This window comes from Cyanobium sp. Aljojuca 7D2 (genome assembly GCF_024346415.1).
Taxonomy (GTDB): Bacteria; Cyanobacteriota; Cyanobacteriia; order PCC-6307; family Cyanobiaceae; genus Cyanobium_A.
In genome coordinates, this window is record NZ_JAGQCX010000004.1 from 163,962 (window position 1) to 211,024 (window position 47,063).

The following is a 47,063-nucleotide window of genomic DNA, read 5'->3' on the forward strand; positions in this document are numbered from 1 at the left end:
CGATCCAGCGGTAGACAAGGCGGTCATGGGCCTCTCGGTTGTTGGCCTGATAGGTGATCTGAATACGATCCCCCCGCAGGCTGACGCGGTTGTGGGGGTCGGGCAGCACCGGGCTCATGGCCCACCAGCTGATCGAGCGGGAGGCGAGCTGCTCGAGGCCGAAGTTGGGCAGCAGCTTGGTCACCAGCGAGAGCACCGGCGGCGACTCAGCAAACAGGGCATCCTGCAGAACGCCGCCGCCGTTCTGAATCGAACCCAGCGGGAAGGAAACGTTCTTGTCACCCCAGAGATAGTCGTTGATGCCGTAACTGCGTCCATAGCGGCCCGAATTGGGTTCGGTGGCGAGCTGCAGGATGGATGTGAGCTGCAGCTTCATCAGGTTGCGGCCCACCTGATCGGAGCCGTTGGCCAGGCCCCGGGGATGGCGATCGGTGGCCGAGCGCAGCAGGATCGCCGCGCTGTTGACAGCCCCAGCCGCCAGCACCACCTGATGGCCCATGAACAACCAGCTCTGGCCATCCACCAGGGCCTCTACACCCCGCACCTCCGTGCCGGTGGGATTGACATGCAGCCGCTGCACCTGGGCGCCGGTTCGCACCACCACCGCGGTTGAAGCGCGGGCCGGATCCACCCCGAACAGCTCCGCATCGCCGGAGGGATCCGCCAGCGATTCCGACCAGCTCTGGGGTAGGAGATAGGGATTCACGCCCTGGCGGTCAAACGCCAGACGCAGCTCTTCGAAGAAGGGCTCTACTGGTTTGGGAGCGAAGGCGTAATCGCCACTGGAGCGGGGCTCGGTGGGATCAACACCCCGCTGTCCATGCACGCGATACAAGCTTTCCGCCTGGTTGTACCAGGGCTCGAGGTCGGCATAGCTGATCCCCCAGCTCGGCGCCTGCCCGTCCTGCAGCGCGAGGCCGGCCAATTCCTGTTCGCGCAAGCGCTCCAGCACACCACCCCAGATCTTGGTGTTGCCGCCGAGCGCATAGATGGTCTGGGGAGAGAAAGGGTCCCCGTCAGTACCAAACCACTGCTCCTTGGGGTGATAGCGGTCCTTGCGGAAGAGGTCGACATCGGCCACGTTCTGGTCGGCCAAGGCCATCTGCCGGCCCCGCTCCAGCAACAGCACCGCATGACCGGCATTGGCCAAGGACCTTGCCATGGTGGCGCCGGCTGCACCGCTGCCGATGATGATGACGTCGTAATGGCGGTCGTCGATAATCATGGATTAAAAGCTCAAGTGCGCTGCCAGACGTAAATCAGCACGAAGAGGATGATCCAGATCACATCCACGAAGTGCCAAAAGAGGGATGTGGCCTGCACCCCTTGATCTCCCCCCGCATAATTCTGGGGAATGAACGACTTCACCAGCATCAGGCCCATCAGGAACACGCCAGTGGCCACATGAAGGCCGTGAAAGCCTGTGAGCAAATAGAAGGTGCCTCCGAACGTGCCTGAGGTAAAGCCAAACTGCAGACCACTCCACTCAACGGCTTGGCCGTAAAGGAAATAGGCCCCCAGGGCCATGGTGACCAGCCAGAACGCCCGGAACCCAGGCAGGTTGCCCTTGGCCATGCAGCGCTCCGCTAACCAAATCGTGCCGGAACTCGACACCAGCACCACGGTGTTGATCAAGGGCATGCGCCACTCCAGACCCTCCACTCCCACGGGCAGCCAATTAAGGGCACTGGTTTTCAGAATGGCGAACCCGCTGAAGAACGCCAGAAAAATGACGCTCTCAGAGCACAGAAAGATGATGAAGCCCGTGAGGTTGTGCTTGGGATGCGCGGTGTTGGGATGGGGGCTATTCGAATCAACGGTGGCGGTCATGTGCTGGCCTCCTGGAGGGTGAGCGCCTGTTCAATCTCGGCCTGATGGTCTACCAGAGGCTTGCCAGTGCCATAGCCGTAGGGGCGGGAAATCACGGTGGGAACGTGCTCGCCAAAGTTGTCCTCCGGCGGGGGAGAAGGCAGCAACCACTCCAGGCCGATGGCATTCCAAGGGTTATGGGTAGCCTTCACCCCCCGCACCCAGGCACTCACCATGTTGAGCAGGAAGGGAATGATCGACACCCCCAGCAGGAAGGCCCCCAGGCTGGCCAGCACATTCCAGAAGGCAAATTCCGGGTCGTAACTCGACACCCGACGGGGCATGCCCATCAAGCCCAGGGGATGCATGGGCAGGAAGTTGAGGTTGGCGCCGATGAAGGTGAGCAAAAAATGAAGTTTGCCCAGCCCCTCATAGGGCATGCGGCCGATGAACTTGGGAAACCAGTGGTAGATGGCGGCAAAGATGCCCATCACCGCCGCTCCATAGATCACGTAATGGAAGTGACCCACCACGAAATAGGTGTTCGACACATGAATATCAACTGGCACCGTCGCCAGCATGATGCCAGTGATGCCGGCAAACACGAAGTTGAACAGGCCACCCAGGCAGAACAGCATCGGCGTGGTGAGCCGCAGTTTGCCGCGCCAGATCGTGCCCAGCCAGGCAAACACCTTCACCCCAGTGGGCACGGCAATCAACATGGTGGTGAACATGAACAGATTGCGCATCCACTGGGCCACCCCACTGGGGAACATGTGATGCACCCACACGATCAGGCCCAGGCCCACAATGATGAACGAGGCCAGGCAGACGTAGACGTAGCCAAACAGCGGCTTACGCGAATAGACGGGGAACAGCTCGGAGAAGATGCCAAACACCGGCAGGATGATCACATACACCGCCGGGTGGGAATAGAACCAGAAGAAGTGCTGGTAGAGCACGGGATCGCCGCCCCCTTCCGGCTGATAGAAACTGGTGCCGAAGCTGAGGTCCATCAGCAACATCACCGCACCCCCGGTGAGAGCCGGCAGACCGATCAACTGCAGACTCTGGGCCGCCAGGGCTGTCCAGCAGAACACCGGCATACGGAAGAAGCCCATGCCAGGGGCCCGCATCCGCAGAATCGTGGTGACGAAATTCACCGCCCCCATGATGGAAGACACCCCCGAAAGCGCCACGGCAGTGAGCCAGAGCCCCTGGCCATTGACGAAATGCCCCAGAGGGTTCTGGGTGCTGACCGGTGGGTAGGACCACCAGCCGGAATAGGCCGGACCTCCCGGCACGAAAAAGCTGGCAATCAACAGGGCGCCGAAGATCGGAACCAGCCAGAAAGCCACCGCATTCAAGCGCGGAAAGACCATGTCAGGGGCACCGATCATGGTGGGAATCAACAGATTGTTGAGCCCGTTCAGCACCGGAAAAATGAACAGGAACAACATGATCGTTCCGTGCATCGTGTAGATGCCGTTGTACACGGTGCGATCCACCAGATCGGCGGCAGGCGTGATCAACTCACCACGAATAATCATGGCCAGCAGGCCACCAATCAGGAAGAAGAAAAAGGCCGTCACGATGTATTGGATGCCAATCACTTTGGCATCGGTGTTGAAGCCGAAATAACGGCTCCAAGAGGCCTCTTCAGGGGGACTGGGCGGGAAGGTGGCGGAGGTCATCGGGCTCAGGCGTCGTGCGGCAAGGTGTTGGATCCGGGAACGTTCACCTGGGGCGGTGGAGCCGGCGGCACCGTGGCCCAGCCGGGGTTCTTGAGCTGCTGCCGGGCTTCGAATTCCGTCATCGCATCGCTGAGCCCGGGCTGCAGGGGCTGACGGGCAGCCTCCTGGAGCCAGGCCTGATAGGCATCAGCGCTTTCCACCACCACATCGGCCTGGTTGGCGGCAAACCAGGTGCCGCTGAACTGGGAATCCCGCAGGCGATAACGACCTTCCCGAATAGGGGTGAGATTGAAGTTGATCGCCCGGCCGGGAATCACGTCCTGCTTGAGGCGGAAGGCCGGGATGTAGAACCCATGGATCACATCGTTAGACACCAGCCGGAAGGTGACGGGCTGATCCACCGGCAGGTGCAGCTCGGTGGAGGAGACGTTGGCCTCGGGATAGCGAAACTCCCATGACCACTGCCGGGCAATCACCTCCACCTGCTCTGCCGGCAGCCGATCCCCCGGGTAGCCGCCCTGATCTTCGATCGGATTGGCCAGGTGGATGTGTTCCATCGGGCCCAACACCCCCAGGCTGGTGTTCACGCGCATCGTGTAGACGGCAATAGCCATCACCAACACGAAGGGGATGGCCGTCCAGATCACTTCGAGGCGGGTGTTGCCCTCAATGGGCTCCGCATCGCTCTCGTCGTACTTATCGGCGCGGTGCATCACGATCACCCACACCATCACTGACACCACCGCACCAAACACGAAGGTGCCGACACCGGTTTCAAAGCTGAACAGCCCATCCACCAGGGGGGCGGCGCTGGAGGCCTGCACTGGCAGCCACTGATAGGAGACCTTTGCCACCCACCAGCTCAGCACCACCAGCAGGGCGATCCAGCCGAACAAGGCCACCAGGCCCAGGCGGCTGATAGCCGGCCGGGAGCCAACAGGAGGCTGGGAGCGGCCTGGAGTGTTGGTCATGGCAGAGCCTGCTTGAGATCGGCACCGGCGGCGAGCAGCTGGTCGGCGGTGACATGCACGCCAAACTCACCCGCCAACTCGGCCCCGAGGGTGCCGTGCAAACCGATCACCAGGAACAGCCCAAGCCCAACCAGCAGGTAGAGCCACTGCACCTGACGGCCCATGTCCTTGCGCCAGACAAAGCGCTGATAGCCCCGCCACACGGTCATCGCGACGATCACCAGCAGGATCACCACGCCACCGACGCCATGCCAGAGCATCGTCTCCATGCTCTGTAACCCGATGGTGCTGGTGACCCCTGGCAGGGGCACCGCCAGCAGCATCTCGAAGAAGCCGGCCGCCACAGTGAAGAAGGTAGCGATGGCGCAGGCCAGCAGGTTGTACCAACCCACATCGTGGAAGCCGCCGCGGGTCACGGGTAGAGCCAGAAAGCGGAACACCCGCTTCTCCACCGGATAGAGGGCGCCAGCGATATCGAAGGCGATAGCAATCACGAACAAGCCGATCGTGAGATGCACCAGGTTGGGGTGAATCGGCAGGGCATAGGGCAACCCATTCGGCCCCAGATCGGCTGCCAACTGCTCGATCGGCGATCCTGCCGGAATAAATGTGGGTGCGCCTTCCATCACACCAGCCCCGCCCGCATCGCCTGCACCACCGGCACCGTGTGAAGGCCATACACCCAGATCAGCTGGTTGCCGAGGGTGACCTGCACCACGATCAGGGCCGTCAGCAGGCCTCCAGCACCGAGGAAGGCCAGAGGCAGCTGCTGGGGGTCCTTGCTGCGGATCACGAAGCGCCACCCCGACATCAGCGACAACACCCCAGCCAGCGACCAGCCGATCGTGCTGTGCAGGTTGAGCAGATCGCGCGAGGCTCCGTAGGGATTGGCCAGCCCCGCCTCCACCTGTCCAAAGATGATCGCCACAAAAATCGCTGCAGTGGCGAACAGCAGGTTCCAGAAACTGACCTCAAACAGCGCTGGCCGGCGGGTCAACACACCGATCAGATCAAACACAAACGTGATCAGCCCCATGGCGATCACGAAGTGCACCACGATCGGATGGATGGTGTCCATCCAAGGGAGGTTGTGGTCGTTGAGCGGCGGCAGCAGCTCAAGCATGGGGCCCTGACCAAACACGATCGATCTCCACACTGAAGAGCCATCACGAAGGGGCTAGCAAGCTGTGATGGTTTGCTACAGGGCGGTAATGGTTTGCTGACAGCGACAGCTCATCAAGTCTGCAATTCCTGCCAAGCGGGCGCTTTAACGTGGCCACTCTTCTGTGTTTCTCCGGTGACGGTTCCCGCTTCCCCAACCCTGCGCTGGGTGACCGCCGCCCTGCTGTTCGCCGCAGCCGGGCTGTCGATCGTGCTGCCCTTCGTCTCGGCCACCCTGCTCACCATCGCCGTGGGCGCCGTGTCGGTGGTGGCGGGGGTGTCCCAGCTGCTGCGCCTCACCGGCGAGGCCGACACCAAGGGCAAAATCTTCCGCCTGCTCTCAGGACTGCTCTACTTAGGCGGCGGCGTTTGGGTGCTCGCCTTCCCGGTGGCCAGCGAAGTGAGCCTCACCCTGTTCGTCGGCTTCCTGCTGGCCTTTGAAGGGGTGATGGAACTGGCTGCCGCGGCCACCGGCCAGGGCCCTGCCCGTGCGCTGGTGCTGCTCGACGGCATCGTCACCGCCGTGCTCGGCGGCATGCTGATCGCCGAGTGGCCCTCCGACAGCATCTGGGCGATCGGCATGTTGTTCGGCATCGGCCTGGGGTTCTCCGCCATCAACCTGATCACGGCTCCGAGTCAGCCGGCCAGTTGAGTTGCAGGTCGCCAACGGCCGCCGCATCGAGACGCCTGGGGTCGGCGACCCCCAGGCTGCCCCCCTCACGCAGCACCTCCACGCAGTTGGCTGAACCCATCGCCGCCGTGATCACAACCCGGTGGCCCAGCGCCTCCAGCTTGGCGGTGGTGTCTGAGCTGAGGCCCTGTTCCACGCTGATCTGGTCGGGCCAGAGCTGGGAGTGAATGCGGGGGCTGGCCACGGCTGAGGCCAGGTTCAAGCCATGCACCATGCGGTTGAGCAGCACCTGCAACACCGTGGTGATGATGCGGCTACCCCCTGGGCTGCCGGTGGCTAGCCAGGGCCTGCCATCGGCACGAAACACCAGGGTGGGCGTCATCGAGCTGAGGGGCCGCTTGCCGGGGGCAATGGCATTGGCGGCTCCCTGCACCAGGCCATAGGCATTGGCCACACCGGGTTTGGCGGTGAAGTCGTCCATCTCGTTGTTGAGCAGGAAGCCGGCGCCGGGAACGCTGATGCCGCTGCCGTAGGCGAAGTTGAGCGTGGTGGTGAGGGCCACCAGGCCCCCCTGGCGATCGGCCACCGACAGATGGGTGGTGTTGGTGCCGCCTGAGCTGGGGCCCTCAGCGGCCAATTCAGTCGCCGGACGATGGCGATCGCTGCTGATGCGGGCGCGCTGGCTGTTGGCATGGGCCGGGCTGAGCAGGCGCTCCAGAGGCATGGCCACCTGGTCGGGGTCGCCGAGCCAGTGGTTGCGGTCGCGGTAGGCGAGGTTCATCGCCTCGACCATCCGGTGCAGGCTGGCTGCACTGTTGAGGCCCAGCTGGGCCAGGGGCAGGGGCTCCAGCACCTGGAGCAGCTGCACCAGGGTGACCCCACCACCACTGGGGGGCGGCATGGTGAGCACCGGATGGCCCTGAAACCGCACCTGCAAGGGGCGCACCAGCTGAGCCCGGTAGCCGTTCAGATCGGCATGGCCAATCAGCCCGCCCCGTTGGCGCATCATCGCCACCAGGGCCTCGGCGATCGGCCCCTGGTAGAAGCCGCGCTCACCCTGAACTGCGAGGCGTTGCAGGCTGGTGGCGAGCAGGGGCTGGCGCCAGCGGTCGCCGGGACGCAGCGGGCGCGCCAGGAACAGCTCGGTGGAGGTGGGGTCGGCGCGGAGCAACGGCGCAGCCTGCTGCAGGGAATCAGCCAACTCCTTGCCCACGGGGAAGCCACGGCTGGCCAGCTGGATGGCCGGCGCCAGCACCGCAGCCCGGGACAGCCGGCCGTAGCAGCGGTGCGTGAGCAGCAGCCCGGCGGGCGTTCCCGGTACGGCCACACTCAATGGACTGCGGGTGGCCCGCGCACGGTCCACCTCTCCATCGGCGCCGAGAAACATTCCAGCCGTGGCCGCCAAAGGAGCGGTTTCGCGGAAGTTCACCGCCACGGCCGTGCCGCGGCCCAGGCGCAGTTCGGGGCTGGCCCCAGCCCGCGCTCCAGGTAGCGCCAGACAACCGCGAGATGCCGCCGGCGACGGACCCGGCAGCCACAGCACCAGGAACCCGCCGCCGCCCAGATTGCCGGCCTGGGGCAGGGTGACCGCCAGGGCGAAGGCCGTGGCCACCGCCGCATCCACCGCGTTGCCGCCGCGGGCCAGGATCTCAGCCCCGGCCTGGGAGGCCCACCGCTCCTGGCTGGCCACCATGCCGCCCGGTGACCACTGGGGATGGGAGCGCTGGCTGCGCTCCTGCAGGATCTCGGCCGGGGCCGGGGAGGCCAGCAGCGCCGTGATCGCCAGCGTCAGAACGCGAACGCTCATGGTTGCTCTGGCGCTCCGTAACCGCCACCGCCCGGCGTCTCGATGCACAACGCCTCCCCGGGCTGCAGCGTCTGCTCAAAGCAGCCCTCCAGCTCCCGGCTGGAGCCATCGGCACCAATCCAGCTGTTGCGGCCGCAGGCCCCCGCCTCGCCGCCGGCCAACCCCGCCGGCGGAACGCGGCGCGAGCCGGAAATCATGGAAACGTCCATTGGCGCGAGGAAGCGCAGCTGGCGCACCACCCCATCGCCACCACGGAACCGGCCAGCCCCACCGGAGCCGGCGCGGATCGCAAAGCGCTCAACCCGCACCGGAAAGCGACTTTCCAGGATTTCCGGATCGGTGAGCCGGGAATTGGTCATGTGGCTCTGCACGGCTGAAGCACCCGCATAGCCCAGGCCTCCTGGATGCCGGCCGGCACCGGTGCCACCGCAGATCGTTTCGTAGTACTGAAGATCGGCATTGCCGAAGCTCAGATTGTTCATCGTGCCCTGAGCCGCGGCCTGGATGCCCAGGGCCGCAAACAGGGCATTGGTCGCCGCCTGGGAGATCTCCACATTGCCGGCCACCACCGCCGCCGGGGAACGGGGATGCAGCAGGGTTCCCTCTGGAACGATCAGCTCGATGGGCTCGAAGCAGCCGGCATTGAGCGGGATCGACTCGCCCACCAAACAGCGAAACACGTAGAGCACCACCGCCTTGGTGACAGCCAGGGGGGCATTGAGATTGCCGCTGTGCTGGGGCGAACTGCCGCTGAAGTCGACCCGGGCGCGCCCGGCCTGGGCATCGATGGACACGGCCACCTGGATGTGGGCGCCATGGTCGAGCTCCACCCGGGCCTGGCCGCTGCGCAGCCGCGCCATGGCCTGGCCCACTGCCGCGGCCCCATGGGCCTGTACATGGGCCATATAGGCCTGCACCTCCTGCAGGCCATGGCGATCGATCAGGCGCCCCAGCCCGTCTACCCCCAGGCGATTCGCGGCCACCTGGGCCTGGAGATCGGCGAGCAATTGGTCGGGGTTGCGCACCGGATGGCTACCGGCAGTGAGCCGTTGCCGCCACAACACCTCATCGAAGGTGCCATTGGTGAAGAACAGCACGTTGTCGAGCAGCAGCCCCTCATCCGCGATCGTGCGGCTGAAGGCGGGCATCGAACCGGGGGTGATGCCACCGACATCGGCATGGTGGCCCCGCGAGGCCACAAAAAACGCGGGCACCTGGGCCCCAGGCCCCGATCCTGGCGCGAACACGGGTGTGATGGCCGTGATGTCCGGCAGATGGGTGCCGCCGTTGTAGGGGTTGTTGGAGAGCACCACATCCCCGGGCGCCAAGGGAGGGCGATCACCCCGCGCGATCGCTTTGAGCAGGCTGACCACGCTGTCTCCCATGGAGCCCAGATGCACCGGAATATGGGGGGCATTGGCCACCAGCAACCCGGCGGCGTCAAACAGAGCGCAGGAGAAGTCGAGACGCTCGCGGATGTTCACCGACCGGGCGCTCTGCTGCAGGCGGCCGCCCATCTGCTCGGCGATGGCCGAAAAGCGGTGGTTGTAGAGCTCCAGAACGGTTGGGTCGGCAGGCGCGGCGGGGCTCGAAACAGAACTCGCAACGGAACCGCCAACAGAACGCTCAGCGGAAACCGGGTGTGCCCGCGGCTGCCGCTCCAGCAGCAGCGCCCCATCGGCCAGCACCAACGCCTGCCAACCGGGCTCCAGCACGGTGGTGGTGGTTTGATCAATCACCAGGGCAGGGCCCTGGAGCAGCTGCTGGGGCCGCAAGTGGTCGCGATGCCAGAGCGGCACCCTCTGCCAGCCGAGCTGCTCACCGAGCCAAAGGCGAGTGCTGGTGGCGGCAGGCGCGCCATCCCCACTTGCAGTTCCAGCCCCATCCCCCCCTGCTGCCCAACCGGACTCCGTCCCGTCAGCGGGCAGCTCCTGACCGGGCAGCTTCTTACCGGAGGAGGTGATGTCGACCAGCAACCGCTCCACAATCCAGTCCTCGCCAACCGGGGAGTAGCCGTAGCGCTGCTGATGACTCGCGGCAAAGGCCTGCCGCAGCTCAGCCAACACGGCCACATCAGGGGCCACATCGGCGGCGGAATCGGGGGCGGAATCCTGGGGCGACCAGGGCACCTCCAACCCCCGCTCACTGCCGGGCGCCCGCAGCTCCAGCCGCACCCGGATCTGGGGGGAGGCGTGGCCCAGATCTCCCGCCTGCCGCAACCCATCCACCCCCCGGCGCACCAGGCCAGCGCAGTGCTGGCGCAACACGGGCAACGAGGCAGGCGCAAGCGGCAGCCTTGGTGAGCACTCCAGCAACAGCGACTGCTCGGCCATGCCGAGGCCATAGGCGGACAGCACACCCGCCAGGGGATGGAGCAACACCCGCGATAGGCCCAGCACCTCGGCCAGGCGGCAGGCGTGCTGGCCGCCGGCGCCGCCGTAGCTCACCAGCAATGCCTCGCGCAGGTCGTGGCCGCGCTGAATCGAAATGCGGCGCAGGGCACCGGCCATCGTCTCGATCGCGATCTGCAGCGCCCCCTCGGCCACCCGCTCGGGCGTGATGCCTGGCGCCACCGCCGCCATCACGGCCGCCAGCTTGGCAAACCCCCGCGCCACGGCCTCACCATCGGCGGGTTGGTCGGCGCTGGGACCGAACAGAGCCGGCAGGGCTGCGATGGGCAGCCTGCCCAGCAGCAGGTTGGCATCGGTGATCGTGGGCGGGCCGCCGCGGCGGTAGGCCGCTGGCCCCGGATCGGCACCGGCCGACTCCGGCCCCACCCGCAGCCGCAGGCCATCGAATCGCAGGATCGAGCCACCACCGGCGGCCACGGTGTGGATGGGCAGCATCGGCGCCTGCAGCTGCAGGCCAACGATCTCGGTGGCGGGGCTGCGCTCCCAGGCGAGATCGCCCTGCCGGTCATCGAAATGAAAGACATCGGTGGAGGTGCCACCCATGTCGAAGCCAACGATCGGCTGGGGCGGCAAGCCCGCAGCCTCCAGGGCCCGACGGCCCACAGCCACGGCCCCCACCATGCCCCCGGCCGGCCCCGAGAGGATCGTGTCCTTGGCGAGCAGCACCTCCGGAGCCGCCAGGGCACCACTGGAGCGCATCACCCGCAACCGGGTATCCGGCCCGAGGGCCTGGCCCACTTGGCCCAGATAGTGCTGCAGCACCGGCGCCACCGCCGCCTCCACCACGGCGGTCTGGCCGCGGGGCACAAGCCGGGGCTGGCCGCTGAGCTGGTGGGAGAGCACCACGGCCTCAAAGCCCAGGGGCTCCAGCCAGGCGCCCAGCTGCAGCTCTTGGCAGGGATTGCGGGTGCTGTGCAGTAGGGCCACGGCGCAGCTGGAGTAGCCGTCGGCCTGGGCAGCCCGCAACTGCTCGAGCATCCCCTCGGGCAGCGATAGGGGCTTGAGCTCAGCACCATCGGCGGCCAGCCGCCCATCCACCTCCAGCACCCGCAGGCGCAAGGGCTGGGGCCGCTCGATCGCCAGGGCAAAGATGTCCGGGCGGTGCTGGTCGCCAATGGTGAGCAGATCGGCAAAGCCCCGGTTGATCAGCAGCACCACCCCGGCCCCGCGCCGCTCCAGCAAGGCATTGGTGGCCACGGTGGTGCCGAGCCGCACCTCCTGCACCAAACCCGCTGGCAGGGCGCCGCTGGGGGGCAGGCCCAGCACCGCCCCGATGGCCCGCACGGCCGGATCGCCCGGGCAAGCGGGCTGCACCGACAGCACCTTGCGCACCACCAGCTCACCGGCAGGACTCCGCCCCACCACATCGGTGAAGGTGCCGCCGCGATCAATCCAGAATCGCCAGCCCGCCACTCAGCGGTAGTTCTCGAACTGCAGCGGCACCTCCACGTCCTGGGCCTTGAGCAGGCTGATGGCCTGTTGCAGGTCGTCCTTGTTCTTGCCGGTGATCCGCAGGCTGTCGCCCTGGATCGAGACGGTCACCTTTTTGAGCTCATCGCGGACGGTTTTGCTCAGGCTCTTGGCCAGCTCCTGGCTGAGGCCCTTGCGCAGCTTCACCACCTGCTTCACCCGGTTGCCGCCGACGGGCTCGGGGGTCTGGAAGTCAAAGATCTTCAGTGAGAGATTGCGCTTGGTGGCCTTCTGGCGCAGCACATCCTCCACGGCCTGGAGGGTCATGTCACTGGCGGTGGTGATGGTGAGGCTCGTCTCCTCCACCTCGATCTCGGTGTTGGAGTCCTTGAGGTCGTAGCGGGTGCCCACGTCGCGGCGCACCTGGTCGATCGTGTTGACGAGCTCCTGGCGATCGAAATCGCTCACCACATCAAAGGAATAGGTGTCGGCCATGGGGCTGGTCGGTCGGGCGGAAACGTGCGCGAATCGTAGGTGCGGCCTGCCAACCTGGATCCATCGTCCACGCTGCCTGCCGCCATGAGTGCCTCCCTCGCCCCCTTTGCCTGGTCGCTGCTGCTGGCTGCCGGTGTGGTGGTGTTCAGCACCGTGCCCCTCGGGGCCGCCCGCTCCCAGGCGAATTTCCAGATGGCCGACCTGGCCGCCCCGAGGGCGATGTTTGAGCGGCTGCCGGCCTGGGGGAAGCGCGCCGCCTGGGCGCACCAAAACTGCTTTGAGGCCTTCACGCTGCATGCTCCAGCAGCCCTGCTGTGCTTGCTGGCCGGCGTCAGCAGCCCGGTGGCCCTGATCGCCGCCTGGCTGCACCCCGCCCTGCGCCTGGCCTACATCGGCGTCTACGTGGGCAACGTGCCCGCGGTTCGCGGCCTCTGCTGGGCTGGCGGCCTGGTGTGCTCCGGGGTGCTCTACGTGGAAGGGCTGAGGGCAGTGCTGGGCGCTTAGCAACCAGTCACCGGTTAGCAACCAGGCCCTAGTCGAAGAACATCACGCTGACCACCTTGCCCATGTCCTCGGCCACGCGGCAGCTGGCCAGCAGGGTTTCGCTGTCGTGGAAGGCGTAGCAGATCAGCTGGTCGCAGCGGCTGATGATGTCCTGGTTGCAGAGGCTGCTGGCCATCGGCAGAGGCAGATCGTCGTGCTCGGGCTTCTCCACCAGGTGCAGCACCCGCTCCAGCTGGTCGCGCGATTCACCCGGCTGCCGATCGAGGCTCTGGGGCAGCAACACGGTGAGCCGGGCCGGATCAATCTCCAGCACGCTGCGGATCACGGCCGCATTCACTCCCTGGGCGCCGGATGTGATCAGGTTGTGGCCTTCCTGGGCCAAGGAGCGGGCCACCAGTTCCACGAGGTGGATGGACACGACCGGAACGTGGCGACTGCCCAAAATGGCAATGCGCCGTTTGCTCCGGTCCTGGAGCATCGCCAGTTCCTGGGCAAGGGTGTCGATCCGATCGAGCGACGGAAGATCAAGGGACCGGGTCACCAGTAGCCCGCAGCCTGCGCTTTGAAACTAGCAGCGTTATTTCGCCATCGCGGGCAACTTCAATCGCCTGAACAGCGGTTCGAAATTGCAATGCTCCTCCACCAGCCGGAAGGCGAAGCTGGCCTTGACCGCTTCATGCAGGCGCACGTGGCCAAAGGCCTGCTCAATCACCTCAACGGTGGTGAGGGTGTCGTGCTCGACCTTGAGCAGGGGCACGTCCAGTTCTTCGGCCCGGTTGAGCAGCTGGGGCAGGGGTTCACCGGCCCCGGTGAGGATCAGGCACTGGGTGGAGGCCTCCAGGGCCGCCAGCTGAATGTCAGTGCGATCAGCCCCGGTTACCACGGCCATGTTGCGGCGACGGCGGAAAAACTCCATCGCCGAGTTCACGTTCATGGCACCGATCGACAGGGTTTCCACCAACAGATCGAGCCGTTCCGGACAACAGAGCACCTGGGCCCCGAGCCGTAGGGCCAGCTCCTCCACCGTGACGCTGCGCAGCAGTGGGCTCTGGGGCATCACCCCCAGCACGGGCAAGCCGAGCTGGGCAAGGGCCGGTATTAGCTCGGCCCGCAGCTGGGGCACCAGCTCCGGTTTGACGGCGTTGAGCACCACCCCCGCCAGGCGCTCACCGAGCTGGGCCTGGGCAGCCAGCAGCGGATCGATGCTGCGGCTGTCCAACCATGGATGCACCAGCACCACGGTGGCCTCGAGGCCCTCGGCCAGCTGGGGCAAGCTGAGGCCATAGAGCAGGCCCTCATGGAGGCTGCCGGCAGCTTCCAGCAGGGTCAAACCATCGGGGGCCTCGGCTAGCTGCTGGCGCAAGAGGGCGAAGCCTGGGCCGGGCTCCAGATCGCCCTGCACCAAGCGCTGCTGGGCCGTCGCCCCATCCAGCACATGCAAGGAAGGGATCAGATGGGCTTCCGGTAGCCCCAGGGTGGCGCCGATGAAGCGCACATCCGCATCCAACAGGGGTGACTGGCCCCATTCGGTGGACGCCTCATCAAGACTGGTGGCGAGGGGTTTGCCAAACCGCACAGGAATGCCCTGACGGCTGAGTTGGCGAGCCAGGCCCAACACCACGGCGGATTTGCCGCTGAAGGCTTCGCAGGACCCGATCAGCAAGGTGGGGGCCATCGGTCAACCTCGCTGGGGCATGTCTTGACCGTGAAATTTAGGCGGCGCTGCCCACCGGTTCGGTGGCGATGGGAGGCTGCCCCAGCAGCAACCAATGCCAGAAGCTCGACGGCAGCTCATCCCCTTGCCGCTCCATCAACCACTGCACCAGCTGGTGGCAGGGCAGATCAAAGGCGTAGGCCACCTGCGGCAGGGCAGGGAAGGTGAGGTCGCAGTGGAGCACTTCAAGGGGCGCCGTTTCGCCACTCCAACGCAGCTGCAAGGCGTGGCTGCGGCCGCCCTGCAGCAACCGCCGGCCGGCCCACTCGCCAGCCAGCAGGCTGGCCAGCGCCTCCTCCAACAACACCTGATGCACCAAGCCCCCGCAGTAGGGAGCAAACAGAGGCACCAGGGGCGCAACGGCTTCAGGGGGAGTGCCAGGAGCCATCCAGGCGGCCAGTCCGTCGGCGGAATTCCACCATGGTGATACCTCAGCCGCCGTTTGCACCAGGCCCATGTCCAGTTCTTATGCGTGCACCGTTGCCGTGACCGGCGCCAGCGGCAGCCTCGGACAGGCGTTGCTGCGCCGGTGGTCGCGCCAGGGCGCCCAGCTGGTGGCCCTCACCAGCAGCACCCGGCCCCTCGAGCTGCGCGATGACGCCGGCGAAACCATCGCGCTCGAGCAGGTGTCATGGCAAATCGGCGAAGAGCAGGCTCTGCGACCGCTGCTGGAGCGGGTCGATGTGCTGGTGCTCAACCACGGTGTCAACCAGCAACAGGCCCGCAGCCGCGAAACCACAGATCTGGCCCTGGAGGTCAACGCCCTCAGCAGCTGGCGGCTGCTGGAGCTGTTTGCCGAGGTGGTGCAGCAGCGGCCCAGCAACGGCCGCCCCCGGGCGGAGGTGTGGATCAACACCTCCGAGGCGGAGATCCAACCAGCCTTCAGCCCGCTCTACGAGCTGAGCAAACGGCTGCTGGGCACACTTGTAAGCCTGCGGGCCCTGGATCTGGCAGGAGCCGAGGGGCCCCTGCGGATCCGCCGGCTGGTGCTGGGACCATTCCGCTCCGCCCTCAACCCGATCGGGGTGATGGGGGCTGATTTCGTGGCCTCCCAGGTGCTGACCCAGGCCCGCCTGGGCTTCAACCTGATCATCGTCACCCCCAACCCCCTCACCTACGTGCTGATGCCGCTCACCAGCCTGGGCCGCTGGGCCTACTTCAAGGCATTAACGCGTCCCAGCCGCTGAGCTGGAGCTTAGAAATCACGGTCGGTGAGGATTTCGCAGCCGTCGCTGGTGACGGCGATGGTGTGTTCCCACTGGGCCGACCAGCTGCCATCCACGGTCACCACGGTCCAGCGGTCCTTGAGGGTGCGACAGGCCTTGCTGCCGGCATTGAGGATCGGCTCCACCGCCAGAGTCATGCCCGGGCGCAGCTTCATGTTGGGCAGATCCCGGGTGCGGAAGTTGAACACCGAGGGCTCCTCGTGCAGGTTGCGGCCGACGCCGTGGCCCGTGTAGTCCTCCACCACCGCGAAGCCATGGGCTTCCACGTGGTCCTGCACGGCGCCAGCGATGTCCAGCAGGGTGTTGCCGGCCTTGATCTGGCCCAGTCCCTTCATCAACGATTCCTGGGCCACCCGGCAGAGGCTCTGGGCCTCCTCGGTGGCTCCCTCCCCAACGCAGAGACTGACGCAGCTGTCGCCGTGGTAGCCGTCGAAGTAGGCGCCGGTGTCGATCTTGACCAGATCCCCGGCCTGAATCACGCGCTTGCTGTTGGGGATGCCATGCACCACCTCGTTGTTGATCGAAGCGCAGATGCTGGCGGGGAAACCGTGATAGCCCTTGAAGCTAGGTGTCGCGCCCATCTCGCGGATGCGCTTCTCGGCGTGGCGGTCGAGGTCGCCGGTGGTCATGCCGGGGGCCGCCATCTCCAGGATTTCGCGCAGCACCGTGGCCACGATGCGGCTGGCCTGGCGCATGGTGTCGATTTCGCGGGCCGATTTGATCTCAACCCCGCGGCGACCTTTCTGAATGCGGGGTCCGGTCTCAACCACTGAGCTGGAGGCAGCCACTGAGCTGGAGGCAGCCACGCCGCCAGCAGAACCCTTGGTGCTGGCCAGCAGATCGGCAAACAGATTCATGCTGGGAGACGCCGGCAGCGATGGAAAAGGCTCACCTTCAAGCTACCAATGGGACCGGATCGTTGCGGGCTCAGGAATGGCGTTTGATGGAAGGGCGACACCTCAGCCGGTACACTGTCGGTTTGGCAAGGCGTCGCGGAGCTGAGATGGCAACGGAGTCGACAGACAATCAAGCCGTAAACCCGGCAGAGCAGGGTTCTGAGGAGGCCAGCGTCACCGAGACCAAGACGGCAGAAGCGAGCACGGCCACCGCTGTGCAGGCCAAGCCCTCCACGTCCGTGAAGGCCACCACCGGCAAGCTCAGCGCCCACGACCTGATCCGCGCCTTTGAGGCCGAACAGCTCAAGGACGAACTCCCCGAGATCTACGTCGGTGACACCGTCAAGGTGGGCGTGCGAATTCGCGAGGGCAATAAGGAGCGCGTGCAGCCCTACGAAGGGGTGGTGATCGCCAAGCGCCACGGCGGTCTCAATGAGACCATCACCGTGCGCCGTATCTTCCAGGGCATCGGTGTGGAGCGGGTCTTCATGCTGCACAGCCCCCAGGTTGCTTCCGTGAAAGTGGAGCGCCGCGGTAAGGTGCGTCGGGCGAAGCTCTTCTATCTGCGCGATCGGGTGGGTAAAGCCACACGGGTCAAGCAACGCTTCGACCGCTGAGGTTGCCAACATGTTTCCTCACTGCCTGATGAGCATTCTTCAGGCAGGGTGGTTTAACAACAGCAGCCTCATGTTTACGGGGCATCGGCCTTGCGCCGTTAGTTCAGTTGGTAGAACGCAGGTCTCCAAAACCTGATGTCGGGGGTTCAAGTCCTCCACGGCGCGTTCGATGTCCCATTTTGCAGTTTCCTGGTTCCGAGCATGGAGTTGGATCTACAACCCGGAGATGTGGTCAAGGTGCTCGAATCAGCCGCTCTGGGCTGGGTTCGGGCGCGAGTGATCCGGGTGAAATCCGGTGGCCGTGTGGTCGTTCAGAGCGATCAAGGTCGTGAATTCACGGCACGCGGAAATCAGGTGCGCCTGATTGAGCCCGCGGGCTTTCGCCCCTGAGCAGTCTCAAGGCTGCGCAATGCCCATTCGGGATGCCGGTCTGATTTGCATTCGCTGGTCTTTTGCCCAGTTGGTTGACGATCGGACCGGCGATCACGGATACTTTTCAAGTCGCTCAAGGGTCAAACCCCGAGCACGGCACAGAACGCCGAAAGGCTGACTGGGACTGTAGTTCAACCGGTTAGAGCACCGCCCTGTCACGGCGGAAGTTGCGGGTTCGAATCCCGTCAGTCCCGTTTCCCCTGAATTAGGAGTCGTCCCTGTGGGTGCTGCCCAGTCCGTGGCAGGGCAAGCTTCTCGTCCAGTGCGTGTGCGACTGGCCCCGAGCCCCACGGGAACCCTGCATATCGGCACCGCCCGCACGGCGATGTTCAACTGGTTGTTTGCCCGGCGCCAGGGCGGGCAGTTTTTGTTGCGCATCGAGGACACCGATAAAGAGCGCAGCAAGGCTGAATACACCACCAACATCCTCGACGGGCTCCAGTGGCTGGGGCTCCAGTGGGACGGCGATCCAGTGATCCAGAGCGCCCGCATCGCCGAGCACCGGGCCGCGATCCAGCAGCTGCTCGATTCCGGCCAGGCCTACCGGTGCTTTGCCAGCGAAGCGGAGCTCACCGCCATGCGCGAGCAGCAGGCCGCCGAGAAAAAAGCCCCCCGCTACGACAACCGCCACCGCGATCTCACGCCCGAGCAGCAGCAAGCCTTCATCGCCGAGGGCCGCGAAGCCACCATCCGCTTCCGCATCGACGACGACGCCACCATCACCTGGACCGACCTGGTGCGCGGCCCGATGCGCTGGAGCGGCAGCGACCTAGGCGGTGACATGGTGATCGCCCGGCGCGCCCCCGCCGATCAGATCGGCGACCCCCTCTACAACCTGGTGGTGGTGGTGGACGACGCCGCCATGGCGATCAGCCACGTGATTCGCGGCGAAGACCACATCGCCAACACCGCCAAGCAGCTGCTGCTCTACGCAGCCCTCGGCGCCGAGCCTCCAGTGTTTGCCCACACCCCGCTGATCCTCAACCAGGAGGGCAAGAAGCTCTCCAAGCGGGATGGCGTCACCTCGGTGAGCGAGTTTCGAGCCATGGGCTACACCGCCGAAGCCCTGGCCAACTACATGACCCTGCTGGGCTGGTCGCCGCCGGAGGGCATGGGGGAGCGCTTCACCCTTGCCGACGCGGCTGCGGTGTTCGACTTCGAGCGGGTCAACCGGGCTGGTGCGCGCTTCGACTGGGACAAGCTCAACTGGCTCAATGGCCAGGTGCTGCATGGCCTTGGTCCCGAGACCCTGCGGGAGCAGCTGGCCCCCCTGTGGGCTGAGCATGGCTGGGGCCGGGAGCCCGGCCAGGCCAGCTCAGACCCCGCCTGGCAGATCGACCTCTGCAGCCTGATCGGCCCGTCCCTGAGCCTGCTCGCCGATGGGGTGGAGCAGGCGCGCCCCTTCTTCACCACCCCGGAGCTGCAAGAGGCCGCCGTGGACCAGCTCGCCAGCGAGGGGGCCCGCCCGGCCCTCGCCGCGCTGCTGGAGCGGTTGCCCGAGCCCGCAACCAATGCAGCGCCAGACGGGACGTTGGACGCTGAGCAGGCCCAGGCCCTGCTAGGCGAAGCGTGTGCCGCCGCCGGGGTGAAGAAAGGCGTGCTCATGAAGAGCCTGCGGGCGGCGCTGCTGGGCAGTCTCCAGGGTCCCGACCTACTGGCCACCTGGCTGCTGCTGCACCGCAGCGGCGCCGACCGCCTCCGCATCAGCCGCTGCCTCTGAGAGCCCCAGCCTGCGGGCCAGGGGACCGGCGCTGAGGCCCTGCAGGCCAACGGTCAGCAGGATCGTCAGAAATACGAGCCCCTGCAGGCGACCGGCCCCCACCACCCCGGCCTGCTCCAGGCGGATCGCGAACAGGCTGGCCACAGCGGCGGTCACGATGCCGCGGGGCGCCAACCAGGCCAGCAGGGCCCGTTGGGGCAGGCTGAAGTCGAGGCCCGAGGTAGCCAGGCCGATCTCCACGGGGCGCAGCAGCAGCATCAACACCAGCACACAGGCCACGCCGCCCCAGCCCAGGGGGCTGAGCTCGGCCCAGCTCACATCAGCCGCCAGCAGAGGAAACAGCATCGTGATCGCCAGCTGGGCCAGCTGGCGGATCAGGGCATCGAGCTCGGCCGCGTCGGTGTCGGGCCGGCGGCCCACCACCACCCCGGCCGCCACGGCCGCCGGCAGGCCCGATTCGGGCAGCAACAGCTCACAGCCGCTGAACATCAGAAACAGGCTGCCCACCGTGAGCTGCAACCGCACGGCCCCAGCCGGTTGGGCGGGAATGCGGCGCAGGGCTTCGGCCAGCAACCAGCCGCACAGAGCACCGATCGCCACCCCACCACCCAGACGTTGCAGCAGTCCCAGGGCCAGCTCCCGCCAACCGTGCAAATCTCCCAGCGCCAGCTCCAGCAACAGCAGGGCCAGCACGGCCCCGATCGGCTCGAGAATCAGCCCCTCGCCTTCCAGCACCTCGCCCAGGGGCGGCGACAAGCGGATCTGGCGCACCAGCGGAGTCACCACCGTGGGCCCGGTGGCCAGCACGATGGCGCTGAACACAGCCGCCAGCGACCAGTTGAGCCCTGCTAACCAGTGGGCGACCAGCAGGCCAGCACCAAGGGCCAGCACCAGTCGCACCAACACGATGCGCAGCACCGCCTGCTTCGTGGCCTCGCCCGGGAGCCGCAGGTTGATGCCGCCGTCAAACAGCACCAGGCTCACCAGCAGGCCCACCACCGTGCCCAAGCCCGCACCCAGATCCAGGGGCTCCACCAGGCCAAAGCCAGAGCGGCCGATCACCAGGCCGGCGCTGAGCAACAGCACCACTCCAGGCAGCCCAGTGAGCCAGGCCAGGGCCTGGGCGATCGCCCCGGCAAAAACAGTGACGCCCCAGAGCAGACCCAGCCGCTCAGGTGTCATTCATCCAGGGCGTTGAACTTGGGCTCCACGTGGATGCCGATCACACCGCTGGGTCGCACCACCAGGTATTCGCCCTCCAGATCACCGATCGGCACGTTCACAAAGGTGTCGGGCGCCGAGGCCGTCAGCACACCGCCGTACCACTGCTGGAAGGCCTCCAGGGTCTGGAAGTGGACGGTTTCGGTCTGGCCACCGCTCATGTGCAGATGCACGGCGTAGCGGCGGGGGATGCGGGACATGGCGTCGCTGCCGGCGGCGGGGGGACGGAGAACTCGGGCATGCCCACAGGATGCCCCAGAGCCTCAGGGTTGTGCCATGCCAGGCGCTGCAGCGCAACATCGCCGGCCACATAGAGGGGATGGCGGGGCTGGCCGGCGGCCGTGAGCCCCAAGGCCCCCAGACGGCCATGCTCCTGGAATAGTGGGTGCTGGTGGAGCAGTGCGAGCACCGCCCGATCCCGCCCCCGCCAGGCCCCCTGGTTGCCCCAGCCCAGCCAAAGAGTGGCCTCAGGATTCGCCACCAGGCGCCGCCGGATCCAGGGCTCGTTGTCGGCCCCCACCGGATCCACAGCGCACCGCAGTACCGCGGGCGACGGGCTGACGCGGGCAAACAGATTGAGCACCTCCAAAGCGCCATAGCCCCAACGACGGGCAAAGCCCAGTAGCCGCCGCAGCGTGGGATCGTCGCGCCGGCCATCGGCCCGCGAAGGATTGAGGCCGATGAAGATCAGCCGCGGCGCCGCCGGCTCCCACACCCGCTCGAGCCACCAGCGGTACTGGCCGCAGGAGCTGAAGGTGGCGGTGCTGGTGCTGGCCATCCGGTGCAGCGTGGGCCACTTTCTATAGCCTGAGTTGATGCCCACCTTGGCGGCCCTCCGTGAACAGCGCCACCGCGAGCGGCTGGATGGCTTGCGCCAGCACGTGCAAGCCGTGGCGACGGCCTTCCCGGGCGGAGAGGTGTGGCTGTTCGGCTCCCTGGCCCGCGGTGACTGGGACGCCTATTCCGATGTGGACCTCCTAGCCATCGCCCCGACCCGCGCCGCCGCCAATGCCCTGGCCGATGGCCTCTTGGATGCCCGGCTGGGCGACGATGTGCTGGCGCTGACCCATGAGCGTTGGCAGCTGCTCCGGCACAGCGACGATCCCTACTGGCGCGCCATCGGCCGTGACGCCCTGCGCCTCGACAGGCCATGACGCCGCGCACGGACGCCTGGATCCGGCAGGCCCAGAACGATCTGGAAGCTGCGCGCTGCATGGCCGGCCAGGGTTTCCACGCCCAGGCCTGCTACATGGCCGGGCAGGCCGCTGAAAAAGCACTCAAGGCCCTGCTGGTGGCTGCAGGCATGACCCCGCCCTACAGCCATTCGCTGGAACGACTGGTGGAGATGCTGCAACAGCAGGGCCTCGAAACCCAGACCCTCGGCCAGCTGCGCCTCAAGCCCCTCACCCGCATGAACAGCGAAAGCCGCTATCCCCAGGGTGATGCCGCACCGGCCGATCTCTTCGATGCCACCGATAGCCAGGGGGCCCTGGACACGGCTGAAGCCGTGGTGACAATCGCAGCATCGGAACTGGCCCCCTGAGCTCTGGCAGGCTGGCTCGACCCATCACCGCTTGCAGCACCGTGGCCCCCAGCACCAAGCCGCTGCTGCTGCTGATCGATGGCCACTCCCTGGCTTTTCGCAGTTTCTATGCCTTCTCCAAGGGAGGCGAGGGCGGCCTGAGCACGAAAGAGGGCATCCCCACCAGCGTCACCTATGGCTTCCTCAAGGCCCTGCTCGACAACTGCAAGGGACTCAAGCCCAATGGTCTGGTGGTGGCCTTCGACACCGCCGAGCCCACCTTCCGCCACGAGGCCGACGCGGCCTACAAGGCCCACCGCGATGAGGCGCCGGAGCACTTCTTCGCCGATCTGACCAACCTGCAGCAGATCTTGGCCGAAAGTCTCGACATCCCCTTGGCCATGGCGCCGGGCTACGAGGCCGACGACGTGCTCGGCACCCTGGCCAACCGCGCCGCCAATGCCGGCTGGCGGGTGCGGATCCTCTCGGGCGACCGCGACCTATTCCAGCTGGTCGACGATGAGCGCGACATCGCCGTGCTGTACATGGGCGGCGGCCCCTACGCCAAAAACAGCGGCCCTACCGAGATCCGCCGCGACGGCGTGATCGCCAAGCTCGGCGTCACCCCGGAGGAGGTGGTCGACCTCAAGGCGCTCACCGGCGACAGCTCCGACAACATCCCCGGCGTCAAGGGCGTGGGCCCAAAAACCGCCATCAACCTCCTGGCCGCCTACGACCATGTGGACGGCATCTACGCCGCCCTGAAGCAGCTGGAGCAGGCAGGCCCCAAGGCCAAAGACCCCAAGGGCGTGCTCAAGGGCGCCCTGATCGACAAACTCCGCGCCGACCGCGACAACGCCTACCGCTCGCGGATGCTGGCCGAAATCCTGATCGACATTCCCCTGCCCGCCGAGCCGCGGCTGGAACTGGGGGCCGTGAAGGCCGAGGCCCTGGCCGGCAGCCTCGAGGAGCTGGAGCTGTACAGCTTGGTGAAACAGGTGCCCACCTTCGCCCAGCTGTTCTCGGCCGTGCCGCCGCAGCCCAGCGAGGGATCCAGCCCTGCGGGCGGCGCGGCCAGCCCAGCCGCCACAAACGCTGTTTCAGCTGGTGAAACAGAACGTTCAACAAATCCAAATCAGCCGCTCAACACTGGGCTACCGGCCCTGCAGCCCCAACTGATCACCAGCCCAGAAGCCCTGGCGGCCCTCGTCTCCCAGCTCAACAGCTGCACCGATCCCGGCCGCCCGGTGGCCCTCGACACCGAAACCACCAGCCTCAATCCCTTCCAGGCCGAGCTGGTGGGCATCGGCCTGGCCTGGGGCGACGGCCTGGCCGAGCTGGCCTACATCCCGATCGGCCACCACAGCCCGCCGGCGCCCGATCTGCTCAGCGAGCCGCCGGCAACGCCGCCCCAGCTGCCCCTGGATGCGGTGCTCACCGCCCTGGCTGCCTGGCTGGCCAGCGCCGCCCACCCCAAGGCCCTGCAGAACGCCAAGTACGACCGGCTGATCCTGCTGCGCCACGGCCTGCCGCTGGGCGGGGTGGTGATGGACACCCTGCTGGCCGATTACCTGCGCGATGCCGGCGACAAACACGGCCTCGAGGCCATGGCCGCGCGCAACTTCGGATTCACCCCCACCAGCTACACCGAGCTGGTGCCCAAGGGCGCCACTTTCGCTGCCGTGGCGATCGACGCCGCCGCCCTGTACTGCGGCATGGATGTGCACCTCACCTGGCGCCTGGCCCTGCTGCTGCGCCGCGAGCTCACGGCCATGGGCGAGGCCCTGCCCCAGCTGCTGGACCAGCTGGAGCTGCCGCTCGAGCCCGTGCTGGCCCTGATGGAGGCCACCGGCATCCGCATCGACACCGCCTACCTGGGCGAACTGAGCGCCGAGCTCGCCACCACCCTTGAGCGCCTGGATGCCGAGGCCAAGGCGGCCGCTGGGGTCGATTTCAACCTGGCCTCCCCCAAGCAGCTGGGCGAGCTGCTGTTCGACACCCTCGGGCTCGACCGCAAGAAATCGCGCAAAACCAAAACCGGCTGGAGCACGGATGCAACCGTGCTCGAGAAACTCGAGGACGCCCATCCGGTGGTGCCGCTGGTGCTGGAACACCGCACCCTCAGCAAGCTCAAGAGCACCTATGTGGATGCCCTACCGGTGCTGATGGAGCCGGAAACGGGCCGGGTGCACACCGATTTCAACCAGGCCGTGACGGCCACTGGCCGGCTCTCCAGCAGCAACCCCAATCTGCAGAACATCCCGATCCGCACCGAGTTTTCGCGGCGGATCCGCAAGGCCTTCCTGCCGGAAGCGGGCTGGAGCTTGATCAGCGCCGACTACTCCCAGATCGAGCTGCGGATCCTGGCCCACCTCAGCGGCGAGGAGGTGCTGGTGGAGGCCTACCGCAGCGGCGACGACGTGCACGCCCTCACCGCCCGGCTGCTGCTGGAGAAGGACAAGGTGACGCCGGAGGAGCGCCGCCTCGGCAAGACGATCAACTTCGGCGTGATCTACGGCATGGGCGCCCAGCGCTTCGCCCGGGAAACGGGCGTGAGCCAGGCCGACGCCAAAGACTTCCTCACCAAGTACAAGCAGCGCTACCCGAGGGTGTTTGCCTTCCTGGAGCTGCAGGAGCGGCTGGCCCTGAGCCGGGGCTACGTGGAAACGATCCTGGGCCGGCGGCGGCCGTTCCACTTCGACCCCAACGGCCTGGGCCGTCTGCGCGGCAAGGATCCCCTCGAGATCGACCTGGAGGTCGCCCGCCGCGGCGGCATGGAGGCCCAGCAGCTGCGGGCCGCCGCCAATGCGCCGATCCAGGGCTCCAGCGCCGACATCATCAAGCTGGCGATGGTGCAGCTGCACCGCGAGCTGGAGGCGGCCGCCCTGCCGTCCCGGCTGTTGCTGCAGGTGCACGACGAACTGGTGCTGGAGGCGGCTCCCGAAGCGCTCGAGCCCGTGCTCACCCTGACGCGTGAAACCATGGAGCGGGCCGTGACCCTGTCGGTGCCCCTGGTGGTGGAAACCGGCGTCGGCCCCAACTGGATGGATGCGAAGTGACAGCTGGCCCAATGACCCTGAAGCTCACCAACACCCTCAGCCGCCGCATCGAGCCGTTTGAGCCCCTGGTGCCGGGGCAAGTGAGCATCTACTGCTGCGGGGTGACGGTCTATGACCTCTGCCACCTGGGCCACGCCCGCAGCTACATCGCCTGGGATGTGTTGCGCCGCCACCTCAGCTGGAGCGGCTACCGGGTGACGTTCGTGCAGAACTACACCGACATCGACGACAAGATCCTCGGCCGCGCCGCCGAGGAGGGCAGCTCGATGGAAGCGGTGAGCGAGCGCAACATCGAGGCCTTCGTGGCCGACATGGCCCGGCTCAACATCCTGCCGCCGGATCGCATGCCCCGGGCCACCCGATCGCTCGATGCCATCCGCACCCTGATTGAGGAGCTCGAGGCCAAAGGGGCCGCCTACAGCGCTGATGGCGATGTGTACTTCGCCGTGATGAAGCACGCCGGCTACGGCAAGCTCTCCGGCCGCGATCTGGCCGAACAGCAAGACAACGCGGCGGGCCGGGTGGCCACAGAAGAGGAAGCCCGCAAGCAGCACCCCTTCGACTTCGCCCTCTGGAAAGGCGCCAAACCCGGCGAGCCCAGCTTCCCCTCCCCGTGGGGACCGGGGCGGCCGGGCTGGCACATCGAGTGCTCGGCGATGGTGCGCGAGGAGCTGGGCGACACGATCGACATCCACCTCGGTGGTGCCGACTTGATCTTTCCCCACCACGAAAACGAGATCGCCCAGTCGGAAGCAGCCACCGGCCAGCAGCTGGCCCGCTACTGGCTCCACAACGGCATGGTGAATGTGGGTGGCCAGAAGATGTCGAAATCCCTCGGCAACTTCACCACCATCCGCGCCCTGTTGGATTCCGGCGTGTCGCCGATGACGCTGCGCCTGTTCACCCTGCAGGCCCACTACCGCAAACCGCTCGACTTCACCGCCGAAGCCCTCGAGGCCGCCGCCACCGGCTGGAAGGGCCTCAACGCCGCCCTCGGCCTGGCCGCCACCGCTACCGCCACCGCAACCGCCGCCCCAGGCGCCACCCCAGAACTCGCCGCCGCCCGCGCGCGCTTTACCGCCGCCATGGACGACGACCTCAACACCTCAGCCGCCCTGGCGGTGCTGTTTGAGCTGGCCAAACCGCTGCGCGCCCTCGCCAACCGGCTGGAGCGGGGCGATACCAGCGCCGCTGCCGAGGCAGCCAGCCCGGCCCTGGCCGCCCAAGGCCAGCTGCTGAGGGAGCTGGCGGGGGTGCTGGGCCTCGAACCCGAAGCCGGCGATGGCGCCCAAGCCGCAGCAGAAGGCCCCAGCACCGATGAGATTCAAGCCCAGATCGAGGCGCGCCAGGCCGCCAAGGCCGCTCGCAACTTTGGGGAGGCCGACCGCATCCGCGACGCCCTCAAGGCCCAGGGCATCGAGCTGATCGACCGACCCGGCGGCGTCACCGAGTGGCTACGCAGCTAGCGCCTGCGGGGCTGAGCTGGCCAACTCAGCAGCCTCCTGGCTAGGTTGGACCCATGCAAGTCAACATCCTGGAAGCCAAAAATCAGCTCTCGCGGCTGGTGCGCGCCGCCCAAGCTGGCGAAGAGGTGGTGATTGCCCAGCGCGGTAAACCCGCTGTGAAGCTGGTGGCCATTGATCACCAAGCGACCGTTCTCGACCCGATGTCCTGGCTGCAGGCCAACCCCCTGCCCGCCCATCTACAGCGGGCCCACGTGGACATCGAAGCCGACATCCAGGCCGAGCGAGACAGCTGGGATTGATGGGGTTGGTCTATGTCGACAGCTGCGTGCTGATCTATGCGATGGAGCAGGACCCGCTCTTTGGAGAGGCTGCCCGAACCTGTCTCTCCTCGCAGCTGGCGCAAAACCTGCAGCTGGCGATTTCTCCACTGGTCCAGCTGGAGTGTTTGGTGCATCCCCTGGCCCGCCAGCAAGGAGAGTTGATCATCCGCTATCAAGCGTGGCTGCAAACATTTCAATGGCTCAGCATCAACGACACCACCTTTGCGCGGGCCACAGAGCTGCGCGCCAGCCATGGGCTTAAAACCCCAGACGCCCTCCACCTGGCCACGGCTCTGCAGCACGGCTGTGTGGCTCTGATCAGCAACGACAAAAGACTCGAAAAGGTCGGCGCCGATTTGCAATGCCTCTCCATCAGCGCGGCCCAATGAATCAACAACGCCGAATCAACAACGCTGAATCCACAACTCAGATCCCTGGTGGACGCTCCTGACCCTCCATCAGCCGCTCGATCTTGCGAATCCGCTGCAGGGTGGCGATCCACACCTCCTTCTGAAACCCGGGCGGACAGGTTTCCACCAGCGCCTCCAGGTCTTCCTTGCGCTCGAAGGCATCCCACAGCTGGCGCTCCAGCCGGGCCCGCTCGATGAAATTCCAACGCTGGAAAAAAGCGTTCACGGGCCCAAACCTCGGCAGCCCACGGAGCCTACGGAGCAGAGATGGAGCCGGGGGCAGCTTTAGCCCGTCCAGCTGTGCAGCAGATCGGCAACCGACACGGTCAAACCCACCGCGATCGCCAGTGGCGACACCCAGCGCAAGCCAAACAACAGCAGCCGCTGCAGCCGCGGCGAGCTGCCGCAGCCAGCCAGGTCGGACTGCAGGCGCTGGGGGGCCACCCAACCCAGCAACACCGCCATCGCCAACCCCGCAGCAATCAGCAGCACGCCACCAAACAGGGCGTCCATGCGCTCCAGCACCGTCACATTGAGGGCGGCGGGCAGGCCCAGCAGGGTGATCGCCAGCACGCACAACCAGGTGGTGCGGCGGCGGCTCCAGCCCAGCCGGTCGATCAGCGAGCTCACCGGCACCTCCAGCAGCGACACCGATGAGGTGATCGCCGCGATGTAGGCCAGGGCGAAAAACAACACCGCCACCAGCCGCCCGGCTCCCCCCAGCGAAGCCAGACCGGTGGGCAGGGCAATGAACAGGGCGCCCACCGTGCTGCCACTCACCGCATCGCCCAGGCCAAAGCTGGCCACCACGGGGAAGGTGACGCAACCCGCCATCAGGCCCACGGCCGTGTCGAGCCCCACCACGCTCACGGCCTCGCGCGGCAGGGCGCTGCGCTGATCGAGATAGGCCGCGTAGGCCAGGATGCAGCCGATGCCCGCACCAATCGAGAAGAAGGCCTGGGTGAACGCGTTGCGGATCGTGGTGGGATCGATGAGCTTGCTGGGATCCCAGCGCAGCAAAAAGCCCTGGTAGCCCTCCTGGGCGCCCGGCAGGAAGCTCGCCCAGATCGCCAGGGCCAGCAGCAGCAGAAACAGCAGCGGCATCCCCCAGCTGGTGAGCCGCTCAATGCCGCGCCGAATCCCGGCGGCCACCACCAGCCCGGTGAGGCCCATGCTCAGCACCTGGCCCAGCACCGCCGGGCCGCCGTTGCTGATGCCGGCGAAATGGGCTTCCGCTGCGGCCATGTCAGCCGGCAGCTCGCGCAGCAGCGCCTCCACCAGGCTCAGGCCGGTCCAGCCCATCAGCACGGCGTAGTAAGCCAGGATCCCCACGGCCGCCGCCAGAAACAACCAGCCCAACGGCGCCCAGCGGCGACCGCCAGCCGTGATCGGTGCCAGCAGTGGGGAGTGGCCCGTGCTGCGGCCCAGCACCATCTCGGCCACCAGCACCGGCAGACATACCAGGGCCACGATCAGCACGTAGAGCAGCACGAAGGCCGCGCCGCCCCCCTGGGAGGCCCGGTAGGCGAAGCCCCAGAGATTGCCCAACCCCACCGCACTGCCGGCGGCCGCCAGCACAAAGCTCAGGGCCGAGCCCCAGCGCTCGGGCGAGCGGCCCCGCTCAATGGCAGCAGGGTTTGGAGCTGAGGGGCTCGGGGCTGGCTGGCTTGAACGGGGGCGGACCATCCAGGGGGCTGCCGAAGTTGCCCCAGTGTCCGGCACACCGCAAGCGCAGCGGCACCCCCGTAACGGGATGGCGCAGCCGCAGGCCGGCGGCATGGAGCTGCAGGCGTGGTGCTGAGGCCGGATCTCCATAGAGCGGATCGCCCAGCACCGGATGACCTAGCCAGGCCAGGTGCACCCGCAGCTGGTGGGAGCGACCGGTGTGGGGTTGCAGCAGCAGGGTGCTGCCGTGCCGGCAAGGATCCAGCCGCCGCCAGCGGGTGAGGGCCGGTTTGCCGCCGGCCGCCACCGGCACCACGCCATAGCGGGGCGGCCGGGTGGCGAGGCGCGCCAGGGGTTGATCGATCAGGCCGCCACGGTCCGCCGGCACCCCTTGCACCCGCGCCAGGTAGGTCTTGTGCACGCGCCGATCGGCAAAAGCGCCACTTAGCAGTCGGTGGGTGTCGGCATCCCGGGCCAGCAGGATCAGGCCCGAGGTGTCGCGATCGAGGCGGTGCACCAGCCGGACTTCGGGCCAGCGGCGCTGGGCGCGGCTGATCAGCGAATCAGCCAGCTCGGGCCCCAGCCCCGGCTGGCTCAGCAGGCCCGACGGCTTGGCCAGCGCCAGCAGCCAGGGGTCGGCGTAGAGAAGCTGGGGCGCGGGAGAGGGCCCCAGCTGCAGCTCATCCACCCATCTCGGCCACGCCAACGCGCTGCTGCAGCCACTCCAAGCCCACCACCAGGGCCACGCCGAGGGCACCCAGCAGCAGGGCCACCACCAGGGCCCCCGCATCGGGGGGGGACGCCAGGGCATCGCGCAGCACCACCAACTTGCCCTTGGCGTTGGTGGCGCTTTCGAGCACGGTGCGGAAGGGCCAGATCTTCCAGAGCGAGCCGGCCATCACACCCACCAGCAGGGCCACGGTCTGGCCATGCCAGCGCTGCAGCAACCAACGCAGCAGCCGCACAAAACTGAGCAGCCCCACCACGCAGCCCAGGGCGAAGGGCAGCAGGATCGGCAGGTCGAGGCCTTTGACGGCCTCCATCACGTGCTGGTACTGGCCCAGAATCAGCAGCAGGAAGGAGCCGGAAATCCCCGGCAGGATCATCGCCATGATTGCCACCGCCCCACTCCAAAACAGAGTGAAAGGGTCATGGGGCATGGTCACCGGCACCCGCGTGACGAACACCAGCGCCGCCGCCGCCCCAATCGCCATCGCCACCAGCCCGCTGGTGCCCCAGTGGGCCTGGCGGGCGATCAACACGATCGAACCCACGATCAGGCCGAAGAAGAAGGCAAACAAAAAGACCGGGTGATCCTCGTAAAGCCAGGTGATCGGCCGCACCAGCAGCAGCACCGAAGCCGCCACACCAGCCAGCAGCGGCAGCAGAAAACCCAGCCGCACGCGGGCCGCGGCCGCCGCCCAGCGCCCCTGGCCCATCAGCTTCAAGAGCCCCAGATCGAAGCCGGCGATGGCCTCCAGCAGGGTGGCGTAGATGCCCAGGATGAAAGCCATCGAGCCGCCGCTGACGCCGGGCACCACATCGGCGGCACCCATGGCCAACCCGCACAGCAGCACGTAGGGCCGCGAAGGCTGGGCAGCCTGCGAAGGCGCTTCGGTCATCGGCAGGGGGCGATGGGAGACTGAGTCGCCGAAACCTTAAGGGGACCCGCCGTGAAAGCCATCAGCGTGCTGGGCTCCACTGGTTCGATCGGCACCCAAACCCTGGAGCTGGCCAAGGAGTTTCCGGATCGTTTCCGGGTGGTGGCCCTCACCGCCGGCAACAACCTCGATCTGCTGGTGGAGCAGATCCAGCGCCACGCCCCCGAGGTGGTGGCCCTGGCCGATCCCGAACGCGTGGCCGAGCTGCGCGAGCGGCTGAACGCCCTGGAGCCCGCCGCCCGGCCTGCCCAGCTCCCGGAACTGCTGGGCGGCTCCGACGGCCTGTGCGCCGCCGCTGCCTGGCCCAGCGCCGATCTGGTGGTGACGGGAATTGTGGGCTGCGCCGGCCTGCTACCCACCCTGGCGGCGATCCGCGCCGGCAAGGATCTGGCCCTGGCCAACAAGGAAACCCTGATCGCCGCCGGCCCGGTGGTGTTGCCGGAGCTGGCGAAATCAGGCTCGCGGCTGCTGCCGGCCGATTCGGAGCACTCCGCCATCTTCCAGTGCCTGCAGGGCACCCCCTACGCCGAAACCGCGCGGCTCTCCACCGGAGTGCCCACCCCGGGCCTGCGCCGCATCCAGCTCACCGCCAGCGGCGGCGCCTTCCGCGACTGGGATGCCGCCGATCTGGTCAAGGCCACGGTTGCCGATGCCACCAGCCACCCCAACTGGAGCATGGGCCGCAAGATCACCGTCGACAGCGCGTCGTTGATGAACAAGGGCCTCGAGGTGATCGAAGCCCACTACCTGTTCGGGCTCGATTACGACGCCATCGAGATCGTCATCCACCCGCAATCGATCATCCACTCGATGGTGGAGCTGACCGATTCCTCGGTGCTGGCCCAGCTCGGCTGGCCTGACATGAAGCTGCCGATCCTCTATTGCCTCAGCTGGCCCGAGCGGCTCAACACCCCCTGGCGCCGACTCGATCTCACCGAAGTGGGCTCGCTCACCTTCCGCGCCCCCGACCCGGCCAAATACCCCTGCATGCAGCTGGCCTACGCAGCCGGCCGCGCCGGCGGCACGATGCCGGCGGTGATGAACGCCGCCAACGAGCAGGCCGTGGCTCTCTTCCTCGAGGAGCAGATCCACTTCCTCGATATTCCGAAACTGATCGACGTGGTGTGTGATCGCCACCAGGCCGACCTCACCGCCAACCCCTCCCTGTCCGACGTGTTGGCCGTGGACGCCTGGTCCCGTCAGGCAGTGCGTGAGGCTGCAGCCCGGTTGAACGCTCGCCCCACCGCCGCACTCCCCGCCTGAGCCAGCGCCCGATGCCCGAGCCAGGCCAGCCCCAGCAGATCTCGCACCACCTGCTGCTTTGCGCCACCCCCAGCAAGGCGCTCTGCTGCCCTGATCCAGCCGTGGGGGCCGCCAGCTGGGACATCCTCAAGCGCCTGGTGCGCGAGCTGGGCCTGGAGGATCCGCAACGCGCCGAGGGGATCGTGCTGCGCACCAAGGCCGACTGCCTGCGCATCTGCGCCGAGGGCCCGATCCTGTTGATCTGGCCCGAGGGCACCGTCTACGGCGGCGTCACCCCCAAGCGCATCGAGCGGATCCTGCGGGAGCACGTGCTGGGCGGCACCCCGATTGAGGCCTGGATCCTCAAGCGCATGCCCTTCCGCGCGCCCCTCACCCAAGCCTGCTCGTCAGCAGCTGGTTCAGCCACCGCACCGTGAGCTGATCGCCCCAGCAGCTCAGTGGGGCATCGCCGACGCCATGGAAGCCGTTGTGGCCGCCACGGGCCGTGAACACCACCTCCACCCCAGGTAGCGACTGGGCCGCCAGGGCCTGGGCACCGCTGACCGGCACCCAGGGATCGTCGAGGGCATGCAGCAACAGGGTGGGGGGCAGGGCCGGTGGGTCGCTGCTGCCGTCCCCATGGGCACCCAGCAACCGAGGCAGGGGCGAGGCCTCCCGGTAGTAGTGCTCCACCGAGCGGTAGCCCCAACGGGGGGCAGTGATGGCGGCGTCGAAGGCGCGGATCGAGCGGGGGCGATCTGGGCCCTCCAGCGCCCGGCGCTCGGCGGCGCTCACGCCGAAGGGATCGGCGAGGGTCTGGGCACAGAGCCGGCGCAACAGCCAGCGCTGGTAGACGCGATTGCGGGGCTGCTCAATCTGATGGGAGCAGCGGGCCAGATCCAGCGGACTGCTGGTGCACACCAGCGCATCCAACACCCCCGGGGCGGCCAGGGCTGCGTTCAGCAGCATCGTGCCCCCCAGCGAAATCCCCACGCCCAGCAGCGGCCGGCCTCCGGCCTGCTCGCGCGCCCGCCGCAGCACCGGCAGGAGATCGCGATCGCAGCGGGCCGCATAGGTGCCCGGCGCCAGCGGCCGGCCCGGGCCCGCCCCACGCAGATTCAACCGCCACACCCCAAAACCTGCAGCCTGCAGGCTCAGGCCCATCCGCCTGAGGCCCTCCCGCTCACTGGATCCCCCCAGCCCATGCAGCAACACCACCAAGCCCCGCGGCTCCGCCCGCTGGCCAGGGGCAACCGGCCGAGGAGGGTCAACCATGGCCAGCAGGGAGGCCTGATCCCCCACCGCCAGGGCCAGGGGTTCCCCCTGATCCGGCGGCAACAGGGGCGGCTTGAGGGTGTCCCGCAGGGTCTGCAAGTCGGGGCCGATCCAGGGCCAGCGTTGCTGGAATGGAGCCAGCCCGAGGCCCTGCACCAGCTCCGGCATCACCCGCTTCAGGCGGCCGTCTTCTTGCCCACGCCCATGCTGCGCAGCTCGCTGAGCAGGCCATTCAGCACCGCCTTGGCATCGCCAAACACCATGGCCGTCTGGGGCAGCTCAAACAGGGCGTTCTTGATGCCGGCGTAGCCCGCTCCCAAGCTGCGCTTGACCACAAACACCTGGCGGGCCTGATCCACTTCGAGCACGGGCATGCCGTACAGCGGACTGCTGGAATCGCTCTTGGCGTCGGGATTCACCACGTCGTTGGCGCCCAGCACGATCACCACATCGGTGCGGGGGAATTCGGGGTTGATCGTGTCCATCTCGAGCAGTTGCTCGTAGGGCACGTCGGCCTCCGCCAGCAACACATTCATGTGGCCCGGCATGCGGCCGGCCACCGGGTGAATCGCATAGCTCACCTCCACCCCATGGGCCTCCAGCAGCTTGGAGAGCTCCCGCAGGGCGTGCTGGGCCTGGGCCACGGCCAAGCCGTAGCCAGGCACGAACACCACCCGCTCAGCGGCCTCAAGCGCCAGGGCGCATTCCTCGGCGCTGCAGCTGGTGATGCGGGTGTAGCCCGCCTCGTCGCCGCCACCGCCCACGCTCGCGGCACCCCCGAGGGCGCCGCCGAATAGCACGCTCACCAGGGAGCGGTTCATGGCGGTGCACATCACCTGGGTGAGGATCAGGCCCGCTGCGCCCACCATGGCGCCGGCCACGATCAGCAGCTGGCTGCCCACCACAAAGCCGGCAGCGGCAGCGGCCACACCGGAATAGGAGTTGAGCAGGGAGATCACCACGGGCATGTCGGCCCCGCCGATCGGCAGGGTGACACCAATGCCCAGCAGGGTTGACGCCACCACCAGCAGCCAGAGGGGAGAGCCCGACATCGCCCCAGGCAGGGCCAAGGCCCCCACCAGACAGGCCACCGCCAGGGCGATGTTGACGCCGTGGCGCAGGGAGCTCTGGGTCCAGCCGGGGGTGTCGATCCAGCCCTGCAGCTTGCCCATGGCCACGATCGAGCCGCTGAAGGTGATCGCGCCCACAAACACCGAGATCACGATCGAGATCTGCTCCACCAGACCAGGGGCCCCACTTGGGCCATACACCGCCACCCCCAGGGCCACCAGCAGCGACGCCATGCCGCCGCAGCCGTTGAACAGGGCCACGGTTTCGGGCATGGCCGTCATCGGCACCCGCTGGGCGGTAACCAGCCCCAGCAACCCGCCCACGGCGGTGCCAATGGCGATCCAGAGCCAGGCCTGGGGGCTGAGGGGCTGCTGAATCAGCAGGCCCAGCACCGCCAGACCCATGGCCAGGGCCGCCAGGCCATTGGCGGAGCGGGCCGTGCTCACCTTGGAGAGCCCCTTGATGCCCAGGGCCAACAGCAACACCGCCACCAGGTCGATCAGGGCGGGCAACAGATTCAGTCCGGCCATCAGCGTGCCCCCCCGGAGCGGGTCTTTTTACGAGAAAACATCGCGAGCATGCGGTCGGTGACCAGGAAGCCGCCCACCACGTTGAACAGGGCGAAGCCGAGCGACAGGGAACCCAGCACCAACAAGGGCACCTGGCCGTTGGCCTGGCCGATCAGGGTGAGCGACGCCAGCATCGTGATGCCACTGATGGCATTGGCGCCACTCATCAGCGGCGTGTGCAGGGTGGGCGGCACCTTGCCGATCAATTCAAGGCCCAGCAGGCTGCCGAGCAGCAGCACCCACAGGGCTTGGGTCAGGGCACTCATCAGTTGGCTCCGGAAACGAGGTCGGGGAAACGGCAAGCGCCGGCGTGGGTGAGCAGGCAACCCGCCACGATCGGGTCCTCCTGGGTGATCAGCTCGTCGAGCTGGAAGCCGCCCTCACCGAGCACGTGCTCCACCAGGGCAGCCAGGTTGCGGGCGTAAAGGGCACTGGCGTGGTTGGCCACGGAGCTGGGCAACCCGTCGCCACCGATCAGCTGCACCCCATGGCGCTCCACGGTCTGGCCGCACACCGTGCCGGCGCAGTTGCCGCCCTGGGCCACCGCCAGGTCCACCACCACCGAGCCGGGCCGCATCCCCGCCAGCATCTCCTCGGAGATCAGCCGTGGTGCCCGCCGGCCCGGCACCTGGGCGGTGCAGATCACCATGTCGGCCAGAGCCAGCTGCTCGGCCAGCTGCTGCCGCTGGGCCGCCAGGAAAGCCTCACTGGCCGCCTTGGCATAGCCGCCCGACTCGGCCGGGCGCTCCTCCTGCTCGGGCGGCGCCAGAAAACGCCCACCCAGGGATTCCACCTGCTCCTTGGCCGCCGGCCGCACGTCGCTGACGTACACCACCGCTCCCAACCGCCGGGCCGTGGCCAGGGCCTGCAGACCGGCCACCCCAGCACCGAGGATTAGGGCCCGGGCTGGCTGGATCGTGCCGGCGGCCGTCATCAGCATCGGCACGTAGCGATCGAGGGCCGCCGCCGCCAGCAGCACCGCCTTGTAGCCGGCGATGTTGGCCTGCGACGACAGCACATCCATGCTCTGGGCCCGGCTGATTCGGGGCAAAAGCTCCAGGGCCAGAGCCGAAACGCGGCGGGCCTGGAGCTGCTCCACCATCGCCGCCGCTCCGTAGGGGGCCAGCAACCCGGCCACGAGGGCGCCGGGCTTGAGCTGATCGAGCACCTCTGCAGCTGGCGGGTTAACGCAGAGCACCGCATCGACGCCCCCGCCAAGGCCTGCCCCAGACTCCACCAGGTGGCCGCCGGCATCGGCGTAGTCGGCGTCGGCAAACCCGGCAGCCAGGCCCGCCCCCTGTTCCAATCGAACATTCAGGCCGCGGGCCCGCAGGCGCCGCACCGTTTCTGGGGTAGCCGCCACTCGGCACTCCCCAGCACTGCGCTCCCGCAGGATCAAAACATCAGCCAAGTGGATCCCCAGAGGCCCTCTCGTTCTATTAGGGGGGAATGCCCCTGCTGGGGGCAACACACTGAAGGAAAATGTGCGCAGTTGCCCATCCCAGTTGCCCATCCAGCAGCTGCCCGGCCAACCCCGCAGGGAGTCAGAACAGGGGCAAGAGCTCCTGTTCCACGCAACTGGCCTGGGGCAGGGCACCCTGGTGACGCAGGTGGCGGGCCCGCAGGATCATCGGATCGATGTCGCATTCCAGGGCCCAGCACTGGTTGAGATGGCGTTGCTGCTGGGCGAGGGGCCAGGCCCAGCCATTGGGATCGGAGCAGGGATGGGCCATGGCGAGCGCAGCGCAAACCTTCTGAATGGCCCGAACGTAGGCACGGCTGGGCTCAAACCCATAGGCCACATCACTCATTTGCCGCAAGCCTGCTGACGGCCCGGCCACCCTCGCCACAATGGCGCGATGGCCTTCCCCTCGTTTGATCTGGGCATCAAGGCGCCGGCAACTCCTGGGATCCGGCCTAGGCAGTGGCAGAGCCGCCTGATCCAGTTGCTGCGAGCCCGCCTGGTCAATAGCCAGCCGGGCGGTCACGACGTGCTGATTCACGCCGGCCCGGGAGCCGGCAAGACGCTGGGCGCCCTGCTCAGCTTCCACACCCTGCAGCGGGAGCAACGGCTCGATCGCTTTCTGGTGTTCTGCCACCGCAGCTCGATCGCCCGCCAGTGGCTGGCGGCCGCAGAACGCTTGAACCTGCGTTTGCGGGAGTGGGACCCCGAGCAGGGGCTGGCCGCCCTGGGGGCCCCCAGCGCCTGGGATGGACTGCTGTTGAGCTACCAGAGCGCCGGCCGGCACCGCAGCCATCTCGAAGCCAGGCTGCCCGAGGCCGGGCTCGGCCGCTGGCTGGCCATTGCCGATGAGGTGCACCACCTGGGCCTTGATCCGGACGAACCGGAAGCCGCCGCCTGGGGATTCGCCTTCAGCCAGCTCACCGCCGGAGCCCAGATGCGACTGGGGCTCACCGGCACCCCCTTCCGGGCCGACAACCTGGCCTTCTGTGCCGCCCGCCGGGTGCGGGTGCAGGAGGGTGATGACGTGATCGAGCGGATCGTCCCCGACCTGAGCGTCGAACCGCGCCACTTGATCCTGGCCGGAGACGTGCGGCCGCTGGAATTCCGCTTTCAGGACGGCTGGGTGGAGCACGGCCGGCCCCAGGCCAGCGCCGAGACCGAAACCTCGCCCCTCTCCGCCGAAGTCCGCGAGAGCTGGCGGGCCCGCAATCTGCGCCGGGCGATCCAACTGGGCGACAGCAGCAGCATTGCCCTGCGGCTGCTGCTCAATGCCCGCAAGCGACTGGAGCGGGTGCGCACCAGCCATCCAGAGGCGGGAGGGCTGGTGATCGCCCGCGACATCGCCCACGCCCGCCGCATCACCGGACTCCTGGAGGAGGAGGGCGATCGGGTGCACCTGGTGCACTCCCAGGATCCGGAGGCCGCCGCGCGCCTGGCTGCCTTCCAGGCCGGTGAAGCCGACTGGCTGGTGAGCATCGACATGTGCGCCGAAGGCTTCGATGCCCCCCGGCTGCGGGTGGTGGCCTACCTGACCACCGTGGTCACCCGCAGCCGCTTTGTGCAGGCGATCACCCGGGCCGTGCGCATGGATGGCCACCGGGCCGCAGCGGAAGGGGTGCCGCGGGATGCATCCTTCGTGTTTGCCCCCGCCGACCCGCTGTTGATCCGCTACGCCCGCAGCTGGTCGCTCAGCGAGCCCTATTTGATCCGCGCCAAATTGGTGGCCCCCCTGAGCGATGCCGGCGGCCTTGCCCGGGGCGGCCAGCTCCCCCTGGAAGCGGTGGATGAGCGCCTGGGAGAAGTGATCCGCATGGGCGGACCGCAGCTGCCGGGTTTTCTGCATTAAATGGCGCTATCCGTGCTGCAGAAATACAAGGATTTACTGCAAATATGCGACGTTGTGTCAACCAATACCTCATCCGGGCGCACGCCCCGGCACCGTGGTGCCAACCAAGGGGGAGAGCGGAGCATGAATGCCGCAGTGAATCGCCGTCTCACCGTTGCCGTCAGCTGGGCTCTAGCCCGTCGCGCCACCCTCGACTGTCTCGAGCACTACGAAGAAAGCTTCGCGGTCACCGAAGAATTCCGTGAGTGGCTGCTCTGCCTGGAAGAACACCCCGAGCTCCTGGCCGCCAGCGTGCTGATGGTGCCCAACGACCTGGGCCAGGGCATTCGCCCAGAAAGCGACGGCCTCCTGGAAATCTGAGCTAAATCTAAAGAAATTCCGAAGATTGCAGCCTTGGTCTTTGCTGCTGCACGCCCCGGACCAACACGCCAGCGCAGCCCATCCCCTAGGCTCAACTCATAGTCGATCCGCTTACGTCATGACCGCTCCGGGGCTGGCTGTCGAAAATCTGGTGATTGTGGGCTCGGGCCCCGCCGGCTACACGGCCGCGATCTACGCGGCGCGGGCCAACCTCAGCCCCCTGCTGATCACCGGCTTCCAGGACGGCGGCATTCCCGGCGGTCAACTGATGACCACCACCCACGTTGAAAACTTTCCCGGCTTTCCCGACGGCATCCTCGGCCCGGAGCTGATGGACCAGATGAAGGCCCAGGCCGTGCGCTGGGGCACCCGCCTGGTGGAGGCCGATGGAACCGCCATCGACCTGTCCCAGCGGCCCTACCGCATCACCGCGGAAGGCCAGACGATCGAAGCCCAGTCTGTGATTCTGGCCACGGGCGCCAGCGCCAACCGGCTGGGTCTCCCCAGTGAGGAGCAGTTCTGGAGCCGGGGCATCAGCGCTTGCGCCATCTGCGATGGCGCCACACCCCAGTTCCGCCAGGCCGAACTGGGCGTGGTGGGCGGCGGCGACTCGGCCTGCGAAGAGGCGGTGTACCTCACCAAATACGGCAGCCATGTGCACCTGATCGTGCGCGGCGACAAGCTGCGGGCCAGCGGTGCCATGGCCGACCGCGTGCTGGCCAACCCCGCCATCACCGTGCATTGGAACCGTCAGGTGGCTGATGCCAGCGGCGGTGACTGGCTGGAGGCCATCACCCTGCGGGATGCCCACAGCGGCGCCACCGAAGAGCTGGCCATCAAGGGCCTCTTCTATGCCATCGGTCACACCCCTAACACCCGCCTGGTGAAGGGCCAACTCGAGGTGGATGGCCATGGCTACCTGGTGACCCAGCCCGGCCGCCCCGAAACCAGCCGCGAAGGCGTCTACGCCGCCGGTGACGTGGCCGATGCCGAGTGGCGCCAGGGCATCACCGCGGCGGGTAGCGGCTGCCAGGCAGCCCTCGCCGCCGAGCGCTGGCTCACCCACCACAACCTGGCAGTCACCGTCAGCCACGAGCCGGTGGACCCCGCCGAGGTGGGCGAACCCAAGCGCACCGCCGAAAGCGATGAGAGCAACTACGACCCCAACGCTCTCTGGCAGAAAGGTGGATTTGCGCTGCGGAAGCTCTATCACGACAGCAACAAGCCCTTGCTGGTGGTGTACACCTCACCGAGCTGCGGACCCTGCCACGTGCTCAAGCCCCAACTCAAGCGCGTGCTCGATGAGCTCGGCGGTGCGGCCCAGGGCGTGGAGATCGATATCGAAGCCGATCAGGAGATCGCTGTGCAGGCCGGGGTCACCGGTACGCCCACGGTGCAGCTGTTCCACAACAAAGAGCTGAAGCAGACCTTCCGGGGCGTCAAACAACGCAGCGAATTCAAGGCCGCCATCGAAGCGTTGATCGGGGTGCCGGCCTGATCAGCGGCGACGCGGACCGCCGGGACGGTTGCCGCCGGGACGAGGACCGGCAGCGGCGTTGCGCTCCCGGTAGGTGATGCGCCCGCGGGTGAGGTCGTAGGGGCTGATCTCCACCAGCACCTTGTCGCCTGCCAGCAGCTTGATCCTGAACTTGGTGAGCTTGCCCGCCGCCCGGCAGAGGCATTGGTGACCAGCCGGCTGTTCCAGGGTCACCAGGTAAAACCCGTTGCCCTGTTCCTTTTCAATCACACCGGAGGTCTCAATCATGCGGGGGGGGGCTGTCTGGGGAATCAATCGCTGCCAACAGCTTAATTGCCGCCCGACAGGCGATAGGGTCTCTGGCACCTGTGTCGCTCCGGCTCCGCCATGCTTCTGCCGCCTCTGTCAATTGATCTGGGGCTGCTGCTGATCTCCATCGGCGTGGTGAACCTCTGGAAAGCCCGCCAGGCCAATTGAGGCCAGGCTCCTCATCAGCCTCCCCTGACCACCCTTCTCTTCCACAAGCCCTACGGGGTGCTGAGCCAGTTCACTCCCGAACCGGGCAGCCGCTGGGAGTGCCTGGCGACCTTCATCAACGTGCCTGGGGTGTATGCCGCCGGCCGACTGGATGCCGACAGCGAGGGGCTGCTGCTGCTCACCAGCAACGGCCGGCTGCAGCAGCGCCTCACCGATCCGAGCTTCGGCCATTGGCGCCGCTACTGGGCCCAGGTGGAAGGGCAGGCAGCCAACCAGCCCCAGGCACTGGCGCTGTTGCGCAGCGGCGTGCCGATCCAGGGCGAACGCACCCTGCCGGCACGCGCCCAGGTGATCGCCGATCCAGCCCTGCCCGAGCGCACCCCCCCGATCCGTCAACGCGCCGCCATTCCCACCAGCTGGATCGAGCTGGAGCTGCGGGAGGGTCGCAATCGCCAGGTGCGGCGCATGACCGCCGCCGTGGGCCTGCCCACCTTGCGGCTGCTGCGGGTGGCCATCGACCTGATGGATGGGGACGCCCCACTCGACCTCGCGGGCCTGGCCCCGGGTGAATGGCGCGAGGTGACGGCAGCGGAAGCCGCCCGCCTGGAGCAGCTGCTGCAGCGCCGAGCAGGCATGGGCTGGAGCTCACCCGGACGGGGCGGCCGGGCGGGGGGCGGGAAATCCGGCCGAGCCGGAGGCGGCGGATAGGGCGGCTTAGCCGACCACATCCTTGAGTTCGCGCACGGTCTGCAACTGACCGTAGTAGTAATTCGCCCGGGCACGACGGTCGCCATCCTCAAGGGTGTCGAAGGCATCGAAACCCAGGGCCTGCCAGAGCTCGTGGCCGCAGGCTCGGTTGAGCTCTTCAATCGCCTCGGCTTCAAGGTTCGCCAGACGGCGCTGCAGGTTTTTGATCTGGGCAACCGACATGCACGCATCCGAGCGACGGCCTAATAGTACAGGCGCACTGGCGCCCGAGCTTCAGAAGGGCAGCTTCTTCTTGGCTTCCTTGTCGAGATCCGATTCCATCTCCCGCAGGCGCCGGAGAATCGTGTCGTAGTACTCCTTGAGATAGGCCTCAAGGCCTGTGGTTTCGGCTGGGTCGAGGCCAAAAGCCTCGTAGCTGGCCTGCATCGGTGCGTCGAGGGCCGTACCGCCGCCGGTCACCGCCTCAAAGGCCAGCCGCTCGGCCACATTCAAACTGGCTTCGAAGAAGCCGGTCACCGACCGCATCAGGCCGAGCAGGGCTGGTGGCACCCGGAACGTTCGGGCCTCCTTGCCGGTGAAGCGCTCACACAACTGGGTGATTTCGCTGGTGGTCCAGGCGCGCGGACCCACCACCGGAAAGGCCTGACGCACGGTCCGGGGATGCTCCAGGGCAGCCACGGCAAAGCGGGCCATGTCCTGGGTGTTCATGTAGGCGATGGGTGTGGGCGAACCACTCACCCACACCGTCTGGCTTTCCAGCACGGGAATGGCGAGCTGGCTGATCACGCCCTGCATGAAGGCCACACCCCGCAGGATCGTGTAATCGAAATCCGAGGCCATCAACCAGTCTTCGGTGCAGGCCTTGATGTCCATGAGAGGCACATCACGGTGCTGATGCGCATCCAGCAGCGAGACGAACACAACGCGCTTCACACCGGCGGTCTGGCAGGCCGCGAACAGGTTCTGCTTGCCGCTCCAGTCGATGTCGTAGGCGCTACCGGAATCGGTCGCCCGGGCGGTGGCCGCGTCGATCACCGCGTCTTGCCCTTCAAGGGCATAGGCCAGGCTCTCGGGCTCCAGCAGGTCACCGCGGGTGAGCTCACAGCCCCACTCCTGCAGGAAGGACGCCTTGCGGGGCGAGCGCACCATGCAGCGCACCTGGTGGCCGGCGTCGAGGGCTCGGCGGGCGACCTGACGCCCCAGAGTGCCCGTTCCGCCAACCACCAGAACCTGCATCGCCAACGCTCAAGCGGGCCTGAGCCTAGGCGTCGGCTGGGTCGAGCCGGGAGCAGAGGCCGCTTCGAGGGGCGGTCGTCAGTCTTTGTCGGCCAATTTCAGCAACAGGGCACCACCGGCGAGCCCCACGGGAATCAGCACCCAGAACAGGGCTGCGGTGCCGAAGATTTCAGAGGCCATGGGCCGGCGGGCGAAAGGCCCTCCTATTTAGCAGCGCCAGCGGCCGTGGCGGCCAATCGCTGGGCGATCTGCAGGATCACGCTCCAGGGAGCATCGCTGCGCAGCTGGGCTGGCATCACGCCGCTAGCCAGCGCCACCCAGCCCTCGGCCTGCAAGGCGGCCACCAGGGCCGCCAAGGGCGGCGGGCCGCAACTGAGCCGGCGAGCGATCTCAGCCGTTGGCCAGCAGACGGGCGGTACCCCGGGATCGGCCGCCAGCTGGCCCAGCAAGCGGGCACCCGCAGCGCCGAGGCTGCCGGGCAGGGTGTCGCCGAGGCTGGCCATCACAGCCAGCAGCGCCGGATCCTGCAGCGGGCCGATCCAGAGGGGCCCACTGATCGCCAGGGGCTGGGCCTGGCTTGCGGGGCAGAGGCAGGGCTGCCACTGGCGCAGCCGCAGCAACGGCTGCACCTCCTGGGCGCCGCAACCATGACAGTGGGCCAGAAGGCCGAGCTGCTGCTCCTCACCGCGACCAGCTCGGCGCCGCAGCCGCACCGCGGTGCGAAACGTGCGTCCCTCACTGAAGCTGAACAGGGGCTCCACCCCGCGCCCCATCGCCCAGGCCGCCCGCGCCACCGTGCCGAGCTGCAGACGCAGGGCCAGCTCCCAGCTGGCCGGATGGGCCCGGGCCGCCGCCCCCAGCAACCGGATCGCGGCCGGCCGGTCGTGGCCGGTGGGGGAGCGGCCGTCGGTGCTGGCCAAATAGAGCACGCCGTCGAAGGCCACCGCCTCCAGGGCCAGCGGCAGCAGGGCCGTGGGGCAGCCGAAGCCATCGAGATCCACCAGCTCGAAGCGCTCCTGGCGTTGCAGGCACTCCGCCAGCAGGTGCTGGGCCGTGCGGGCGCTGCAGCGCAAACCCTTGAGGCCAGCGAGATTGCGCTCCAGCAGGGGCAGCCGATCGGGATCGGCGTCGTTGGCCCACACCGCCTCGGCTCCCCCCTCCAGGCCATAACGCAGGGCGCGGATGCCACAGCCAGCCATGGCATCGAGCACCCGCAGCGGGCCGCGGGCCGCCAGGGAGGCCGCTAGCAGCACCCCCAGATCGCGGGAGGGGCGCGACTCCGGCCGGAAAAAGCCGCAGCCGGGCTCCAGCCGGGCCCGCCCTTCGCAATAGTGAGCGTCGGTGTGTGCTGTCAGGAGATCCCGAGGTGGCGGTGACAATCCAGCCTGCACCCCCAGCTCCTGCCGATGGGGGCGCTGGCAGCGACACCGATTGGGGCGTCCATGCCGAGTGGCTCTGGTGCGGGCAGCGCTGCCACTGGCGGACGCTGGGGGATGCCGCGGCGCCGGCCCTGGTGCTGGTGCATGGTTTTGCCGCCGGCAGCGGCCACTGGCGACGCAACGCGGCGGTGCTCGCCGCCGCGGGCTGGCGCGTTTACGGGCTGGATCTGATTGGCTTCGGGGCCTCCAGTCAGCCGGCCCTGCGCCTCGACAACCGCCTCTGGGCCCGGCAGCTGCAGGCCTTCCTCGAGCAGGTGGTGCAGGGGCCGGCGGTGCTGGTGGGCCACTCCCTCGGCGGCCTGGTGACCCTCAGCTGCGCCGTGTTGTTTCCCCGCTGGGTGCGGGCCGTGGTGGCCGCCCCCCTGCCGGACCCCACCTTGATGCTGAGCAGCCGGAGTAGACCACCCCGCCGGCCACTGTGGTGGCGGCGGCTGCAGCGCTGGCTGGTGACCCTGCTCTGCCGGTTGCTGCCGCTGGAGCTGCTGGTGCCGCTGCTGGCCCACTCGCCCCTGCTGGACCTGGGCATCCAGTCGGCCTACAACACGCCCGTGATCGGCGACCGCGACCTGCACCGGGTGATCGCCAGGCCCGCCAGGCGCCCCGGCGCCGTTCGCGCCCTCAGGGCCATGAGCATCGCCATGGCGCTACGCCCCCACGCCGCCACCGCGCCAGCTCTGCTGCAACGGCTCCAGCAGCCGCTGCTGCTGATCTGGGGCCAGCGCGACCGGCTGGTGCCTGTGCAGGTGGCACAGCAGGTGCAACGGTTGCGTCCCGATCTGCCCTTGGTGTTGCTGGATGGCAGTGGCCACTGCCCCCACGACGAGCAGGCCGAGGCCTTCAACGGCGCCCTGCTCACCTGGCTGGAGCAGCTGCCGGCGACCGGCCCCACTCCCAGCCCCAAGCGGTAATTTGGGGCAAAGCCACCGCAGCGGGTTCCTCAGGCGATGAAACACACCCTCTCGGTGTTGGTGGAAGACGAATCCGGGGCCCTGAGCCGAATTTCCGGCCTGTTCGCCCGCCGGGGCTTCAACATCGAGAGCTTGGCGGTGGGGCCGGCCGAGCAGGCCGGCATCTCCCGGCTGACGATGGTGGTGGAGGGCGACGACCACACCCTCGAGCAGATGACCAAGCAGCTCGACAAGCTGGTCAACGTGCTCGGGGTGATCGACCTCTCGCGCATTCCCGCCGTGGAGCGCGAACTGATGCTGCTCAAGGTGTCGGCCCCAGCTGAAACCCGCAGCGCCATCCTCGATCTGGTGCAGGTGTTCCGGGCCAATGTCGTGGACGTGGCCGATGACGCCCTGACCCTGGAGGTGGTGGGCGATCCGGGCAAGCTGGTGGCCCTCGAACAGGTGATGGAGAGCTACGGAATCCTCGAGATCGCCCGCACCGGCAAAGTGGCTCTGGAGCGGGCCTCCGGGGTCAACACCGCCTTCCTGAAGGTGACGGCCTCCAACAAACGGGTGCCGGCCTAGGGCTTGCCTTGCACGAGAGTGCCGCCGGCCACCACCGTGGCCTTGATGATCTTGTCCCCCTGGCGGATCTGGTCGATCACCTCCATCCCCTTGCTCACCCGGCCGAACACCGCATAGCGGCCATCGAGCTCAGGCAGGGCCTGCAGAGCCACATAGAACTGGGCACTGGCGGAATTGGGATCGGCGGAGCGGGCCATGGCCACCGCCCCGCGCTGGTGGGCCAGGGCCAGTTGCCGGGTCACCCCAGGCGCCGTCACCGGTTCGCCGTAACGGGGCTCGGGCTCATCGCTGCGCTTGATCTCCAACGGGATCAGCCGGGCTTCACCGCTGACGGGATCCACATAGCTGCCCAGGCCGTACTGGCTGGCTGGCACCTTCGGATCAGCACTGCCGGGATCCCCGCCCTGCACCACAAACGGCACCGGCTCGCGAACCACCCGGTGAAACACGGTGCCGTTGTAGATGCCCCGTTTGACGAGATCGACAAAATTGCCGGCGGTCAGCGGCGCCGCGCCGCCGTCGAGCTGGAGCTGCACCTCGCCCTTGCTGGTTTGCAGGGCCACGGTGGCCGAACCACTCAGGCAGGGGGTACTCGCAGCACTGCAACCCAGCTGACGGCTGCTGCTATCGGCGGCGCAAGCCACCAGGGTGAACGGCGCCAGCAGCAACAGCCCGCCCAGCACCAGGCGGCTCAACCAGATCCGAGCCATCAGACGCCCTCCAGGGGAACACCCAGAAAGCGGGCCAACTGGGCGCCGGAGAGCTCCAGGTCGGCCAGGGGCATCGGCTCGCCGACCCGGGTGAGGGGCATGTCGCGGCGTCCCTGCACCTTCAGCGCCAGGCGGCGGCGGGGATTGAGACCATCGCGCACCTCCACCTTCACCGCCTGGATGTCACGCAGGGGGATGTCGACCGTGATCATCTGGCGGAAGCCGCGACGGCTGATCGTGGCCGTGCCGGCCTGCCGGTCAAAGCGGTTGCTGCCGGCTCCCACATCAATGCCGATCACGGCCCAGAGATAGGCGCATAGGGCCATGGCCGCCAGGCCATACAGGCCCATCACCAGCCCCTGGGGCAACCAGGCCAGCTCAGCCGGGTGGCCGATCGGCAGCAGGTCGGTGCCCAGATAGCTGGACGCACTGGTGAGCAGGAAGCCGAGGCCGCCGGTGGTCACCACCACGGCCACCAACACATTGGAGAGCCGCCGCGACCCCAGCACCGGCAGCTCGAGCAACTCGATCGCGGGGGAGGAGACCATGGGAACGCACAAAGGATGGCTGCCATCCTGACCGGTCGCAGCACCTGGATGCAACGCCGGCACGGATCCCGAAATCCCAGCCGGAGCGGCCCATGTCAGCCCGTATCAAACGGCCTCGCGATCCGCTTCAACGTTGTTACCATCGCCTGGTAATCCCACAGCCTCCGCGGGTTTTCCGCTCCGTTTCATCACCATGACGATCGCTGTAGGGCGCATGCCGCAGCGGGGATGGTTCGACGTCCTCGATGACTGGCTCAAGCGCGACCGCTTCGTATTTGTGGGTTGGTCGGGTCTGCTCCTGTTCCCCACCGCCTACCTGGCGCTGGGTGGCTGGCTGACCGGC

General features: G+C 67.5%; 52 protein-coding genes, 2 tRNA genes and 1 pseudogene (1 of these 55 only partly in view). 23 read left to right on the forward strand and 32 right to left on the reverse strand.

Annotated elements, in window-relative coordinates; all coding sequences use genetic code 11:
• The 6 genes in view from KBY57_RS06355 to KBY57_RS06380 are tightly spaced (at most 11 nt apart) and all read right to left on the reverse strand, a layout consistent with a single transcriptional unit that may run on beyond the window.
• Positions 1–1,225, reverse strand: the 5' portion of a protein-coding gene (locus tag KBY57_RS06355; RefSeq protein WP_254995051.1) for a GMC oxidoreductase. 293 nt of this gene lie to the left of the window's left edge; only the first 1,225 of its 1,518 coding nucleotides appear in the window; its start codon is at positions 1,223–1,225; its stop codon lies off the left edge, out of view.
• A gap of 11 nt (positions 1,226–1,236) precedes the next feature.
• Complete coding sequence (locus tag KBY57_RS06360; RefSeq protein ID WP_254995052.1) at positions 1,237–1,830, reverse strand: heme-copper oxidase subunit III; 594 nt, start codon at positions 1,828–1,830, stop codon at positions 1,237–1,239.
• Positions 1,827–3,503, reverse strand: a complete 1,677-nt coding sequence (locus KBY57_RS06365; protein ID WP_254995053.1) for a cbb3-type cytochrome c oxidase subunit I — start codon at positions 3,501–3,503, stop codon at positions 1,827–1,829. Before KBY57_RS06365 ends, KBY57_RS06360 begins: the two co-directional genes overlap by 4 nt.
• Before the next feature lie 5 nt (positions 3,504–3,508).
• Positions 3,509–4,474 carry a cytochrome c oxidase subunit II gene (locus KBY57_RS06370; protein ID WP_254995054.1) on the reverse strand — a complete coding sequence of 322 codons (966 nt, stop codon included), beginning with the start codon at positions 4,472–4,474 and terminating at the stop codon, positions 3,509–3,511.
• Positions 4,471–5,100 (reverse strand): DUF2231 domain-containing protein, encoded by a 630-nt coding sequence (locus tag KBY57_RS06375; protein WP_254995055.1) that lies wholly within the window; start codon positions 5,098–5,100, stop codon positions 4,471–4,473. Before KBY57_RS06375 ends, KBY57_RS06370 begins: the two co-directional genes overlap by 4 nt.
• Complete coding sequence (locus KBY57_RS06380; RefSeq protein ID WP_254995056.1) at positions 5,100–5,597, reverse strand: DUF2231 domain-containing protein; 498 nt, start codon at positions 5,595–5,597, stop codon at positions 5,100–5,102. Before KBY57_RS06380 ends, KBY57_RS06375 begins: the two co-directional genes overlap by 1 nt.
• A 174-nt stretch (positions 5,598–5,771) precedes the next feature.
• Here KBY57_RS06380 and KBY57_RS06385 point away from each other — a divergent pair, with 174 nt between their 5' ends.
• On the forward strand, positions 5,772–6,287 hold the full coding sequence (locus tag KBY57_RS06385; RefSeq protein ID WP_254995057.1) for a DUF308 domain-containing protein: 516 nt from the start codon (positions 5,772–5,774) through the stop codon (positions 6,285–6,287).
• Here the strand turns inward: KBY57_RS06385 and ggt are convergent.
• Genes ggt through KBY57_RS06400 form a run of 3 tightly spaced genes read right to left on the reverse strand, consistent with a single transcriptional unit; the run spans position 6,259 to position 12,389 of the window.
• On the reverse strand, positions 6,259–8,073 hold the full coding sequence (ggt, locus tag KBY57_RS06390) for a gamma-glutamyltransferase (protein WP_254995058.1): 1,815 nt from the start codon (positions 8,071–8,073) through the stop codon (positions 6,259–6,261). The genes KBY57_RS06385 and ggt overlap by 29 nt on opposite strands.
• On the reverse strand, positions 8,070–11,897 hold the full coding sequence (locus KBY57_RS06395) for a hydantoinase B/oxoprolinase family protein (protein ID WP_254995059.1): 3,828 nt from the start codon (positions 11,895–11,897) through the stop codon (positions 8,070–8,072). Before KBY57_RS06395 ends, ggt begins: the two co-directional genes overlap by 4 nt.
• On the reverse strand, positions 11,898–12,389 hold the full coding sequence (locus KBY57_RS06400; RefSeq protein ID WP_094560996.1) for a YajQ family cyclic di-GMP-binding protein: 492 nt from the start codon (positions 12,387–12,389) through the stop codon (positions 11,898–11,900).
• Between the two features lie 84 nt (positions 12,390–12,473).
• On the opposite strand from KBY57_RS06400, the gene KBY57_RS06405 reads away from it, so the two are divergent.
• Entirely contained in the window at positions 12,474–12,893 is a 420-nt protein-coding gene (locus KBY57_RS06405) for an MAPEG family protein (RefSeq protein WP_094560994.1), read from the forward strand.
• A gap of 28 nt (positions 12,894–12,921) precedes the next feature.
• On the opposite strand, the gene KBY57_RS06410 is transcribed toward KBY57_RS06405, so the two are convergent.
• Genes KBY57_RS06410 through ebsA form a run of 3 tightly spaced genes read right to left on the reverse strand, consistent with a single transcriptional unit; the run spans position 12,922 to position 15,064 of the window.
• Positions 12,922–13,434, reverse strand: a complete 513-nt coding sequence (locus tag KBY57_RS06410) for a DNA recombination-mediator protein A (RefSeq protein ID WP_094560992.1) — start codon at positions 13,432–13,434, stop codon at positions 12,922–12,924.
• Positions 13,435–13,470: 36 nt separating this feature from the next.
• On the reverse strand, positions 13,471–14,568 hold the full coding sequence (locus KBY57_RS06415) for a phosphotransacetylase family protein (RefSeq protein ID WP_254995060.1): 1,098 nt from the start codon (positions 14,566–14,568) through the stop codon (positions 13,471–13,473).
• Between the two features lie 37 nt (positions 14,569–14,605).
• The gene (gene ebsA / locus KBY57_RS06420; protein ID WP_254995061.1) at positions 14,606–15,064 is read right to left on the reverse strand and encodes a type IV pilus biogenesis protein EbsA; all 459 of its coding nucleotides are present in this window, start codon (positions 15,062–15,064) and stop codon (positions 14,606–14,608) included.
• Here ebsA and KBY57_RS06425 point away from each other — a divergent pair.
• Positions 15,063–15,794 (forward strand): NAD-dependent epimerase/dehydratase family protein, encoded by a 732-nt coding sequence (locus KBY57_RS06425; protein WP_254995062.1) that lies wholly within the window; start codon positions 15,063–15,065, stop codon positions 15,792–15,794. The two genes, ebsA and KBY57_RS06425, sit on opposite strands and share 2 nt — an antisense overlap.
• A gap of 8 nt (positions 15,795–15,802) precedes the next feature.
• On the opposite strand, the gene map is transcribed toward KBY57_RS06425, so the two are convergent.
• Positions 15,803–16,690, reverse strand: a complete 888-nt coding sequence (gene map / locus KBY57_RS06430) for a type I methionyl aminopeptidase (protein ID WP_254995063.1) — start codon at positions 16,688–16,690, stop codon at positions 15,803–15,805.
• 146 nt (positions 16,691–16,836) lie between these two features.
• Between map and rplS the strand changes: the two genes are divergently transcribed.
• The 5 genes from rplS (at position 16,837) to gltX (ending at position 19,498) form a co-directional block, all read left to right on the forward strand.
• The gene (gene rplS / locus KBY57_RS06435; protein ID WP_254995064.1) at positions 16,837–17,346 is read left to right on the forward strand and encodes a 50S ribosomal protein L19; all 510 of its coding nucleotides are present in this window, start codon (positions 16,837–16,839) and stop codon (positions 17,344–17,346) included.
• 92 nt (positions 17,347–17,438) lie between these two features.
• Positions 17,439–17,511 (forward strand) — tRNA-Trp (locus tag KBY57_RS06440).
• 36 nt (positions 17,512–17,547) lie between these two features.
• Positions 17,548–17,736 (forward strand): hyperconserved protein Hcp, encoded by a 189-nt coding sequence (locus tag KBY57_RS06445; protein ID WP_006043540.1) that lies wholly within the window; start codon positions 17,548–17,550, stop codon positions 17,734–17,736.
• A 162-nt stretch (positions 17,737–17,898) separates the two neighbouring features.
• A tRNA-Asp gene (locus KBY57_RS06450) sits at positions 17,899–17,972 on the forward strand.
• A 68-nt stretch (positions 17,973–18,040) separates the two neighbouring features.
• On the forward strand, positions 18,041–19,498 hold the full coding sequence (gene gltX / locus KBY57_RS06455; protein WP_254995065.1) for a glutamate--tRNA ligase: 1,458 nt from the start codon (positions 18,041–18,043) through the stop codon (positions 19,496–19,498).
• Here the strand turns inward: gltX and KBY57_RS06460 are convergent.
• From KBY57_RS06460 to KBY57_RS06470, 3 genes are read right to left on the reverse strand one after another with little or no spacing between them, the layout of a single operon-like run.
• On the reverse strand, positions 19,430–20,680 hold the full coding sequence (locus KBY57_RS06460; RefSeq protein WP_254995066.1) for a cation:proton antiporter: 1,251 nt from the start codon (positions 20,678–20,680) through the stop codon (positions 19,430–19,432). The two genes, gltX and KBY57_RS06460, sit on opposite strands and share 69 nt — an antisense overlap.
• Positions 20,677–20,919, reverse strand: coding sequence for a hypothetical protein (locus KBY57_RS06465; RefSeq protein WP_254987737.1), 243 nt, complete (start codon positions 20,917–20,919; stop codon positions 20,677–20,679). Before KBY57_RS06465 ends, KBY57_RS06460 begins: the two co-directional genes overlap by 4 nt.
• Entirely contained in the window at positions 20,877–21,497 is a 621-nt protein-coding gene (locus KBY57_RS06470) for a DUF1643 domain-containing protein (RefSeq protein ID WP_254995067.1), read from the reverse strand. Before KBY57_RS06470 ends, KBY57_RS06465 begins: the two co-directional genes overlap by 43 nt.
• Positions 21,498–21,534: 37 nt before the next feature.
• Here KBY57_RS06470 and KBY57_RS06475 point away from each other — a divergent pair, with 37 nt between their 5' ends.
• Genes KBY57_RS06475 through KBY57_RS06500 form a run of 6 tightly spaced genes read left to right on the forward strand, consistent with a single transcriptional unit; the run spans position 21,535 to position 27,475 of the window.
• Positions 21,535–21,873, forward strand: coding sequence for a nucleotidyltransferase domain-containing protein (locus KBY57_RS06475; protein WP_254995068.1), 339 nt, complete (start codon positions 21,535–21,537; stop codon positions 21,871–21,873).
• Positions 21,870–22,262, forward strand: a complete 393-nt coding sequence (locus tag KBY57_RS06480) for a HEPN domain-containing protein (RefSeq protein ID WP_254995069.1) — start codon at positions 21,870–21,872, stop codon at positions 22,260–22,262. Before KBY57_RS06475 ends, KBY57_RS06480 begins: the two co-directional genes overlap by 4 nt.
• A 41-nt stretch (positions 22,263–22,303) precedes the next feature.
• The gene (polA, locus tag KBY57_RS06485; protein WP_254995070.1) at positions 22,304–25,300 is read left to right on the forward strand and encodes a DNA polymerase I; all 2,997 of its coding nucleotides are present in this window, start codon (positions 22,304–22,306) and stop codon (positions 25,298–25,300) included.
• 11 nt (positions 25,301–25,311) lie between these two features.
• Entirely contained in the window at positions 25,312–26,766 is a 1,455-nt protein-coding gene (gene cysS / locus KBY57_RS06490; RefSeq protein WP_254995071.1) for a cysteine--tRNA ligase, read from the forward strand.
• A 53-nt stretch (positions 26,767–26,819) separates the two neighbouring features.
• The gene (locus KBY57_RS06495; RefSeq protein WP_254995072.1) at positions 26,820–27,065 is read left to right on the forward strand and encodes a type II toxin-antitoxin system Phd/YefM family antitoxin; all 246 of its coding nucleotides are present in this window, start codon (positions 26,820–26,822) and stop codon (positions 27,063–27,065) included.
• Positions 27,065–27,475, forward strand: a complete 411-nt coding sequence (locus KBY57_RS06500; RefSeq protein WP_254995073.1) for a type II toxin-antitoxin system VapC family toxin — start codon at positions 27,065–27,067, stop codon at positions 27,473–27,475. The genes KBY57_RS06495 and KBY57_RS06500 overlap by 1 nt, the downstream gene beginning before the upstream one ends.
• 37 nt (positions 27,476–27,512) lie before the next feature.
• On the opposite strand, the gene KBY57_RS06505 is transcribed toward KBY57_RS06500, so the two are convergent.
• From KBY57_RS06505 to KBY57_RS06520, 4 genes are read right to left on the reverse strand one after another with little or no spacing between them, the layout of a single operon-like run.
• Positions 27,513–27,722, reverse strand: coding sequence for a hypothetical protein (locus KBY57_RS06505; RefSeq protein ID WP_254995074.1), 210 nt, complete (start codon positions 27,720–27,722; stop codon positions 27,513–27,515).
• A gap of 59 nt (positions 27,723–27,781) precedes the next feature.
• Complete coding sequence (locus KBY57_RS06510; protein WP_254995075.1) at positions 27,782–29,182, reverse strand: sodium-dependent transporter; 1,401 nt, start codon at positions 29,180–29,182, stop codon at positions 27,782–27,784.
• Positions 29,118–29,849, reverse strand: a complete 732-nt coding sequence (locus KBY57_RS06515) for an RluA family pseudouridine synthase (RefSeq protein WP_254995076.1) — start codon at positions 29,847–29,849, stop codon at positions 29,118–29,120. The genes KBY57_RS06510 and KBY57_RS06515 overlap by 65 nt, the downstream gene beginning before the upstream one ends.
• Positions 29,842–30,783: a DUF368 domain-containing protein gene (locus tag KBY57_RS06520; RefSeq protein WP_254995077.1), complete on the reverse strand. Its 942-nt coding sequence runs from the start codon at positions 30,781–30,783 to the stop codon at positions 29,842–29,844. The genes KBY57_RS06515 and KBY57_RS06520 overlap by 8 nt, the downstream gene beginning before the upstream one ends.
• A 51-nt stretch (positions 30,784–30,834) precedes the next feature.
• Here KBY57_RS06520 and KBY57_RS06525 point away from each other — a divergent pair, with 51 nt between their 5' ends.
• Positions 30,835–32,085, forward strand: coding sequence for a 1-deoxy-D-xylulose-5-phosphate reductoisomerase (locus tag KBY57_RS06525; protein ID WP_254995078.1), 1,251 nt, complete (start codon positions 30,835–30,837; stop codon positions 32,083–32,085).
• Between the two features lie 11 nt (positions 32,086–32,096).
• Positions 32,097–32,501, forward strand: coding sequence for a (2Fe-2S) ferredoxin domain-containing protein (locus tag KBY57_RS06530; protein ID WP_254995079.1), 405 nt, complete (start codon positions 32,097–32,099; stop codon positions 32,499–32,501).
• On the opposite strand, the gene KBY57_RS06535 is transcribed toward KBY57_RS06530, so the two are convergent.
• The 5 genes from KBY57_RS06535 to KBY57_RS06555 form a co-directional block, all read right to left on the reverse strand.
• Entirely contained in the window at positions 32,455–33,507 is a 1,053-nt protein-coding gene (locus KBY57_RS06535) for a YheT family hydrolase (RefSeq protein WP_254995080.1), read from the reverse strand. The two genes, KBY57_RS06530 and KBY57_RS06535, sit on opposite strands and share 47 nt — an antisense overlap.
• 8 nt (positions 33,508–33,515) lie before the next feature.
• Positions 33,516–34,940, reverse strand: a complete 1,425-nt coding sequence (locus tag KBY57_RS06540) for an NAD(P)(+) transhydrogenase (Re/Si-specific) subunit beta (protein WP_254995081.1) — start codon at positions 34,938–34,940, stop codon at positions 33,516–33,518.
• Positions 34,940–35,245, reverse strand: a complete 306-nt coding sequence (locus tag KBY57_RS06545) for an NAD(P) transhydrogenase subunit alpha (protein WP_094560956.1) — start codon at positions 35,243–35,245, stop codon at positions 34,940–34,942. The genes KBY57_RS06540 and KBY57_RS06545 overlap by 1 nt, the downstream gene beginning before the upstream one ends.
• The gene (locus KBY57_RS06550) at positions 35,245–36,390 is read right to left on the reverse strand and encodes an NAD(P) transhydrogenase subunit alpha (protein ID WP_254995082.1); all 1,146 of its coding nucleotides are present in this window, start codon (positions 36,388–36,390) and stop codon (positions 35,245–35,247) included. Before KBY57_RS06550 ends, KBY57_RS06545 begins: the two co-directional genes overlap by 1 nt.
• Before the next feature lie 133 nt (positions 36,391–36,523).
• Positions 36,524–36,790: a hypothetical protein gene (locus tag KBY57_RS06555; protein ID WP_315859694.1), complete on the reverse strand. Its 267-nt coding sequence runs from the start codon at positions 36,788–36,790 to the stop codon at positions 36,524–36,526.
• 48 nt (positions 36,791–36,838) lie between these two features.
• On the opposite strand from KBY57_RS06555, the gene KBY57_RS06560 reads away from it, so the two are divergent.
• The 3 genes from KBY57_RS06560 to trxB all read left to right on the forward strand — a co-directional run bounded on the left by KBY57_RS06560 (position 36,839) and on the right by trxB (position 40,148).
• Positions 36,839–38,290 carry a DEAD/DEAH box helicase gene (locus KBY57_RS06560; protein WP_254995083.1) on the forward strand — a complete coding sequence of 484 codons (1,452 nt, stop codon included), beginning with the start codon at positions 36,839–36,841 and terminating at the stop codon, positions 38,288–38,290.
• A gap of 123 nt (positions 38,291–38,413) precedes the next feature.
• Positions 38,414–38,650 (forward strand): hypothetical protein, encoded by a 237-nt coding sequence (locus KBY57_RS06565; protein ID WP_254995084.1) that lies wholly within the window; start codon positions 38,414–38,416, stop codon positions 38,648–38,650.
• Positions 38,651–38,768: 118 nt separating this feature from the next.
• Entirely contained in the window at positions 38,769–40,148 is a 1,380-nt protein-coding gene (gene trxB, locus KBY57_RS06570) for a thioredoxin-disulfide reductase (RefSeq protein WP_254995085.1), read from the forward strand.
• Here trxB and infA read toward each other — a convergent pair whose 3' ends face one another.
• A complete protein-coding gene (gene infA / locus KBY57_RS06575; RefSeq protein ID WP_094560946.1) occupies positions 40,149–40,415 on the reverse strand; it encodes a translation initiation factor IF-1 in 267 nt (88 codons plus the stop codon). It abuts the gene before it with no gap.
• A gap of 213 nt (positions 40,416–40,628) precedes the next feature.
• Here infA and KBY57_RS06580 point away from each other — a divergent pair, with 213 nt between their 5' ends.
• A complete protein-coding gene (locus KBY57_RS06580; RefSeq protein ID WP_254995099.1) occupies positions 40,629–41,312 on the forward strand; it encodes a pseudouridine synthase in 684 nt (227 codons plus the stop codon).
• Positions 41,313–41,318: 6 nt separating this feature from the next.
• Here KBY57_RS06580 and KBY57_RS06585 read toward each other — a convergent pair whose 3' ends face one another.
• The 4 genes from KBY57_RS06585 to KBY57_RS06600 form a co-directional block, all read right to left on the reverse strand.
• Complete coding sequence (locus KBY57_RS06585) at positions 41,319–41,534, reverse strand: hypothetical protein (protein ID WP_094560942.1); 216 nt, start codon at positions 41,532–41,534, stop codon at positions 41,319–41,321.
• A gap of 51 nt (positions 41,535–41,585) precedes the next feature.
• The gene (locus tag KBY57_RS06590) at positions 41,586–42,548 is read right to left on the reverse strand and encodes an NAD(P)H-binding protein (RefSeq protein ID WP_254995086.1); all 963 of its coding nucleotides are present in this window, start codon (positions 42,546–42,548) and stop codon (positions 41,586–41,588) included.
• Between the two features lie 78 nt (positions 42,549–42,626).
• On the reverse strand, positions 42,627–42,728 hold the full coding sequence (gene petM, locus KBY57_RS06595; RefSeq protein ID WP_094560938.1) for a cytochrome b6-f complex subunit PetM: 102 nt from the start codon (positions 42,726–42,728) through the stop codon (positions 42,627–42,629).
• A 23-nt stretch (positions 42,729–42,751) separates the two neighbouring features.
• Positions 42,752–43,927 carry a N2,N2-dimethylguanosine tRNA methyltransferase gene (locus KBY57_RS06600; RefSeq protein WP_254995087.1) on the reverse strand — a complete coding sequence of 392 codons (1,176 nt, stop codon included), beginning with the start codon at positions 43,925–43,927 and terminating at the stop codon, positions 42,752–42,754.
• On the opposite strand from KBY57_RS06600, the gene KBY57_RS06605 reads away from it, so the two are divergent.
• Together KBY57_RS06605 and ilvN are read left to right on the forward strand one after the other, a co-directional pair.
• Positions 43,915–44,895, forward strand: a complete 981-nt coding sequence (locus tag KBY57_RS06605) for an alpha/beta fold hydrolase (RefSeq protein WP_409996418.1) — start codon at positions 43,915–43,917, stop codon at positions 44,893–44,895. The genes KBY57_RS06600 and KBY57_RS06605 overlap by 13 nt on opposite strands.
• A gap of 36 nt (positions 44,896–44,931) precedes the next feature.
• Positions 44,932–45,462: an acetolactate synthase small subunit gene (gene ilvN, locus KBY57_RS06610; RefSeq protein ID WP_254995089.1), complete on the forward strand. Its 531-nt coding sequence runs from the start codon at positions 44,932–44,934 to the stop codon at positions 45,460–45,462.
• Here ilvN and KBY57_RS06615 read toward each other — a convergent pair.
• Together KBY57_RS06615 and KBY57_RS06620 are read right to left on the reverse strand one after the other, a co-directional pair.
• Positions 45,459–46,172: a peptidylprolyl isomerase gene (locus KBY57_RS06615; RefSeq protein ID WP_254995090.1), complete on the reverse strand. Its 714-nt coding sequence runs from the start codon at positions 46,170–46,172 to the stop codon at positions 45,459–45,461. The two genes, ilvN and KBY57_RS06615, sit on opposite strands and share 4 nt — an antisense overlap.
• Positions 46,172–46,720 carry a photosystem I assembly protein Ycf4 gene (locus KBY57_RS06620; protein WP_094560930.1) on the reverse strand — a complete coding sequence of 183 codons (549 nt, stop codon included), beginning with the start codon at positions 46,718–46,720 and terminating at the stop codon, positions 46,172–46,174. Before KBY57_RS06620 ends, KBY57_RS06615 begins: the two co-directional genes overlap by 1 nt.
• A gap of 193 nt (positions 46,721–46,913) precedes the next feature.
• On the opposite strand from KBY57_RS06620, the pseudogene KBY57_RS06625 reads away from it, so the two are divergent.
• A pseudogene (locus tag KBY57_RS06625) lies at positions 46,914–47,063 on the forward strand (photosystem II D2 protein (photosystem q(a) protein)); the annotation flags it as partial.

Excerpts from the sequence above, each read along its gene's own strand:
- KBY57_RS06380 (WP_254995056.1), bottom strand. The coding sequence starts at position 5,597 with ATGCTTGAGCTGCTGCCGCCGCTCAACGACCACAACCTCCCTTGGATG.
- KBY57_RS06535 (WP_254995080.1), bottom strand. The coding sequence starts at position 33,507 with ATGCCGGAGCTGGTGCAGGGCCTCGGGCTGGCTCCATTCCAGCAACGC.
- KBY57_RS06475 (WP_254995068.1), top strand. The coding sequence starts at position 21,535 with ATGCCCACCTTGGCGGCCCTCCGTGAACAGCGCCACCGCGAGCGGCTG.
- KBY57_RS06425 (WP_254995062.1), top strand. The coding sequence starts at position 15,063 with ATGTCCAGTTCTTATGCGTGCACCGTTGCCGTGACCGGCGCCAGCGGC.
- KBY57_RS06360 (WP_254995052.1), bottom strand. The coding sequence starts at position 1,830 with ATGACCGCCACCGTTGATTCGAATAGCCCCCATCCCAACACCGCGCAT.
- KBY57_RS06400 (WP_094560996.1), bottom strand. The coding sequence starts at position 12,389 with ATGGCCGACACCTATTCCTTTGATGTGGTGAGCGATTTCGATCGCCAG.
- KBY57_RS06465 (WP_254987737.1), bottom strand. The coding sequence starts at position 20,919 with ATGTCCCGCATCCCCCGCCGCTACGCCGTGCATCTGCACATGAGCGGT.
- KBY57_RS06520 (WP_254995077.1), bottom strand. The coding sequence starts at position 30,783 with ATGACCGAAGCGCCTTCGCAGGCTGCCCAGCCTTCGCGGCCCTACGTG.
- KBY57_RS06460 (WP_254995066.1), bottom strand. The coding sequence starts at position 20,680 with ATGACACCTGAGCGGCTGGGTCTGCTCTGGGGCGTCACTGTTTTTGCC.
- KBY57_RS06445 (WP_006043540.1), top strand. The coding sequence starts at position 17,548 with ATGGAGTTGGATCTACAACCCGGAGATGTGGTCAAGGTGCTCGAATCA.
- KBY57_RS06415 (WP_254995060.1), bottom strand. The coding sequence starts at position 14,568 with ATGGCCCCCACCTTGCTGATCGGGTCCTGCGAAGCCTTCAGCGGCAAA.
- ilvN (WP_254995089.1), top strand. The coding sequence starts at position 44,932 with ATGAAACACACCCTCTCGGTGTTGGTGGAAGACGAATCCGGGGCCCTG.
- KBY57_RS06540 (WP_254995081.1), bottom strand. The coding sequence starts at position 34,940 with ATGGCCGGACTGAATCTGTTGCCCGCCCTGATCGACCTGGTGGCGGTG.
- KBY57_RS06545 (WP_094560956.1), bottom strand. The coding sequence starts at position 35,245 with ATGAGTGCCCTGACCCAAGCCCTGTGGGTGCTGCTGCTCGGCAGCCTG.
- ggt (WP_254995058.1), bottom strand. The coding sequence starts at position 8,073 with ATGAGCGTTCGCGTTCTGACGCTGGCGATCACGGCGCTGCTGGCCTCC.
- KBY57_RS06510 (WP_254995075.1), bottom strand. The coding sequence starts at position 29,182 with ATGGTCCGCCCCCGTTCAAGCCAGCCAGCCCCGAGCCCCTCAGCTCCA.
- KBY57_RS06530 (WP_254995079.1), top strand. The coding sequence starts at position 32,097 with ATGCCCGAGCCAGGCCAGCCCCAGCAGATCTCGCACCACCTGCTGCTT.
- petM (WP_094560938.1), bottom strand. The coding sequence starts at position 42,728 with ATGGCCTCTGAAATCTTCGGCACCGCAGCCCTGTTCTGGGTGCTGATT.
- KBY57_RS06590 (WP_254995086.1), bottom strand. The coding sequence starts at position 42,548 with ATGCAGGTTCTGGTGGTTGGCGGAACGGGCACTCTGGGGCGTCAGGTC.
- rplS (WP_254995064.1), top strand. The coding sequence starts at position 16,837 with ATGGCAACGGAGTCGACAGACAATCAAGCCGTAAACCCGGCAGAGCAG.
- KBY57_RS06375 (WP_254995055.1), bottom strand. The coding sequence starts at position 5,100 with ATGGAAGGCGCACCCACATTTATTCCGGCAGGATCGCCGATCGAGCAG.
- map (WP_254995063.1), bottom strand. The coding sequence starts at position 16,690 with ATGAATCTGTTTGCCGATCTGCTGGCCAGCACCAAGGGTTCTGCTGGC.
- KBY57_RS06565 (WP_254995084.1), top strand. The coding sequence starts at position 38,414 with ATGAATGCCGCAGTGAATCGCCGTCTCACCGTTGCCGTCAGCTGGGCT.
- KBY57_RS06615 (WP_254995090.1), bottom strand. The coding sequence starts at position 46,172 with ATGGCTCGGATCTGGTTGAGCCGCCTGGTGCTGGGCGGGCTGTTGCTG.
- KBY57_RS06560 (WP_254995083.1), top strand. The coding sequence starts at position 36,839 with ATGGCCTTCCCCTCGTTTGATCTGGGCATCAAGGCGCCGGCAACTCCT.
- KBY57_RS06500 (WP_254995073.1), top strand. The coding sequence starts at position 27,065 with ATGGGGTTGGTCTATGTCGACAGCTGCGTGCTGATCTATGCGATGGAG.
- KBY57_RS06480 (WP_254995069.1), top strand. The coding sequence starts at position 21,870 with ATGACGCCGCGCACGGACGCCTGGATCCGGCAGGCCCAGAACGATCTG.
- KBY57_RS06470 (WP_254995067.1), bottom strand. The coding sequence starts at position 21,497 with ATGGCCAGCACCAGCACCGCCACCTTCAGCTCCTGCGGCCAGTACCGC.
- cysS (WP_254995071.1), top strand. The coding sequence starts at position 25,312 with ATGACCCTGAAGCTCACCAACACCCTCAGCCGCCGCATCGAGCCGTTT.
- KBY57_RS06555 (WP_315859694.1), bottom strand. The coding sequence starts at position 36,790 with ATGAGTGATGTGGCCTATGGGTTTGAGCCCAGCCGTGCCTACGTTCGG.
- KBY57_RS06620 (WP_094560930.1), bottom strand. The coding sequence starts at position 46,720 with ATGGTCTCCTCCCCCGCGATCGAGTTGCTCGAGCTGCCGGTGCTGGGG.
- KBY57_RS06495 (WP_254995072.1), top strand. The coding sequence starts at position 26,820 with ATGCAAGTCAACATCCTGGAAGCCAAAAATCAGCTCTCGCGGCTGGTG.
- infA (WP_094560946.1), bottom strand. The coding sequence starts at position 40,415 with ATGATTGAGACCTCCGGTGTGATTGAAAAGGAACAGGGCAACGGGTTT.
- ebsA (WP_254995061.1), bottom strand. The coding sequence starts at position 15,064 with ATGGGCCTGGTGCAAACGGCGGCTGAGGTATCACCATGGTGGAATTCC.
- KBY57_RS06405 (WP_094560994.1), top strand. The coding sequence starts at position 12,474 with ATGAGTGCCTCCCTCGCCCCCTTTGCCTGGTCGCTGCTGCTGGCTGCC.
- KBY57_RS06585 (WP_094560942.1), bottom strand. The coding sequence starts at position 41,534 with ATGTCGGTTGCCCAGATCAAAAACCTGCAGCGCCGTCTGGCGAACCTT.
- trxB (WP_254995085.1), top strand. The coding sequence starts at position 38,769 with ATGACCGCTCCGGGGCTGGCTGTCGAAAATCTGGTGATTGTGGGCTCG.
- KBY57_RS06370 (WP_254995054.1), bottom strand. The coding sequence starts at position 4,474 with ATGACCAACACTCCAGGCCGCTCCCAGCCTCCTGTTGGCTCCCGGCCG.
- KBY57_RS06365 (WP_254995053.1), bottom strand. The coding sequence starts at position 3,503 with ATGACCTCCGCCACCTTCCCGCCCAGTCCCCCTGAAGAGGCCTCTTGG.